This is a genomic window from Coriobacteriaceae bacterium (assembly GCA_025993015.1).
In the GTDB taxonomy this organism is placed as follows: Bacteria; Actinomycetota; Coriobacteriia; order Coriobacteriales; family Coriobacteriaceae; genus Collinsella.
On record DAJPFV010000001.1, the window covers coordinates 519043 to 576713 of the forward strand.

General features: G+C 60.0%; 50 protein-coding genes and 1 tRNA gene (1 of these 51 running past the window's edge). 17 read left to right on the forward strand and 34 right to left on the reverse strand.

Translation table 11 applies throughout. The annotated features are described in order from the left end of the window. From OIL77_02295 to OIL77_02310, 4 genes are all read right to left on the reverse strand, one after another. Positions 1 to 441 carry the beginning of an MFS transporter gene (locus OIL77_02295; protein HJI44253.1) on the reverse strand. The gene continues 840 nt to the left of window position 1, outside the view, so 441 of the gene's 1281 nt are visible here — the first part of the coding sequence; the start codon lies at positions 439 to 441; its stop codon lies beyond the left edge, outside the window. Positions 442 to 616: 175 nt separating this feature from the next. Beyond that, the gene (locus OIL77_02300) at positions 617 to 3871 is read right to left on the reverse strand and encodes an ABC transporter ATP-binding protein/permease (protein HJI44254.1); all 3255 of its coding nucleotides are present in this window, start codon (positions 3869 to 3871) and stop codon (positions 617 to 619) included. A 252-nt stretch (positions 3872 to 4123) separates the two neighbouring features. Continuing rightward, the gene (locus OIL77_02305; GenBank protein HJI44255.1) at positions 4124 to 5095 is read right to left on the reverse strand and encodes a TlpA family protein disulfide reductase; all 972 of its coding nucleotides are present in this window, start codon (positions 5093 to 5095) and stop codon (positions 4124 to 4126) included. Between the two features lie 30 nt (positions 5096 to 5125). Beyond that, positions 5126 to 5815, reverse strand: coding sequence for a 4Fe-4S binding protein (locus tag OIL77_02310; GenBank protein HJI44256.1), 690 nt, complete (start codon positions 5813 to 5815; stop codon positions 5126 to 5128). 424 nt (positions 5816 to 6239) lie between these two features. On the opposite strand from OIL77_02310, the gene OIL77_02315 reads away from it, so the two are divergent. The 3 genes from OIL77_02315 (at position 6240) to OIL77_02325 (ending at position 8566) form a co-directional block, all read left to right on the forward strand. Next, positions 6240 to 6932 carry a response regulator transcription factor gene (locus tag OIL77_02315; GenBank protein HJI44257.1) on the forward strand — a complete coding sequence of 231 codons (693 nt, stop codon included), beginning with the start codon at positions 6240 to 6242 and terminating at the stop codon, positions 6930 to 6932. Further along, positions 6929 to 8068, forward strand: a complete 1140-nt coding sequence (locus OIL77_02320) for an ATP-binding protein (protein ID HJI44258.1) — start codon at positions 6929 to 6931, stop codon at positions 8066 to 8068. Before OIL77_02315 ends, OIL77_02320 begins: the two co-directional genes overlap by 4 nt. A gap of 78 nt (positions 8069 to 8146) precedes the next feature. Next, positions 8147 to 8566, forward strand: coding sequence for an arginase family protein (locus OIL77_02325; protein ID HJI44259.1), 420 nt, complete (start codon positions 8147 to 8149; stop codon positions 8564 to 8566). Positions 8567 to 9094: 528 nt separating this feature from the next. On the opposite strand, the gene OIL77_02330 is transcribed toward OIL77_02325, so the two are convergent. From OIL77_02330 to OIL77_02345, 4 genes are all read right to left on the reverse strand, one after another. After that, positions 9095 to 9778, reverse strand: a complete 684-nt coding sequence (locus tag OIL77_02330) for a hypothetical protein (protein ID HJI44260.1) — start codon at positions 9776 to 9778, stop codon at positions 9095 to 9097. Positions 9779 to 10190: 412 nt separating this feature from the next. After that, positions 10191 to 10445: a hypothetical protein gene (locus OIL77_02335; protein HJI44261.1), complete on the reverse strand. Its 255-nt coding sequence runs from the start codon at positions 10443 to 10445 to the stop codon at positions 10191 to 10193. Positions 10446 to 10460: 15 nt separating this feature from the next. Further along, on the reverse strand, positions 10461 to 11084 hold the full coding sequence (locus OIL77_02340) for a DUF1700 domain-containing protein (protein HJI44262.1): 624 nt from the start codon (positions 11082 to 11084) through the stop codon (positions 10461 to 10463). Next, positions 11071 to 11391 carry a PadR family transcriptional regulator gene (locus OIL77_02345; GenBank protein ID HJI44263.1) on the reverse strand — a complete coding sequence of 107 codons (321 nt, stop codon included), beginning with the start codon at positions 11389 to 11391 and terminating at the stop codon, positions 11071 to 11073. Before OIL77_02345 ends, OIL77_02340 begins: the two co-directional genes overlap by 14 nt. Before the next feature lie 656 nt (positions 11392 to 12047). Between OIL77_02345 and OIL77_02350 the strand changes: the two genes are divergently transcribed. Both OIL77_02350 and OIL77_02355 read left to right on the forward strand, forming a co-directional pair. Next, a complete protein-coding gene (locus OIL77_02350; protein HJI44264.1) occupies positions 12048 to 13052 on the forward strand; it encodes a LuxR C-terminal-related transcriptional regulator in 1005 nt (334 codons plus the stop codon). Positions 13053 to 13208: 156 nt separating this feature from the next. Next, positions 13209 to 17576: a hypothetical protein gene (locus OIL77_02355; protein HJI44265.1), complete on the forward strand. Its 4368-nt coding sequence runs from the start codon at positions 13209 to 13211 to the stop codon at positions 17574 to 17576. Between the two features lie 109 nt (positions 17577 to 17685). On the opposite strand, the gene OIL77_02360 is transcribed toward OIL77_02355, so the two are convergent. Continuing rightward, positions 17686 to 18699: a DUF5067 domain-containing protein gene (locus OIL77_02360; GenBank protein ID HJI44266.1), complete on the reverse strand. Its 1014-nt coding sequence runs from the start codon at positions 18697 to 18699 to the stop codon at positions 17686 to 17688. 468 nt (positions 18700 to 19167) lie between these two features. On the opposite strand from OIL77_02360, the gene OIL77_02365 reads away from it, so the two are divergent. Together OIL77_02365 and OIL77_02370 are read left to right on the forward strand one after the other, a co-directional pair. Beyond that, positions 19168 to 21165 (forward strand): toprim domain-containing protein, encoded by a 1998-nt coding sequence (locus tag OIL77_02365; GenBank protein HJI44267.1) that lies wholly within the window; start codon positions 19168 to 19170, stop codon positions 21163 to 21165. Positions 21166 to 21210: 45 nt separating this feature from the next. Beyond that, positions 21211 to 23451: a topoisomerase IV gene (locus OIL77_02370; GenBank protein HJI44268.1), complete on the forward strand. Its 2241-nt coding sequence runs from the start codon at positions 21211 to 21213 to the stop codon at positions 23449 to 23451. A gap of 139 nt (positions 23452 to 23590) precedes the next feature. On the opposite strand, the gene OIL77_02375 is transcribed toward OIL77_02370, so the two are convergent. Together OIL77_02375 and OIL77_02380 are read right to left on the reverse strand one after the other, a co-directional pair. Continuing rightward, complete coding sequence (locus OIL77_02375) at positions 23591 to 24121, reverse strand: flavodoxin family protein (protein HJI44269.1); 531 nt, start codon at positions 24119 to 24121, stop codon at positions 23591 to 23593. Between the two features lie 212 nt (positions 24122 to 24333). Next, positions 24334 to 24582, reverse strand: a complete 249-nt coding sequence (locus OIL77_02380) for a hypothetical protein (GenBank protein HJI44270.1) — start codon at positions 24580 to 24582, stop codon at positions 24334 to 24336. A gap of 392 nt (positions 24583 to 24974) precedes the next feature. Here OIL77_02380 and OIL77_02385 point away from each other — a divergent pair, with 392 nt between their 5' ends. Continuing rightward, positions 24975 to 25412: a MerR family transcriptional regulator gene (locus tag OIL77_02385; protein ID HJI44271.1), complete on the forward strand. Its 438-nt coding sequence runs from the start codon at positions 24975 to 24977 to the stop codon at positions 25410 to 25412. Here OIL77_02385 and OIL77_02390 read toward each other — a convergent pair. After that, the gene (locus tag OIL77_02390; GenBank protein HJI44272.1) at positions 25391 to 25537 is read right to left on the reverse strand and encodes a hypothetical protein; all 147 of its coding nucleotides are present in this window, start codon (positions 25535 to 25537) and stop codon (positions 25391 to 25393) included. The two genes, OIL77_02385 and OIL77_02390, sit on opposite strands and share 22 nt — an antisense overlap. 298 nt (positions 25538 to 25835) lie before the next feature. Then, positions 25836 to 26627: a MerR family transcriptional regulator gene (locus OIL77_02395; GenBank protein HJI44273.1), complete on the reverse strand. Its 792-nt coding sequence runs from the start codon at positions 26625 to 26627 to the stop codon at positions 25836 to 25838. Between the two features lie 107 nt (positions 26628 to 26734). Here OIL77_02395 and OIL77_02400 point away from each other — a divergent pair, with 107 nt between their 5' ends. Next, entirely contained in the window at positions 26735 to 28738 is a 2004-nt protein-coding gene (locus OIL77_02400; GenBank protein ID HJI44274.1) for an FAD-dependent oxidoreductase, read from the forward strand. Positions 28739 to 28953: 215 nt separating this feature from the next. Here OIL77_02400 and OIL77_02405 read toward each other — a convergent pair whose 3' ends face one another. The 6 genes from OIL77_02405 to OIL77_02430 form a co-directional block, all read right to left on the reverse strand. Continuing rightward, positions 28954 to 29403 carry a DUF126 domain-containing protein gene (locus tag OIL77_02405; GenBank protein ID HJI44275.1) on the reverse strand — a complete coding sequence of 150 codons (450 nt, stop codon included), beginning with the start codon at positions 29401 to 29403 and terminating at the stop codon, positions 28954 to 28956. Next, on the reverse strand, positions 29403 to 30677 hold the full coding sequence (locus tag OIL77_02410; protein HJI44276.1) for an aconitase X catalytic domain-containing protein: 1275 nt from the start codon (positions 30675 to 30677) through the stop codon (positions 29403 to 29405). The genes OIL77_02405 and OIL77_02410 overlap by 1 nt, the downstream gene beginning before the upstream one ends. Positions 30678 to 30694: 17 nt before the next feature. After that, complete coding sequence (locus OIL77_02415; GenBank protein ID HJI44277.1) at positions 30695 to 32758, reverse strand: FAD-dependent oxidoreductase; 2064 nt, start codon at positions 32756 to 32758, stop codon at positions 30695 to 30697. A 9-nt stretch (positions 32759 to 32767) separates the two neighbouring features. After that, entirely contained in the window at positions 32768 to 33958 is a 1191-nt protein-coding gene (locus OIL77_02420; GenBank protein HJI44278.1) for a carcinine hydrolase/isopenicillin-N N-acyltransferase family protein, read from the reverse strand. Positions 33959 to 34075: 117 nt separating this feature from the next. Next, a complete protein-coding gene (locus OIL77_02425; protein ID HJI44279.1) occupies positions 34076 to 34657 on the reverse strand; it encodes a TetR/AcrR family transcriptional regulator in 582 nt (193 codons plus the stop codon). Between the two features lie 162 nt (positions 34658 to 34819). Continuing rightward, the gene (locus OIL77_02430) at positions 34820 to 35179 is read right to left on the reverse strand and encodes a helix-turn-helix transcriptional regulator (GenBank protein ID HJI44280.1); all 360 of its coding nucleotides are present in this window, start codon (positions 35177 to 35179) and stop codon (positions 34820 to 34822) included. A gap of 130 nt (positions 35180 to 35309) precedes the next feature. Here OIL77_02430 and OIL77_02435 point away from each other — a divergent pair, with 130 nt between their 5' ends. After that, positions 35310 to 36242, forward strand: coding sequence for a radical SAM protein (locus OIL77_02435; protein HJI44281.1), 933 nt, complete (start codon positions 35310 to 35312; stop codon positions 36240 to 36242). Between the two features lie 891 nt (positions 36243 to 37133). After that, positions 37134 to 37553 (forward strand): YjdF family protein, encoded by a 420-nt coding sequence (locus OIL77_02440; GenBank protein ID HJI44282.1) that lies wholly within the window; start codon positions 37134 to 37136, stop codon positions 37551 to 37553. Between the two features lie 110 nt (positions 37554 to 37663). On the opposite strand, the gene OIL77_02445 is transcribed toward OIL77_02440, so the two are convergent. The 4 genes from OIL77_02445 to guaA form a co-directional block, all read right to left on the reverse strand. Further along, on the reverse strand, positions 37664 to 37861 hold the full coding sequence (locus tag OIL77_02445) for a hypothetical protein (protein HJI44283.1): 198 nt from the start codon (positions 37859 to 37861) through the stop codon (positions 37664 to 37666). Positions 37862 to 37863: 2 nt separating this feature from the next. Further along, positions 37864 to 38070 carry a hypothetical protein gene (locus OIL77_02450; GenBank protein ID HJI44284.1) on the reverse strand — a complete coding sequence of 69 codons (207 nt, stop codon included), beginning with the start codon at positions 38068 to 38070 and terminating at the stop codon, positions 37864 to 37866. Between the two features lie 75 nt (positions 38071 to 38145). Continuing rightward, entirely contained in the window at positions 38146 to 39360 is a 1215-nt protein-coding gene (locus OIL77_02455; protein HJI44285.1) for an ATP-binding protein, read from the reverse strand. 83 nt (positions 39361 to 39443) lie between these two features. After that, positions 39444 to 41042, reverse strand: a complete 1599-nt coding sequence (gene guaA / locus OIL77_02460; protein HJI44286.1) for a glutamine-hydrolyzing GMP synthase — start codon at positions 41040 to 41042, stop codon at positions 39444 to 39446. 268 nt (positions 41043 to 41310) lie between these two features. Here guaA and OIL77_02465 point away from each other — a divergent pair, with 268 nt between their 5' ends. Continuing rightward, positions 41311 to 42324: an asparaginase gene (locus OIL77_02465; GenBank protein HJI44287.1), complete on the forward strand. Its 1014-nt coding sequence runs from the start codon at positions 41311 to 41313 to the stop codon at positions 42322 to 42324. A gap of 22 nt (positions 42325 to 42346) precedes the next feature. Here the strand turns inward: OIL77_02465 and OIL77_02470 are convergent, their stop codons facing one another. Further along, positions 42347 to 42565, reverse strand: coding sequence for a helix-turn-helix domain-containing protein (locus OIL77_02470; protein HJI44288.1), 219 nt, complete (start codon positions 42563 to 42565; stop codon positions 42347 to 42349). 76 nt (positions 42566 to 42641) lie between these two features. Here OIL77_02470 and OIL77_02475 point away from each other — a divergent pair, with 76 nt between their 5' ends. Beyond that, on the forward strand, positions 42642 to 43031 hold the full coding sequence (locus OIL77_02475; GenBank protein ID HJI44289.1) for a hypothetical protein: 390 nt from the start codon (positions 42642 to 42644) through the stop codon (positions 43029 to 43031). A 9-nt stretch (positions 43032 to 43040) separates the two neighbouring features. Here OIL77_02475 and OIL77_02480 read toward each other — a convergent pair whose 3' ends face one another. The 6 genes from OIL77_02480 to OIL77_02505 all read right to left on the reverse strand — a co-directional run bounded on the left by OIL77_02480 (position 43041) and on the right by OIL77_02505 (position 49616). Continuing rightward, a complete protein-coding gene (locus tag OIL77_02480) occupies positions 43041 to 43424 on the reverse strand; it encodes a DUF1648 domain-containing protein (protein ID HJI44290.1) in 384 nt (127 codons plus the stop codon). An 11-nt stretch (positions 43425 to 43435) separates the two neighbouring features. Continuing rightward, complete coding sequence (gene ychF, locus OIL77_02485; GenBank protein HJI44291.1) at positions 43436 to 44512, reverse strand: redox-regulated ATPase YchF; 1077 nt, start codon at positions 44510 to 44512, stop codon at positions 43436 to 43438. A gap of 114 nt (positions 44513 to 44626) precedes the next feature. Beyond that, on the reverse strand, positions 44627 to 45880 hold the full coding sequence (locus tag OIL77_02490) for a 4Fe-4S binding protein (protein ID HJI44292.1): 1254 nt from the start codon (positions 45878 to 45880) through the stop codon (positions 44627 to 44629). A 151-nt stretch (positions 45881 to 46031) separates the two neighbouring features. Then, complete coding sequence (locus OIL77_02495) at positions 46032 to 47099, reverse strand: glycerol dehydrogenase (GenBank protein HJI44293.1); 1068 nt, start codon at positions 47097 to 47099, stop codon at positions 46032 to 46034. Positions 47100 to 47213: 114 nt separating this feature from the next. Further along, positions 47214 to 48314 (reverse strand): glycerol dehydrogenase, encoded by a 1101-nt coding sequence (locus OIL77_02500; protein HJI44294.1) that lies wholly within the window; start codon positions 48312 to 48314, stop codon positions 47214 to 47216. A gap of 78 nt (positions 48315 to 48392) precedes the next feature. Next, complete coding sequence (locus tag OIL77_02505) at positions 48393 to 49616, reverse strand: iron-containing alcohol dehydrogenase (GenBank protein HJI44295.1); 1224 nt, start codon at positions 49614 to 49616, stop codon at positions 48393 to 48395. A gap of 500 nt (positions 49617 to 50116) precedes the next feature. Here OIL77_02505 and OIL77_02510 point away from each other — a divergent pair, with 500 nt between their 5' ends. From OIL77_02510 to OIL77_02525, 4 genes are all read left to right on the forward strand, one after another. Next, positions 50117 to 51193, forward strand: coding sequence for a hypothetical protein (locus OIL77_02510; GenBank protein ID HJI44296.1), 1077 nt, complete (start codon positions 50117 to 50119; stop codon positions 51191 to 51193). Further along, a complete protein-coding gene (locus OIL77_02515; GenBank protein HJI44297.1) occupies positions 51193 to 52236 on the forward strand; it encodes a hypothetical protein in 1044 nt (347 codons plus the stop codon). Before OIL77_02510 ends, OIL77_02515 begins: the two co-directional genes overlap by 1 nt. 45 nt (positions 52237 to 52281) lie before the next feature. Continuing rightward, a complete protein-coding gene (locus OIL77_02520; GenBank protein ID HJI44298.1) occupies positions 52282 to 54459 on the forward strand; it encodes a MurT ligase domain-containing protein in 2178 nt (725 codons plus the stop codon). A gap of 100 nt (positions 54460 to 54559) precedes the next feature. Next, positions 54560 to 54636, forward strand: a tRNA-Glu gene (locus OIL77_02525). 313 nt (positions 54637 to 54949) lie between these two features. On the opposite strand, the gene OIL77_02530 is transcribed toward OIL77_02525, so the two are convergent. The 4 genes from OIL77_02530 to OIL77_02545 form a co-directional block, all read right to left on the reverse strand. Further along, positions 54950 to 55216, reverse strand: a complete 267-nt coding sequence (locus OIL77_02530) for a hypothetical protein (protein HJI44299.1) — start codon at positions 55214 to 55216, stop codon at positions 54950 to 54952. A 126-nt stretch (positions 55217 to 55342) separates the two neighbouring features. After that, entirely contained in the window at positions 55343 to 55648 is a 306-nt protein-coding gene (locus OIL77_02535) for a hypothetical protein (GenBank protein HJI44300.1), read from the reverse strand. 1464 nt (positions 55649 to 57112) lie between these two features. Further along, entirely contained in the window at positions 57113 to 57349 is a 237-nt protein-coding gene (locus OIL77_02540; protein HJI44301.1) for a hypothetical protein, read from the reverse strand. Between the two features lie 9 nt (positions 57350 to 57358). After that, positions 57359 to 57583 carry a helix-turn-helix domain-containing protein gene (locus OIL77_02545; GenBank protein HJI44302.1) on the reverse strand — a complete coding sequence of 75 codons (225 nt, stop codon included), beginning with the start codon at positions 57581 to 57583 and terminating at the stop codon, positions 57359 to 57361. Between the last annotated feature and the right edge of the window lie 88 nt (positions 57584 to 57671).

The following is a 57671-nucleotide window of genomic DNA, read 5'->3' on the forward strand; positions in this document are numbered from 1 at the left end:
GGCGAGACCGGACGATTTGCTGAACCATTGGTCAATGACATCGGACATGCAGACGCCCGTTGTAAACGAAAAGCAGATGCCGATCGCTGCGGCGGAGACGGTGAACATCCAGACCTCGGTGTAGAACGCCATTGCGGCGCCGGCGGCAATAAGGACGAGTTCAATGCAAATATGCCATGGTTTGCCGATTACTTTTGGAATGAAGCGACTCAAAAGCGGAAGCCCAAGCGCAAGGCCAAGAAGAATCGCGGTGAAATAGAAAGAAAAAGAAGTGTAGTCAAAGCCCAGATCTTCACATACTGGAGCAACGAATGAGCCGGCAATAATGCTATATGTGCCAGTTGTTCCGGCGGACATTAAGCCGAGCGCAATAACGACGACCCAAGCAAATGCGCCGCTTTCACGGAGACAATCTTTTTTGGCTGGTGTGGTGAGAGTCATGGTTGCTCCATTTCTATCGGCAATACATCCTATATGCCTACCGATAGGTATATAAACCAGAGGACTCTTCGTCAAGCATTAAGCGGGGAGAGGGAGTTCTTAACCTGCCGAACGGTAATTAGACCCCGTTTTCGCAAGGGTCTCAATGTGACAAAGGGGCTGTCCCTTTGTCACATCATTCGGAGCGTAGGGCTTCCACAGGATCCTTTTTGGATGCGCTGCGAGCCGGCAGCAGACCGGCGACGACCGTCAGCAGCACCGAAATTGCAATGAGCACCAGCGCATCCTGCACGGGCAAGCTCATCAGATTGGGCACCTGTTTGGCAGCAAGCGCCCAGGCATTAACCGGAAAGCTCACGGCCACCACGACGACAATGGCAAAGACGCCGGAGATGAGGCCTTCGATAAAGGTCTCGGCGTTGAACACGTTTGCCACGTTGCGCTTCGACGCGCCAATCGCGCGCAGGATGCCAATCTCCTTTTTACGCTCCAGCACGCTGATATACGTGATGATGCCGATCATGATGGAGCTCACCACCAAGCTGATGCTCACGAATGCGATGAGCACCAAGCTGATGGTGTTCACGATGTCGGTCACCGAACCCATGATGATGCCCATGTAGTCGGTGTACGAAATTGCCCGATCATCATGGCCAGCGGCTTTGACCTGCTTGTTGTACGCATCGATGTGATCGAGTACGCGCTCCTTGGCCTCAAAGTCGCGCGGGAAAATCTTGACCGAGATGGGATCTGCCTCGTCCGCATAACCCAACGTGGTCAGATTGTTGTCGTAGGTGAGCTTCGACGCCTTCGCATAGCTCATCATGAGCGAGCTCAGGTCCTCGGCGTCCATGTTGGAATGGATGGCACGAGCAAAGGCGCTCGCATCCACACGCATAGCGCTCGCCAGGTTGGCAAAACTCGAAGACATCTGCGTCGCTATCTGGTCCATGAGCCCTGCCGCGCCCGCCTTAAGCTGGAACGATACCGTCGACGCTATCTGCTCGCTGATTGCCTTCATCACCTGATCCATAGCCTGCTGCAGATACGGAGCCAGCTGCTTTTGCACATAGTCGGTCATCGCCTGCTGCAGGCGCTCGGCCAGGGCATCGCCGCCGAGCGCTTTGAGCTGGGCCAGGATTTGCTGGGCTGCCGTATCACTCTCAAGATACGCCGAGAACGCGGCGGCAAGCTTTGACGCGTCCTTAAGATCATCGGGTGTCAGCGCCTTAAACTGATCAGACTGAAAAAAGCCCTCAAACAGCTGGTTGGCCAGCGTTCCCACCTGCTGCATTTGCTCGGGCGTGAGTTCCAGACCGTCAAAGATGCCCGAGAAATCTGGGGCTGGCGCTTTGGCCATGATGTCGCTGAAGTCGATGTCCTTACCAACGCCCGAAAGGTCAATGTCCAGCCCGGATAAGTCGATACCAGAAAGGTCCATACCGCCGGCCGCACCCGAGAGTGCAGACGTATCGAACGAGAACGCACTCTTGAGCGCCGCCTCGTCCACACTGAACATGCTGCCCAGGTCCACGCCTTGTTTGGCCTCGCCTTGCAGCTCATCGAAAGACTTGCCCGTAAAGACATCCGTCTCGGGGTGGGCGAGTTGCTCCTGCACAATCTGCGAATCGGCGGCGCGCTCCATAAGCTGGCGAGTCAGCGCATGCGTATAGGCAATGCCCGGGGACAACGCGCTCGCGTTGGCCGTCTCGTTGGGTCGCACCACGCCCACAATGTGCACGTCAATACCGTTGGCAACCTTGGCGGCCATAAAGTCGGCGTCGCCAGACATGTCAGTCCACATGCCGGTCTCTTCGTTTTTGCGATACGCATCGGCCGGCGACAGCACCTTAAACGTCGTGGACAGCGCATCGTCGTAGGTAAAGTCGGTGCCGGTCTCGGGCGTTTCGACCCCACCGTCGGCCGCCATGGCGCTGTTAACCAGGTCATTGAGCTCATCAATATCCAGCGCACCGATGCTGTAGAGCGTGTAATCGCCCACCGTGCCACGGCTCGAAAGCACCATTACGGCTTCGTTAGCAGACGTGGGCCAATGACCGGCGACGACATCGTACTGGCTGTCGAGCAGGCTCTGGTCGTCGATCATCTCGTTAAAGACCGAGGTTCCCATGGATTCCATGCTCACCGTTGCCGCCGAGCTCGCGCCTCCGCTCATGGCCTCGGTCATGGCGTTGGGCACCAGCCGGACGGGCTTCTCGTCGCCCTTACCCGCACGATAGACAACCGGCGTCACGCCATAGCCGTACTGGATGGCGTTGACTTCTTTATCGATGCCATCGCCACCGGCATCGAGCCATGCCTTAAAGCTCGTCATGTCATTGGACTTAACGCTCGCAAACATATTCTTTACGGCCGTGACCACGGGAATCTTATCGGTTCCCTTAGCCTTGCCGCCGGCACTGTCGTCGGACAAATCCACGTTTTCAGGCGAGTCATCATCCGTGGCCCCCTGTCCACCCATCATGGACGACAGGTCGTAATCCTGCTTGGAAATGGTGAGCGGGTAGCTCGAGAGCGTATCCTCCTCGACCTTTTTGATGTAGCCGTTTACGCCGTTGGACAGCGCCAGAATCGCCGCGATACCGATAATGCCAATCGAGCCCGCAAAGGCCGTCATGGCCGTGCGGCCCTTTTTGGTCATGAGGTTTCGGGCAGAAAGCCCCAGCGCCGTCACAAAGCTCATCGAGGTTTTGCGCGTAGGCTTGGCCTCGCGACGCGCGGCCTTTGCTACATCAAAGGGGTCGGAATCGTCGGTAATCTTGCCGTCCGCCAGGTTGACGATGCGCGTGGCGTACTGGTACGCCAACTCAGGATTATGCGTGACCATAATAACCAGACGGTCGCGCGCCACGTCCTTGAGCAAGTCCATGACCTGCACGGACGTTGCGGAATCCAAGGCGCCGGTCGGCTCGTCTGCCAGCACGATCTCGGGATCATTGATCAGGGCGCGGGCGATGGCCACGCGTTGCATCTGTCCGCCCGATAGCTGGCTCGGGCGCTTGTTAACGTGCTCGCCCAGGCCGACTTTCTCCAACGCCTCACGTGCACGCTGGCGGCGCTCGGCATGGCCCACACCCGTGAGCGTAAGCGCCAGCTCAACGTTTTCCAAGATGGTCTGATGCGGAATGAGGTTATAGCTCTGGAACACAAAGCCGATGCGGTTGTTGCGATAAGCATCCCAATCGCGATCGCGAAAGTCCTTGGTCGAAATGCCGTCGATTAACAGGTCGCCGGAATCGAAATGATCGAGCCCACCGATAACGTTGAGCATCGTAGTTTTGCCCGAGCCCGAGGGGCCCAGAATGGCCACGAACTCGTTATCGCGAAAAGACAGGCTTACGCTGTCGAGCGCCACCTGCGTAAACGACTGGGTAACGTACCTTTTGCAAATACCTTTGAGCTCCAACATGGACGGCGACCTCTCCTGCACAGGCACTCTGCCCGCTCTCACCCGCCGTTCGTATTCGACGCGTTTGTCCTACTCTATCCCCATTTTTTGCCGGCACCAGTGAAGAATGTAGGGAACCGCACCAAAAAACGAACGGGACGGCGCCTAAAAAAGAGGTCCCGAGCGGGACCTCTTTATGGTGGAGATTATCTTGAAAGGGAGCGGGCTACTTCGTACAGCGGCGCACGATCCTCGCTGTGCTTTACGCGTTTTCTACTGCTCGCTATTCGCAATCGCCTGGTCGATAAGCTTGTCGAGCGCTGCGCGCTGCTCGGCGGAGCTGATGGCTCCCACGATGGGCTCCCCTACGATGTTGCCATTCTGATCGATGACATACGTTGTCGGGAACGAGAACAAATTTGACGTAAACTTACCGGCCTCGCTATCCGACTTGAACCAGATGTTCTTATATGTCACGCCCTTCTTGCTCAGCACGTCCTTGGCATCTGCAATCTCGCCCTTGTTGCCATCGAGCGTAAAGGAATTGACGCCCACGACCTGGCCGCCCTTCTCAGCAAGCTCCTTATTCAGGCTCTCAAGATCGCCCAGCTCGCCCACGCACGGTTTGCAAGTGGTGAACCAGAAGTTCATGACGGTGACCTTGTTCTTAGAGAACAGCTCGTCGCTGTTCACGTCGTTGCCGTCCAAGTCCTTGCCCGTAAAGCTGGGGAACTTCGTCGCCTCGCTCGAAGCATCGGCGCCAGCCGTCATGCCAGCGGCCGAAGCGTCAACGCTCTCGCCTGCGTTCGGCGTGCTTCCACAGCCGGGAAACTTCTTTTCCAGGCTCTCGAGCTTGTCCTCGATCTCCTTGATCTGCTGCGCGCCGGCCTTGAGTGTCTTAAACTCATCTGCCGTAAACTCGTCCTTGGCGCCGTCGATAGTCTTGAGCAGGAAATCGCCGTAATTGCTGCCGTCCTCAATCATTGTCGACTCTTTATTTGCTGCATTGAATACCTTTTCCCACAGCGCATTATCGCTCGAAAGGATATCGTTCTCCTTCTGCATGAGCTTCGTATACAGCTCGGCGGCCTCGTCGGCATTGGCCGGCTCTTGCGCAATGAGCTCCGCGATCTTAGAATCGGAGCCCGTAGATTCGCTCGCGTTGCCACCGGGCGCCGAACACGCCACAAGACACAAGGCCAGCACCGGCACCATAAACAGGGCCGCAATCTTAGAAAGCTTCATGGTCATTCCTCCGTTTTGTCGAAGCTTGTTTTACTTTTCATCGGCGGTCGGGGAGAGCTTTTCTGCCGACACATCCAGGCCATAGCGATAGCTGATGGCATCGACGGGACAGGCCCCAATGCACTTTCCGCACCGGATACATTCGGCATGATTGGGTGCGCGGACCACATCAACGTCCATCTGACAAACCTTTGAACACTTGCCGCACGAGACGCATTTGCACGCATCGACCCGAATCCCCAGCAGGGACACCTTATTCATGAGCGCATAGAATGCGCCGAGCGGACAAATCCATTTGCAGAAGGGGCGGTAGAACAAAACGCTCAGCACTACCACGGCAATGAGAACGACGAGTTTCCAGGTAAAGAGCTGCCCCAGCGCAGATCGAATGCCGGCGTTGGCAATGGCCAGCGGAATGGCACCCTCGAGCACGCCCTGCGGACAGACGTATTTGCAAAAGAACGGATCGCCCATCCCCACATCGTTGACCACCAGCACAGGCAGCAATACCACAGCAAACAGTAGCACAACGTATTTGATATACGTAAGCGCCTTGAGCCTTTTTGTCGAAAGCTTTTTGCCGGGAATCTTGTGCAGCAGCTCCTGCAGCCAGCCAAACGGGCACAGAAAGCCGCATACAAAGCGCCCCAGCAGCACGCCGAGCAAAATGAGCGTACCGGTAACATAGTAAGAAAAGTTGAACTTGGATGAACCTACCACCGACTGGAACGACCCGATGGGGCACGCACCCGATGCCGCGGGGCACGAATAGCAATTAAGTCCAGGTACGCAGACTGTTTTTCCCGCGCCCTGATAGATGCCGCCTTTGGCAAAGTTTGGCAGGTGAATATTGGTGACCAGCGTCGCCGCCGCCTGAATGAATCCGCGAAATCGGGCCAAAACATGCGACGCAGTGTTTTCTCTTTTATCCAATTCCGATACACTCCAAGCACAGCCTAATCGCTTTGGCCAGCACGGCATCCGCCTCGCCACGCATAACACCAAAGCACACCATGGCAATTCCGACGATCAACAAAGCGACCTGTACCACGGGTTTTACCGCTTTGAACAACCCAACCACTCCTTTCGTTACGCGACCATTGGACCATATCGACTATAAAATCCGTGTTAAGCGCGATTTGGAATGTGCAAGGAAACTGTTATGCGTATTTTGATCGTCGAGGATGAGCGGGCGCTGTGCGATGCAATCGCACGCAGCTTGCGAAACTTGGCGTACAGCGTCGACTGCTGCCACGACGGGCAGGAGGCGCTCGACCTGCTGGGCGTCGAAGTCTTTGACCTCGTGGTACTCGACCTCAACCTTCCCCGTATCGACGGCATGACCGTGCTCAGGGAACTTAGGAAAACCGACTGCGAGACCAAGGTACTGATTCTGTCCGCGCGTGGCGAAGTATCCGATAAAGTCGCCGGACTCGATGCCGGCGCCAACGATTACCTCACCAAGCCGTTTCATCTGGACGAACTTGCGGCAAGGATCCGCAGCCTTACCCTCAGACGCTTTACACAAAGCGACATAGTTTTAACCTGCGGAAAGCTCCGCTTTGACGCCAAGGCGCGCATCGCCTCCGTGGACAGCGAGGCTTTATCTCTTACGCGCAAGGAAACGGGAATCTTGGAATACCTGATGCTTAATCAGGGGCGTCCGGTAAGCCAAGAGGAGCTTATCGAGCACGTTTGGGATAGCACCGTGAACAGCTTTAGCAACGCAATCCGCGTTCACATCTCGTCGCTCCGAAAAAAGATGCGCAGCGCTTTGGGATACGACCCGATTCGCAATCGGATTGGAGAGGGCTACGTTATGGAGGATAGCGAATGAAAAGGCTTTCGCTGCAATGGCGCATAACGATCATGACGGCGCTGCTGACGTGTGCGGCGTGCGTGCTGACGAACTGCCTGGTCGGCTATACGGGCATGCGCTATATGGATGCCATCGGCAGTGACATCTCGGCCTTTAACGCTGCCGGCGCGGATTCGCCCCAGGTGTTCGACCCAACGAAAACGGCCCTCGATGACAAGGTCACAATCGTCGTAAACGACGCACAGGAGTCTTTTGGCACGACAGCCTGGTACATCACGGCTGGAGTCACACTCCTTGGCGGCGCGCTGGCATACTTTGTGAGCGGTCGTGCGCTCAAACCGCTACGGGCTTTTGCAGCCCAGGTTGAGCGTGTGCAGCCTGACAACCTAAGCGAAATCAGACTCAGTGAAGATGTGCCCACCGAGCTACAACGATGCAGCGCCTCTTTCAACGACATGATCTCCCGTCTTGGCGAAGGGTTCTCTGCACAGCGTCAGTTTACCGGCAACGCCGCACACGAGCTGCGCACCCCGCTCGCCCTTATGCAAGCACAGATTGAACTATTCATCTCCGAGCACTCCGGTTTGCAACCCGAAACAGCCGAGCTGCTCGGCCTGCTACAAGAACAAACTGAGCGCATGACTCGAATGACCAAGGTATTGCTCGAGATGAGTGAGCTCCGCAGTGTCCCTTGCGGGGACGCTGTTGAACTCGGCCCCCTGTCCGAAGAGGTCCTCACCGATCTTGCGCCACTTGCCGAAAATAAGGGCATAGCCCTCAATTGTGCTGGAGACGCTTTAGTAATCGGGAGCGACACGCTCCTCTATCGGCTGGTGTTTAACCTGGTCGAAAATGCCATCCGTTACAGCCACCCCAGCTCGACTGTCAACGTCTCCATCTGCGACAACGACAGCCACGTGTTCCTGCGAGTCGAAGACCAGGGCCCGGGAATACCCAAGCAGTACCGTGAGAGCATCTTCCAACCGTTCTTTCGCCTGGATAAATCCCGCAGCAGGGCATATGGCGGCGCAGGACTCGGACTAGCGCTTGTTTGGGAGATTGCAGCCCTACACGGCGGCACGGTAGAGGTCGAAGCAAGTTCCGAGAACGGGACTACCATGCTCGTGACCCTCTCAAAGGGGGCCACCACGTGATCCGACTGTCCAGGGGTCCCACTCGGCATTGCGAAACGCGTCCCAAAACTTGGACATGAGAAATGGGAGGCAGTTCGCATCTGTGCCGAGGACGAAGTCCTGGCGGGAATTCAGGATGCGCAGAGGAAGCTTACGGCAGAAAACCCCGACAGAGTCGTGACCGTCGGCGGCAACTGTATGGCGTCGCTTGCCCTCTTCGATTACCTGCACGGGAAATACGAGAACGTTGGAATCGTCTGGATCTATGCGCATCCGGATGTATCCACGCTGAATGATGGCTACCCCAACGCTCACGCCATGGTACTTGGCAACCTTTTGGAACAGGGTGCACCGCAACTCGTTTCGCGGATGCGGCATCCGGTGTTTAAGCCGAGCGATGTCCTGCATGTCGGGCTACAGCAGCTCCACGACTATCAGGAAGTTTGCTTAAACAAGCATAGGTGTTGCGGTTTTAGCCGATGTCCTCATGGAGGAAAACGACATGCTGGGTCTGTCTGATTAAAGTCCAACAGTTTCCATGAGGCATCTAGCACGGTAAAAGCTAGAGACCCGGGAGATCCCAAACTGTCAACCATCTTTACGGGTGCAAGGGAAACGGGCAAGACAGCCCCCTCTCGCTCCTATCCGAAACGGCGCTTGAACACGGCTGGATTGCAGCGAATGTCTCCGCCATGCCCGGCATGCTCGAAGATATCATCGAGCACACAAAGGAGGCCGCAGGCCGTTACCTCTCGCAGCCCCATACACGCGTGAGCGGAGTTCAAGTTGGGCAGCGGGGCGGTTTAGCGCGCCAATATAATCAAATCGTGCACTTCCATAGCCTCTCGTCTACGTGGTGTACCGTCGTCTCCCCTTTTATCAGAGTTGGGCGATTTCAGGCACCCGAGCTGAACTCAAATTGAACTCAACGATGCCTTATCGGTCGAGGGCGTCCTAGCGAGAATATACAGAGGCGCACATTTCGCAGGGAACCTCCCATTCGTTATTATATCGGGATGCTGTCAAGGCAGCGTCAATGCGTTCGACCTACACCTTCTCGCTTTTCGAGGCCTCGTCTGCAGGACCATCGGAATCGATACGGAATCGATCGGCATACCATTCATCCGAAGCAATCACCTTATGGAGCATCTGGAGATGCAGGTCGACATAGTGGCAGAACGCCTTGCCGCATTCCACGAGAGGCGCATTGTTTCTCTCGTTGGGCTCGGCTCCAAAATTAAACTCGACCTCATAGCCCTCCCCAGGCACACCCATGCTCGGCAGAACATCAATGGAGAAGTGGACGAATCCAGACGTCACCTTGTATACATCTTTTACCTTTGGATCGAACTTCTCGAGTAAGTCTTGAAGTCTTCCATCGGACATCTTCTCACCCGAGAAATCTTTCAGCTTGTTCACAGGCACACCTTGAAACGCCTGCTTGAGAAAGTCATCCTGGTCTTCGGCGGCGAATAATGCGAATGTCCGCAGGCAGACTCCAACCTGTGCGCGGAGAAGCTGGGCGACGCAAACAAGATTCCTCGACTCGAGCATGGAGATGAATCCGTCTATCAGTCTCATCGCATACTCAGAGGAGGATGCCAGATATAGATCCCATTGGGTAAAGTCGCCGTTCATGAAGGGAATCACTGCATTGCGCTCGGCGACTCTCAAGGCACTCAGGCTTTGTTCTATTTTCTCAGCTTCTTGTTTGAACTGTTCGCTATCCAAAATGCCCCCAAATGCCGGCTTCTCAACAAATCAAAAAAGCAGGAGAGACAGAGATTAGGTTCCTGCTCCACTGAACCCGCGCTTCCAGTCGAGACACTCCTCCTCGAAGATCTCCCCAGAGTCCCGTCTCTCGCGCCCCTCACGGAACTGTCCATATCAGTGTAGCCAATCCAAGCACAGCCCCACCGCACGGCCCAGTCGTTTCCGGTCCTGCGTGGCCCCATGAAGGCGGAAGGGCGTGGTTGTCGTCATCGCGTTCCTTTCTCCTCATACCTTTTGGGCATGCGTCACGGGCCCCCGCGCGGCGCCGAGAGCGAATCGGCGCAGGCTTGGGGCCAGTTGCGTAGAGGTTGAGGTTCGGGTTTCGCCGGCTTACGCAGCTTGGCGGGCAGAGCGCCCGGGCTCGCTGCGCCTAGGGCGCGGCGGGATCCGCGACGCCGGAGGTGTCGATCTCGCCCAGATTGGCGAGCTGCTCGATGAGGGGGAGGCCCATCGGGTCGTCCACCTCGACGCCGCCGAGCACGATGGTGCTGTCGCGCGTGTCGATTTGGGTTGTGAACACGGCCGGGTCGAAGCCCGAAGCGATAAAGCCAATGCCCGCGAGGACAACACCCGCGGCAACGAGCCCGCCCGCCACGGCGAGGTAGATCTTCTTCGCGCTGGTCATGGTACTCACTCCTTTCTACGCCGCGAGATGCGCGGCAGCGCCGCCCTTCTCGCCCTTGCCCTTCCAGAAGGGCGAGGCGGCCTTCCTCGCCCAGAGCGCCGAAAGGCGCGCAATTTGTTTTGAGGCGGCCCAAGCGCCAGCACCAACGAAGAGCGCCACGCCGACGAGGCCGAGCCCCACGCCCGCCGAGGCGAGGGCGTACGGGAAGTGGCCGATGGTGACGCCGCTTACGGCAAGCAGGAGCTCAACTACGCCCACGCCCCCGAGTGCCGCCGCGACGATCCACACGCAGAGTGCCAGCAGCCAGATGCAGATATAGACCGTGACGGCCACGGCGGCGAAGGCGGCGAGCAGCGGCACCCACACCGGGGAGCCCACGATGGTCAGCACCCACAGCAGCGTGGTGCTGCGCCGGCGCGTCCTCGCGATCGCGCGCGGCACGGCGGGCAGGTCGTCGAGCGTGGCCTCCGCCACCTCGCCGGGTGTGCCCATGGCGGCCACGGCCTCCTCCTCGCTCATACCGTCCTCCATGCGGTCAGCGATGGCCTCCGCATAGAACGCCTTGGTCTCCTCCACCTGCTCGGCCGGCAGGCAGGCGAGCAGCTCGCCCAACCGGCCCAGAAACTCATCGCGCGTCATGGTGCGCCCCCTCAACGTATGCGTAAATCTCCCGTACGGACGGCCACTCGGCCAGGAACTCCTCGATGCGTGCTCGCCCGTCGTCCGTGATGCGGTAGTACCGGCGCAGCCGCCCGTTGTGCTCGGCGGAGCGCGCCGTGATGCACCCGGCTTTCTCCAGGCGCTTGAGCAGCGGGTAGAGCGTCGACTCCGTGAGCCCCATGCTCGCCGGTACGTCCTTCACGATCTGGTAGCCGTAGGACTCCTCGCCGGAGACGGCCGCGAGCACGCAGGCCTCCAGGAAGCCGCGCTTCATCTGTGCCTCCATCCGCACACCTCCTCTCGTCATATACTATGCTATACACACTATACGATGCAAGGTATTAGACGTCAACTCTCATCGCGAAGATTCTCCGGCCCCTGCGCGCTGCGAACGTGATGTCGCGGGCGGTTGGCATTATGCATGAAACGTCAAGTAACGCTCTTTTGATCCACTTCCACTCGGCCCCATTCGCCTTGTACAACGCCCCCTTTCAACCTTGGGTTCAAGAGAGCCGCTAGGCTGGACGTGCCGGACGGTAAAGTCCTGGACGCCATGGTGAACTTCTCCGATGCCATGGGGGTCATGGGTCTACGCCGATGGAGTCCCACGTACGCGGCAGGGCTCGCCCGTCACCGCTGGTCGCCGGACGGTCCCCACGCCCCGCTCGCCAACGCGCAGGCGACAGCAGCAGTCCAGCGCTGGCTGGAGACGCCGGAATGCCCAGAAGATGCGTTTCCCATCGCTGCGGCAGAGCTTTTTGCAGGGGTGGCAGTTTTTCTATATCCCAAGGTCAGATAGGCTTCGGTAGCCACCTTGGAAGCATCGCCAATAGACTCTTCCTTTATACGTTCGGCATAATCGTAGGCGATACCCACAAATTCCAGTCCCGAGCAACAGGAGTACAATTGCTGCAATTGTTGCCAGCTGTTGGGAGATGGAAGATGGACTGCGATGGCTACCCGCGCATTCCCATGCCGTTGATGTGCACCGCCTTTGTGCCGGGGCAGATTGACGCTGCGGTTGCAGGCATTTCCGACCCCGATTCACGCACCATCGCCACGGCAGAAGCGCTGTACTTTCGCGGACAGGCCACGCTCGCTGCCAAGACGGCGCGCCCCTATCTTGACGCCACCGATCCCGCACTGCGCTATTCCGCATGCCTTATCTGCGGATATGCCAGTCTGTCGCTCAACCGTATCGCCGACGCCCGCCGGTGCCTTGCTGGCATCCTCGATACGCCAACTGACGAGGAATCGCCCGCCGTCCACGCCACGCATATCCTGTTCGCCTCGGCCGCGAGTGTCCTGCTGCACTTGCCTTCCCCGTATTCTGCTGAAGAGTTTTATCCACTTGCGGCGCATCTGCCCGAAGGCCTGCGCCTATTCGCCAGCTACGTGATGGCGCACGCCTTGTACCTGCGCGGCGATTACGGCCGCAGCCTGGGCATGGCGGAAAACGCCCTGATTATGAAACAGGGAAGCTATCCCATCTCGGAGCTGTTCCTGCACCTGGCAGCTTCCATGGCATGCATGAGCCTCAAGGACATCGACGCCGCAAAAACGCACTTCGGAGCTGCTTGGAACGTTGCGCGCCCCGACGGCCTTGTCGAACTTATCGGCGAGCACCACGGCCTTTTGCAGGGGCTTATCGAGGCGTGTCTAAAAACGCAATACCCTGACGACTTCGCACGCATCATCGAGATTACGTATCGATTCAGCTACGGCTGGCGGCGCATCCACAACCCCGATTCGGGCGAGGACGTGGCCGACGATCTAACGACCACGGAGTTCACCATGGCCATGCTCGCCTGCCGCGGATGGACCAACGCCGAAATCGCACGCCACATGGAAGTTTCGCCGGGCACCGTTAAAAACCGCCTGTCCGGCGTGTATGCAAAGCTCGGTATCGGAACTCGCGCCGAGTTGGTCGCGCATATGTTGCGCTAGCGACCGGACTGCCTAGTGCGGCGTGCGCGCTCCGGAGCCCCGGCGCTTCGCTCGCTCAAATTGGACATTTTGGTCCTCGAACGGCACTACCGTCGCAGGGTTACTTCTCGCAAAATTAGAGTATTTCCACCGATATTTGCGGGATGGGAGCCAAAGATGCTTGATCGCCGTTCGTTACTTGTTGCCGGAGCGTCCTCGCTGGCGAGCATTATGTTGCCTCGCGTGCCGGGAAGCGAAAATGCCTTCCTGCTGCCGTTCACGCCTACCGCGGCCTATGCCGACGAAGAAGACCCCTTCAAGGTCCTGGTGCTCTCGCGCACCATGTTCGGCGTGGTGGTGGTCGACGTCGCCAACAAGAATATGCCCATCAAGGGAGCGCAGGTCACGCTCACATCGCGCTACGCCGCAGGCAAGCAGCTCGCCGCCACGACCGATGACGAAGGCACCGCCATCTTTGAGATTGCCTCGCTTTCGGAAGGCTACGTAGACGAGGCAACGCTCCTTGACGCGTACGACTTTAACGGCGGCATCTCCATTAGCATGGCGGGCTACCGCGATGTCGAGATTCCCCTTGCGCGTATCCAGGGCGGCACCGCCATAACCGCGCCCACGTGTCCGCTTTCCGACGGCGAGCCGTACTTTCGACAGCTCACATTCGACGAATGGGACATCCAGTACGCTGAAGCCACGTTCATGGCATTGCCGAAGGACGACACGGCAAACGAGCAGCCCGATACGCACGCCTTTACCGTTCAGGCACATCTGCCACAGGGCGGACAGGCAACGCTGCGCATCAACAAAGTGACGTCTGCCGCGGGCAGCTCACCCGAAACCGTCACGCAGATCGGCCAGATCAAGGCCAGCGCATCGGGCGCGGATAATCTGGCGACGTTCACACTCGAAGACAAGTTCCTCGATGCAGCGTCGGGCCTTCTGGAAGAAGGATGCAAGTTGCGCTTTGTCCTCGACTACCAGAGCAAGACCTACACACTCTCCTCCCCCATGGCCGTTGTCACTGCGCCGGCCGCAAAGGCAGAATCGGGCTCGACCACTATCGTCCCCACTACCATGGACCAAGAGATCACTCCGTTTGATTTCCCCGCATCGTTTCCCGGCATCGGCGGCAATAAGTTCACGTGCTGGATGCCCACATTTCCGATCCTCTTCGATTTCTCGTTTGCTGGATACGTGCTGTTTGGCGGAGGATACAAACCAGCCAGCTATATGAACGATTCGGGCAATCCGGATCCGGAGTACTGGAAGAAGTCGCCGCGCGAGTCGGGCGCCAAGCAGGCAAACCGCTACCTCGACGAGATGGAGGGGAAGTGGAATCAGTACAAGAGTATGAGTGCCGGTTCGGGCACCGATCCAAGAAACACCAAGCTCCTTCGCCACCATTGCACGCCGCTGTTCACGATGGATATCGCCACACAGCTGTACGGCTCGCTCGCCTACGATTGGGTGGGCAAAACCTGGGGTAACAACAACGACCCCGCATACGGCAATATTAAGGCCCTCTTCCAAGTAAGAACCGACCTCAATTGGACCGAGCAGTTTACCCTAGGACCGGTGCCGTTTTTCCTAAACGTCAATCCCTGGGTGCTGGCGAAGCTGGCGCTCGCCGTGGGTGCCCACACGCACGGCAGCGGCGCGGCGTTTTTCAAGAACATTTCGCTCGACTATTCCAACACGTCGGGCTCGTTCACCATCCAGATCGGGCTTGCCGTCACCTTTGGCGCCGGCGTTGCAGGCGTCGCCTCGTCTGCCGTGCGCGGCGCCGCATCCCTCACGCTGTTCATTGGGTATGAGAAGGCAGATGGACACCAGCTTCCGCGACTGCGCGTAGGTGCAGACGTCGATGTCGATGTGATACTCCAGTTCGTAATGTTCAAGTGGACCACCAAGGCTTGGTCGGGGTCGTGGCCCACACTCATCGATTCGTGGAATATGTCGGTGAACAATGGCGACCAGTATGTGCTCCAGCGCTCCGAGCTGGCATTGGGTGGAGATACGCCTTATACGCTGGATGCCTGCTTCGGCACGCCCGGCAACGCCGAGGCAGGTGGCGTGCCGCAATTTATCGCATCGGCCACCATCGTCACCAACGCCGAGCTGCTCGCACGCGCCGAGGTTAAGGCCACTGCCGTAAACGCCGTGCCAGTCGTGCGCGATTGGGATCAAGCGGTCACGCGCATTGAGCTCGAGGCGGATGCAGAAAGCGACGACACGGGACAGATCGAGCATTTCGTCCATGCACTGGTAGAGAACGACGAAAACGCCGCGCCGATGTATGAGTACACCTACATCGGTCAGTCAACGAACGCCGTTGCGGACCCGAACGCCAATTCTGCCGGCGTGTCGGAGGACGAGCGTGGCGGCATAAAACCCTCGAGCGACAACGTGCTATTTGCTGGCGTGCTCAGCGAAGCTCACATGAAGCTGGCAATGATTGCCGGCGTAGAATGCCTGTTCCGTATCTCCTCGGTGCGCTACGGCGACAATGGCCGCTCGCGCCTGGTGGTGCACACAAAGGCAAACGGCACGTGGTCCGTTCCCACGCCCGTGGACTTCCCCCTTGAGTTTGGCGAGGACGACGTGGAGCGCGACGGCATATTCGATTACGACTTCGACGTGGTGGAATATACGGACGGAAGAGGAAACCAGGACGCCTACGTGCTGCTGGTCTCGGGCGAGCGCCCCGCCGGCGACGACACCCTTTTCGATATGGCAAGCACAGCCGGCATACTGTCCGTTGTGCGCCTGCGCATAAGCAACGACGGAGTTCGCGTGGTATCGCACACGTCGTGGCGCAGCATCTCGCGCGGCCGCCTTCAGGAGGATGGCTACCATTGCCTGCAGTGCCCACGCATCACGGTGGGCAAGACACTTGTCAACGGGCGCCTGTCGGGCGCCTACCTCCACCGCCGCGGAACCACCGCAGAAAAGGCGCTCGGCAGCGAGGCCGAGGTTGCGCTGGAGTGCTTTACCCTGTGGTCGGACGTTTCGGGCGACAGCCTGACGTTCCGCCAAGTTCTCCGCTTTCCGCAGGCACCGTCGAGCATCGAGCTCGGCGCGCCCGAGAATATCAACGGCAAAATGGTGGTGCCCGTTGCATACGAGACCGCAGGCGGTTGTGGCTGTGCATCGTACGCCGTGATCGGCCAGTCCATTGCGGGCTGGGGCGTTATGTCGCCAGATGCCACAGTACCCCACGCGGTGCCGTGGCCGCAGCACACGGGCTTTTTGGCTACCGTCAACGAGCAACTGCAGCATATTACTTGGACGCGAGGCGCATCGGTATTTGCAACGCAGCCCGTGGGTGCCGCAGGCTGCGGCCCGGCATCGTTCAGCGTAAGCAACAACGGCAGGTGCGTGCTCTATGTAGAGAACACCGATGGCAAGGTGGGACAAACCTACGACGAAGAAGGCAACCCGGTAGCAGTGATGGGCAAGCACTTCCGCATCTTCGCCAGCACCTTGGCAGGCGATCTGTTCACGGAGCCGTTCGTGATGTGCGAGCTGGACCATCCCGTCGATCAGATAACGACATTTTTGACGTCGGGGAGCATGCTCTCCGCGCTCGCCACGCACATTGTGAGCGCGGAGAAGAGCGAGGCAGAACTACACGGCATCGAAGTGCCCTTGGTGGCGTGTGCCACTCCGACGGGCGCAGTCGCTACCTCGGGCGCGGTGGTGCCCGGAGCAGCAGGCGAATCCTTCATGGTCACGGTGCGAAACGACGGCAACACCTTGCTGACCGCCGGCACGATCGATCTGTACCGAGAGGGCTCCAGTCAGCCGTTCTCCAGCGCATCCATCGGGTTCGGAGTGAACGCACGCATGGCATCGATCTACGATCCAGAGCTTGCCGAGGACGCTTCGGCCAACGACATGACACACGTGAAGTACACGCTCGAGACGCTGGGCGCACATTTTGCAACGCACCCGCTGGTAGCCGACAGTGGCAACGCCGTGCTGGCACCGGGTTGCACGGCACAGTTCCGCATGAGCTTCGCCATCCCCGAGAGTTGGAGCGACGAGGTGGGCAAACGCGTAACGCTATATGCGAAGGCGCGTAAGCTGGTGGCGCTCGATCCCGTAACGCTCGAGGAAATTCGACCGGGCGCAAACTCGGCGCTGGGTGCCGTACTGCACGAGCTTCATGTGCCCGACGCGGCATGCGAACGCTCAGAAGTTCAGGTCGGCGTATGCGACAGCGCGGATACGACAGAACTTCACGACGCCCCGATGACGGTCGACGGCGATGGCGGCACGAGTGGCGGCGGTACTGACAAGGGCGGCGGCTCCGGCGGAAGCAGCTCCAGCAGTGGCAAGGACCACGGCACTAACAAGCGCTCCGGAAAAGCGGGCGCGCTTGCGGGCACGGGCGATGTCAACGCTCCCCTTACGGCAGCCGCAGCAGCACTCGCCGCAGCTGGTGCCGGCCTTGTCGCCTACAGCGCCCGCCGCACGGCGCTCGAAAAAGATACCGCCAATGAGGGCAATTCGGATGAGCCTCGCTAGCTCCCAGTTACCTTTGCGAGAGACGCCGACTCGGCTCATCGAACACCAAAAGGGCTGGCCCTGATAACTCGGAGCCAGCCCTGAGTCGCCTGACGTGAGACTCGCGGCGTTACTTGAGCTTCAGCGCCTCCATCATGGGCACGGCAACATCCCAGTCGATCTTCCAGCCGATCGACACGCGGACGGTTTCACCCGTTGCGGGAGCCGTCGCAAACAGTGTATGGCCGTTGTCGGGACCGGTAAAGCGCAGCCACGTTATGCCGTTGTACTCGACCTGGTCGGTTGTTGTCTCCTTGCCTTCGTAGATCTGCTCTAGGCTTGCAACCTCTTCCTCCGGCGAGCGCGGGAAGATGCTGATGTTCAGGCGTCCTCCAGTCTCGTCGTGGAAGAAGTCTGCCTTTTCGCGCTCTTCGTTGGACGAATCCAGCGTGTACCCATCGGCGGCCTCGATACTGTACGATGCGCAATCGATGCCGGTCATATTGGCCGCGTCACCAGAATCGGCCACACCGCCGGCCGCCTTGAACTCCTTGGTCTCACATCCCGTGGTGTCAAAGTGCATGGCCTCATGATTCTTGGCGGGGGCATAAGCGTCTACGAACTCGACAGTGATGGGCCCGTAGTACGCCGTCTTGGGCGCCCAGAAATACACGTACTCAACGGTCTCGCCCGGGCCGATATCTGGCCTCTCGGAAAGGTCGATGCCCTCGTGCAGCTCATCGGGAGCCTCGCTTGCAACGTAGTCGAGCACGGCCGCCTTGCCGGAAGTAAACAACGGGTCGCCTGCCTCAAGATCGCCCTGGGCAGCATGCACGTTAAAGGAACTGAACGTCCTGTTCTTTGTGTTGTTGTTGGTGATCTTGATGTGCAGGTAAAAGCCGTCCTGCAGCTTGGCATCGCCGCGATAGAACGTACCGTGAGCCACAGACTCATAGGTAATGCCTGCTACCTCGACCGTCTGCGAATCATAGGCCTTGGCCTTCTTGGACTTCTCCTGCACAGGTGCGCTCCCGCCCGAGCCACTCGGCGCATTACCGCCGCAGCCAGCAAGCGTACACGCCAACACAGCCGAAAGCGCCACGGTGGGAATTCCTAACAGCAGCTTCTTCGTCATGGGCTTCATCATCCTCACCGCTCCTTTCGCTTGCAGCTCATCCGTTGCCCGAGGCTTTCGTCGCCCCGTGGCATCGGCTTCCACAATGAGCGTATGACGAAACACGGCGCCGGCGAAGTGACCCGTGGCCCAAATAACGCCCCGTTAGACCCCCTTTCAGACCAAAAGGGCCCCAGTTCGCATACCCTCGGCCCACAAAACGAGACGCATGTCCCAATGTTCGATTCAATCCAACAATCCGCATGGCGCGTTTTTGACAAACGCGTCCAACCGCAAACGCAGCAGGACGCATTCGACCGCTTTCAAACTTACTCGGACAGAACCGACTCGGATTTGTCCGAGTAAACGCTGTTCCACCAAATTCCGAACGATTGTTCGATGGATTTCGTGTTGGTTGGAATCGTCTGTGGGCTGGGCTATGCTACCTTGACTATCTATATGACTTAAACGCAGCAAAGGAGCACCGAGAGAGCGAGTATGGCAAAAAACACCGCAAACTATGGTAACGACAGTATCCGCCAGCTCAAGGACGAGGAGCGCGTACGCCTGCGCCCCGCCGTCATCTTTGGCTCGGACGGACTCGACGGCTGCGCGCATGCCGCCTTCGAGATCCTGTCCAACGCCGTTGACGAGGCGCGCCAGGGCTACGGCAAGCTCATCACCCTTACCGCCTTTCGCGATGGTTCCATTCAGGTAGAGGACAACGGCCGCGGCTGCCCGCTCGACTGGAACCCCTCCGAGAAGCGCTTTAACTGGGAGCTCGTCTTTTGCGAGCTCTACGCAGGTGGCAAATACAACAACAACCAGGGCGGCGACTACGACTTCTCGCTCGGTACCAACGGCCTGGGCTCGTGCGCGACCCAGTACGCCTCCGAATACATGGACGTCACGGTTTGGCGCGACGGCAACAAGTACTCCCTGCACTTTAAAAAGGGCAAGGTCGTTGGCGCCAAAAAGAAGGCACTCGAGATTGAGCCCAGCGACGAGGACCGTACCGGCACCACCATCAAATGGCGCCCCGATCTTGAGGTCTTTACCTCCATCAGCATCCCCCACGATTGGTATCGCGAGACCATGCGCCGCCAGGCCGTGGTCAACGCCAACGTGACCTTCCGCCTGCGCATTGAGGGCGACGATGGCGAGTTTTCCGAAGAGGACTTTTGCTATCCCAAGGGCATCGAAGACTACGTGCTCGAGAAGGTCGGTACCGACTACCTCACCGAGCCCTTCTTTATCGAGGCCGACCGTCGCGGTCGCGATCGCGAGGACCTGCCCGACTACAATGTAAAGATCACCGCGTGCATGTGCTTCTCGCGCACCTTCATGATGCAGGAGTACTACCACAACTCATCGTGGCTCGAGAATGGCGGCTCGCCCGAGAAGGCCGCCCGCAGTGCTCTGACCAGTGCCATCGATGCTTACATTAAGCAACAGGGCAAGTACAACAAAAACGAGAGCGGCATTAAGTGGCAGGACGTCCAGGACTGTCTGGTGCTGGTGACCAACTGCTTCTCCACCCAGACGTCCTATGAAAACCAGACTAAGAAGGCCATCAACAACCGCTTTATCCAGCAGGCTATGACGGCCTTCTTTAAGGAGCGGCTCTCGACCTACCTAATCGAGAACAAAGACGCCGCCAACAAGATTCTGGAGCAGGTGCTCATCAACAAGCGCTCGCGCGAGAACGCCGAGAAAACGCGTCAGAGCATCAAGACCAACCTGCAGCAGAAGACCGACATGGCCAACCGCGTGCAGAAGTTCATCGACTGCCGCTCCAAGGACAAGGACCGTCGCGAGATCTACATCGTAGAGGGCGACTCGGCAGCAGGCGCCATCCGCACCTCGCGCGATGCCGAGTTCCAAGGTGTTATGCCCGTCCGAGGCAAGATCCTCAACTGCCTGAAAGAGGACTACCCGCGCATCTTTAAGTCCGACATCATCATGGACCTCATGCGCGTGCTGGGCTGCGGCGTGGAGATCAAAGACAAGCGCATCAAGAACCTTGGTGCCTTCGACCTAGACAACCTCAACTGGAACAAGGTCATCATCTGTACGGACGCCGACGTCGACGGTTACCACATCCGCACGCTCGTACTCACCATGCTCTATCGACTGGTGCCCACGCTTATCGACGAGGGCTACGTCTATATCGCCGAGTCGCCACTCTACGAGATCAACTGCAAAGAGAAGACCTACTTTGCCTACACCGAGCTCGAGAAGAACGGCATTCTTAAGGAGATCGGCGACCAGAAGTGCTCCATCAACCGCTCCAAGGGTCTTGGTGAGAACGACCCGGACATGATGTGGCTCACCACCATGAACCCCGAGACGCGTCGCCTGATCAAGGTGGAGCCCGAGGACGTCACCAAGATGGAAACCATGTTCAACCTTTTGCTGGGCAACGACGAGGCGGGCCGCAAGCGCCATATCTCCGAGCACGGCAAGGAATACCTGGACCAGCTGGACCTGCAATAGCAGCAAATCGATAACGACGGCCCATAAGAAGTTCAAGAGGAAATCGTGGCAAAGAAGAAGACGAAGAACCAGCCAAAGAAAAAGCAGGTCAACGCCGAGAACGTCATCGGCCTGCACTCCGAGGTCACCGACCAGCCGATTACGCAGACGCTCGAGGTCAACTACATGCCTTACGCCATGAGCGTCAACGTCTCGCGTGCATTCCCCGAGATTGACGGCTTTAAGCCCTCGCATCGCAAACTGCTCTACACCATGTACAAGATGGGTCTGCTCAAGGGCGAGCGCCAGAAGAGCGCCAACATCGTGGGCCAGACCATGAAGCTCAACCCGCACGGCGACGCCGCGATCTACGAGACGATGGTGCGTCTGGCAACCGGCAATGAGGCGCTGCTCGCGCCGTTCGTTGAGTCGAAGGGCAACTTTGGCAAATACTATTCGGGCGACCTGAGCTACGCCGCCTCGCGTTATACCGAGGCCAAGCTCTCCCCCATCAGCGCCGAGATCTTCAAGGACATCGACAAGGACCCGGTCGACTTCGTCGACAGCTACGACGGCGCCATGAAGGAGCCGCGCCTGCTGCCCACCACGTTCCCCAATATCCTCGTCTCGGCCAACAAGGGCATCGGCGTCGCCATGGCATCCGATATCTGCGGTTTCAACCTCAACGAGGTCTGTACCGCCACAATGCATTACCTGCAGGATCCCGACTGCGATCTGCTCGAGTACATGCCCATGCCCGACTTCTCAACCGGCGGCGAAATTATCTACCGCCGCGAGGAGATGGAAAAGATTATCGAGACCGGTCTTGGCAGCTTCCAGATCCGCTCCCGCTGGCGCTGGATTCCCGAAGAGCGCATCATCGAGGTTTATGAGATCCCCTACACCACCAAGACCGATGTCATCATCGAACGCATCGTCAAGCTCTCCAAAGAGGGCAAGGTCAAGGAGATCGCTGATATCCGCGACGAGACCGACCTCTCGGGCTTGCGCATCGCCATCGACCTTAAGCGCGGTGTCGACCCCGACAAGCTCATGGCCAAGCTCTATCGCTCGACCACGCTGCAGGATTCGTTCTCTTGCAACTTCAACGTGCTGGTCGACGGCTATCCCCGCGTCATGGGCGTGCGCCAGATCCTGCACGAGTGGGTTGCGTGGCGCATTCAGTCCACGCGTCGCCGCATTAACTTTGACCTGGGTAAAAAGTCCGAGCGCCTGCACCTGCTGCACGGCCTCGAGGCGATCCTGCTCGACATCGACAAGGCCATCGCCATCATCCGCGGCACCAAGCTCGAGGCCGAGGTCGTACCCAACCTTATGAAGGGTTTCGACATCGATGAGACCCAGGCCGAGTTTGTTGCCGAGCTCAAGCTCCGCAACATCAACGAGGAGTACATTCTCAACCGCACCAAGGACATCGCCAAGCTCGAAGGCGAGATTGCCGAGCTCGAGGAAATCCTCTCGAGCGAGGAGAATATCAAGAAGGTCATCAGCGACGAGCTGGCCGCCGTCAACAAGAAGTACGTGATGCCGCGCCGCACGGGCAGGATCGAGCCCCACGAGGTTGTCGAGGTGAGCCTGGAGCCCGAGGTCGAGGAGTACCCAGTGACCATCATGCTCTCGCGCGACGGCTACCTCAAGAAGATGACGGACCGTGTGCTCAAGAAGGCTGCCACGCTCAAGTACAAGGACGGCGACAAGCCCTTTATCGAGTTCCCATCCTCCAACACGCACGAGCTGCTCGTGTTTACCAACAAGAGCCAGGTGTACAAGTGCAAGGTCGCGCAGTTTGAGGACACCAAGTCGGCCCAGCTGGGCTCGTACCTGCCGACCGATCTTGAGATGGAACCCGACGAGAGCGTCATCTGGGTTATCGACCCCGAGGACTACAAGGCTGACGCGCTGTTTGTCTTTGAAAACGGCCGCGTGGTGCGCGTCACGCTTTCCGGATACGTCACCAAGACCAACCGCAAGCGCCTCAAAAACGCCATCTACGGCGGCAGCAAGTTGCTGTATGCCCAGGTGCTCAAAGAGGACCGCGACATTGCGCTGGTCTCGAGCGACTACCGCCTGATGAACTTCAACACGTCGTTGCTCAAGACCAAGACGACCACCAACACGCAGGGCGTCCAGGCATTCACGGCCAAGAAGGGCCGCTCGGTCACCACGGTCGGCACGACCGAGGACATCCTCGGCACCGGCGTCTCGGCCGAAAAGTTCACCGCGCAGAGCCTCCCCTCTGCCGGCGCCCTCATGAAAGAAAACGACATGCCGAGCCTGTTTGACTAAAACAACGGCGACCGAACCGTCATGAGCTCGCAAAACGACGAGGCCCGGAACGCAGTAGCACTGCGTCCGGGCCTCGTCGTTTCTCATCGCGGGCATTTTTCCGCGTTTAAAGTTAGCAGCAACCGGCCCTCGCCTGCCCTTAGGCAAGCCTACGAGCAAGCTCGCGCACCTCTTCCAGCTTGGGTGACGAGGCCATGCTGTCGCGCTCGGTCATGCCGCTGATAGTGACGATGCCCTGGTCGTCCCACTTGCAGTAAGCGCAAGTGGCCTTGTACATAGCAATCGCCGCGTCATAGACCCCATCGCTATGGCTGTCGAGGAGCAGAGCCGTCTTGGCAAACGGAAATCCCGTAGCACCGAAGGCATACAGGCGATCGATGGCGATCTTCTCCTGCGCGGTGATGTCAAACCAGTAGATGGGCGAGGCGAAAACGACCATGTCGGCCTCTTTGAGCGACTCGATCACACCGGCCATCCCGTCCTTCTGCACGCATTCACCCTTATGGGCAAAGCAGTACTGGCACCCCAGGCAGCCGCCGATCTTCTTGCTGGCAACACGAATGACTTCCACCGTATGACCGCTCTCACGCGCAGTCTCTGCAAATGCGTCGACCATGGTGTCGGTATTGGCACCTTTGCGAGGGCTGCCGCTCAGTACAACGATATTCATAGCCTTCTCCCTCCTTCGTACCGCAGGCGCGCGGCACGCAGCTTGTTTTAACCAAAACAGATGGAGCTATTCAATCGCTTGCGAATCAAATATTTTGTTCAAGCGTTCCAGGCACAATCTCATTGGCCGATTGCTCCTCCGCCGGCTTGATTCAAATTTACGTGATCACATCCGAAAAAACCAATCCGCATTTGCGCGGCCAAGCAGCCCGCCTAGATTTCCATGCCCATTCGTCGCGCCTGCTCCAGTGCAGGGTGCCCGGCGATTTCGCCCACGCCGCTCACGCCGCCGGCGAAAACCGTTCCGGCGAGCGCGCGACGGGGGAAACAGTCAACCCAGCCTCGTACGGCTTTCTCCGTTCCCTCGAAGGTCGAGCGCCCGCCCTCCGCCGCCGCTGCCAATAGATACACCTCGGTAAATGCATAATCGGAGCCGAAGAGCGGGTTGGCGCGGTCCAGCATGGTCTTGAGCTGCCCGCAGACGCTGTAGTAGACGGGCGTTGCGACACCAGAACATCGGCGTCGTGCATCTTGGCGGCAATTTCCACAGCATCGTCTTGGATGACGCAGCGCCCCAGCTTTAGGCAGGCAAGGCAGCCCCTGCCGAAGCCCAGCTGCTTTTCGCGCAGGAGCACGGTCTCCACGCTGTGGCCCGCCTCCCGCGCGCCGTTGGCGAAGGCGTCCGCCAGCGTCTCGGAATTGCCATTCTTTCGCGGACTCGAAGAAACCACCAAAACCTTTTTGCCCATGACGGAGCACCCCTTGCACTCCCTATTTGCATTGACGAAAATGACGGTATTACCTAAACCTGACTTTAGGTCAAGCTTCAACTTGAAAATGAATGGAGGATGCGCGTGTACACAATCGGACAGGTGGCGGAGATGTTCGGTTTGCCCACCTCAACACTGCGGTATTACGACAAACAGGGGCTGTTCCCGGAATTGAAGCGGGCGTCCGGTATTCGCCAATTCGGCGATACGGAACTCGAGGCGCTTCGGGTCATCGAATGCCTGAAGAAGGCGGGGATGGAGATCAAGGACATCCGGCTGTTCATGGAATGGTGCGCGGAGGGCCCATCGACTTATCCCAAACGCAAGGCCATGTTCGAGGAGCGGAAGGCCCACATGGAGTCGGAGATCGCGAACATGAACCGCGCGCTGGATATGCTGAAGTTCAAATGCTGGTACTACGAGCAGCTGAATCAGGGCAACGACGAGGCTGAGCTGAAGGCGCTCATTCCCGACGGCTTGCCAGAAGAAATCAAAGAGGCCTACGAAAACGCACACGCTTGATAATGCCGCTCGAGGTCCAGCAGGTCGATGTAGACGTTGTTGGAGGACGAGTCCTTCCGCGCAACGGAGGCGGAGAACGCCTTCATGAGCTCGGACTTGCCGGAGCGGCGCATCCCCGTGATCACCTTGATGTCCCGGGTGCCCTCAAGCGCCCAAAGCCGCTACAGGTACGTGTTGCGGTCTACCCAGGCCATCATCCGCTCCTTCCGGTTTCGAAACTCGAATTCTTTTAAAGTTTCGAAACCGGGAAGGCAATATCTCGGTGACCAGCACGACTTTGCCCTGCTTGAGCAGTTTGTCGATGGTCTGCTCGATTTCCCTGGCTATATACACAACGCCTCCCGTCTTTCCGATGGGAGGCGTTATTTCACTTGCTTTTATTGTGGTCAAATTTAGGAATGCAATTCCTAAATTTCTCTATTCCTACTCAATAGGCAAATACGCACGCACGTACCTATGGTAACCGGCCGAATCGAACGTTCGCGCCAGCAGCAAGCCATGAAGGGGCCCTGCTATCGTGTAGCCATCATCTACAGCGCATTTCACGAAGCCGGAAAAGAGGTCGGCCCCAAACCCGCCGCGGTCACCGGCGTCGAGCACCGTCGAGAGCGTCCGCGACGGTGCAAGCTCCACAACGCCCTCGCGCCCGCATTCCTCACCCAGTTCCCTATACGCCTCGAGCCGCATGGCCGACCCCCAAAAATACCGCCGTTCGCCGGCCACGGGAAACCAGAAGTAGGGCTTCATAAGCGCGGCGTTTCGGTTTGCGAAGGCGACGGCGTCGGTGCATATATCCGCAGGCAAACGATGCTCCTCGCGCTCTACGACGTAGATGCAGCCCGCAAAGTCGCGCTCCTCCACAACGCCCAGGTCGCTCTCGCTGGAACGCAGTTCCTCCATAAAGCGGCTGTGCTCGCTCAGGGCGAGCTCACGCCGACGCAGGTCGTGGCGCATCTCTTCCTCGCGTCGGGCAAGCTGGCTCTCGATATCCCCCGGCGTGCGCGCCGTGAGCAGCTCCTGCACCTCCGCTAGCGAGAAACCCATGGCCTGATAGTACTTGCAGTCCCACAGCAGGTTCATCTGCCAGTCGTCGTAGTAGCGGTACCCATTGCCTGGATCGATCTCGGGCTGGATGATCCCGCGTTTCTCATACAGGCGCAGCGCGTCGCGGGTGAAGCCCAGCTTTTGGCGAATGTCTTTTTGCGTGTACCGCATGGATTATCTCCCCAAACCGCTTGACCTGGGTGTTGCCCCCACCTTGAACATTAATCACATAGTACATGGGCGCAGTATGCGCGCGCCACGATTTCTTGGAGGTAGTAATGAAGCTCGACACTCTGTTCTCTCCCATGAAAATCGGATCTTGCGAGATCCCGAACAGGCTTGTCGTCCCCGCCATGGTCACCAACTACTGCAACCTCGAGGGCACCATCACCGAGCGTTACCTTCGCTACATGGAGGAGAAGGCCCGCGGAGGCTGGGGCCTGCTCATCACCGAGGACTACTGCGTCCAGGAGAACCGTAAGGGCTACACGCGCATCCCCGGCCTATGGAACGACGGCCAGATCGAGGGCAACAAGGACCTGACCGCCGCCGTTCACGCCCACGGCTCCAAGATCTTCTGCCAGATGTACCACCCCGGTCGCCAGGTCATGCCCCAGTCGACCTTTGGCCTCGACCTCGTCGCGCCCAGCGCCACCACCTGCCCCGCATGCCAGGGCCCCGCTCGCGACATGACCATCGACGAGATCACCACCCTCGTGGACGACTTCGGCTCGGCCGCCGGCCGCGCCAAGGAAGCCGGCTTCGACGGCATCGAGCTGCACTGCGCCCACGGCTACTTGCTGGCCGAGTTCCTCTCCCCCGCCATCAACCGTCGCGTCGACCAATACGGCGGCTGTTTTGCGAACCGCGTGCGCATCGTGGACGAGATCATCGTTTCTATGCGCGAGCGCGTGGGGGAGGACTTCCCCATCATCGTCCGCGTCTCCAGCGATGACCTCGTTCCCGGCGGCCGCACCATCGCCGAGACCCTGCAGCTGTGCCGTCATCTGGAGGAGGTCGGCTTCGACGGCATCAACTGCTCTAACGGCATGTACGCCAGCAAGCCCACCGACCAGGTCATCGCCCCCATGTTCACCCCGCACGCCGTCAACATGGACCGCTGCGCCCTCATCAAGCAGGTCGTGAACATCCCCGTCATCCTCTCCAACCGCGTTAACGACCCCGAGATGGCCGACACCCTGCTCGCCATGGGCACCGCCGACTTCGTCGCCATGGGCCGCGGATCGCTCGCCGACCCCCACATGCCCAACAAGGCAAAGGCTGGCAAGACCTGCACCATCAGGCAGTGCATCGGCTGTCTGCAGGGCTGCGAGTTCCCGCTCTACATCGACTCCGAGGTAACCTGCTTGGTCAACCCCCGCGTCGGTCGTGAGTACGAGGACGCCATGGACAAGGTCGAGACCGCCAAGAAGGTCATGGTCATCGGCGCCGGCCCCGCGGGCCTTCAGGCTGCCGAGGCTGCGGCAAAGCGAGGCCACGACGTTACCGTGTACGAGGCCCAGGATCAGCTGGGCGGTCAGTTCCGCTCCGCAGCCTTCCCCGTCGGCAAGGGCGAGCTGTCCATGTACATCAGCAGCCTGCGCGCCAGCCTTGAGGAGCTCGATGCCAACGTCAACCTTGGCCAGGAGGTAGATGAGGACCTCATCGCCGCCAATAAACCCGACGCCATCGTGATCGCCACCGGCGCCAAGCCCCTCACCCCTCCCATCCCCGGCATCGAGAACGCCGTTTTCGCCGAGGACGTCCTGCTTGGCAAGGCAATCGTCAACCCCGGCCCCGTCGTCGTATGCGGCGGCGGCGAGGTAGGCGCCGAGACGGCCGACTTCATCGCCCAGTACCGCGACGACGTCACCGTGATCGAGATGCGCGGCGAGCTGTGCCTGGACATGATGCCCATCACCAAGGGCGCGTTCATGGAAATGATGGCCCGTTCTGGCGTCAAGTCTCACGTCAACGCAACCGTCAAGTGCATCGAGAGCGGTGTAGAGGTCAACACCGACATCGCAAGTTGGAGCGGCGAGGCGGGCGCCGGTAGCCAGAACGCAACGGGCTTCGCCGTCGTCTATACCGATGCCCAGGGCGTCGAGCACAAGCTCCCCGCGGCGACGGTCGTCTCGGCATTCGGCTACAAGGCTTACAACCCGCTCGAGGAAATCGCCCGCAAGCACTGCGACAACGTGCAGGTAGTCGGCTGCGCCGTCAAGGCCGGTAACGCCGTCGTCGCCTCGCGCGAGGGTTACGAGGCGGGCCTGGCCATTTAGGGCCCAGATCCATTAACTTAGGTCCCCACTTCCTTACGGGAAGCAAGAACAACAAGGGAGGCAATCGTGCACACGATTGTCTCCCTTTCGTTTTTGGTGTCCGTAACTAACGTATGCACACCACCCGCAAACCTTTACAGCCCGCACTCAACCACCTGCGGCTGACCGGGAATACGGGAATAATTGAGCCGTTATCCCGGGTGGGAATGGGCTCGCTAATCAACCACAACGCTGCCGTTCTGCGTCACCGTCACGGTCATGCCGTCAGCTACGTAGCTCAAAAACTCCTCGCCCAGGCAGTCGATCACCGGCATGGGCGTGGCGTTGCCCAGCCACACGTCTTGCAGGATGGCGCCAGCAGCGGCCAGCGAGTCTATCTCCTCGCTAAACAGCAGGCACGCGGGCTGCCTGTCCATGGCCACGGCGCAGTACAGTACCAGGCCACCGGTGGTCGAACCTATGGTCGCGGGCAGGCACAGTGCCTTGCCGCGCATCTTCTTGCCGTACAGGTCGGGGTTGTTCTGGTCGCCACAGGTCGACTCCTTGTCGCCAAACTGCAACGCTTTCTGAAACGACGCGAGCGTGTTGAGCCCGCCGTAGCTCACGAGTGCCGTCGCGCTTACGGTCCCGGGCACCACCACACGCCCCGTAAACGTCTTTGTCATCATCGCGCTCCCTTCGTGAGGATGTCCAGAATCTCGTCGTCGGTGTAATAGCGCGCGCTCGAATACGTGCGCAGCTTGTTTGAGTTCGTGATCACGGGCATCTTCGCGCTCAGCGGGTTGTTCATATACATGAGCGGGCAGATGCTCGACACCACCACGCCCGCCGCATCCAGCACGCGCGCAGCCGGCGTGGTCGCAAAGCGCTTCGCCACCGCGGGTGCCGCCGTAAACACACACGGCACGCTCACGCGCGTGCGGCCGGCCTCGGCCAGTCCCTGCGCTATGCGCTCGCTCCACTGCTCGAGCTGCTCCATACTCATATGCGGGCACCCCATAAAGCACAGTTTGGGTTTGGCGTCCGCGTTCTTCCACACCACCGGGTAGCTCGCGCGCACGCGCTCAAGCTCGGCGTCGTCGATCACATACACCTGCGCACCCTCGCGCACGAGCGTGCGGCCCTGCTCTCGCGCCTCAGGCGTCAGCCCCTCCACGTGGCACAGGCCCACCGAGCCGTTCGACGCGCACGCCGCACCCATGTCCTTCAGGTACGCCTTCGCGCTGCCATCGAGCTCATCGCCCAGCCACGCGTCCAGCCCTGTGATGTAAGGCACGTCGGCCATCACGCGCATGCCGATGGCCGAACCCAAAAGCTGCGCCTCGGGCCTTCGCTCGCAGCGTACCTCGACCACCCAGTCGGCGCGTCTGCCGTCGTCGGTCAGCAGACCAAACCGTGGCACGAACCCGCACACCGACCCCATCAAATCGATGATGCCCGAGTTGCGGTTGCATCGCGCGCCCAGCACCGAGTTCGCATACACCACGGCAGACGACTCCGACCAGCTCAGCACATCGCCCATCGCGGGCACGTTGCCCACCTCGTCCATGTAGCACGTGCATGTGAACGCGTCGTCGCCCATCAGCCCCAACTCGCGCAACTGCCCCTCGTAAAAATCCTGCTTGCTGTACATGAAGTGCTTAAAGATGATCTTCTGCAAAAAGCTCGCCGGCACGTTGTCATCCAACGGCCTGGGGTCTACCGAGAAACCCATCTGGCTCACGGCCCCTTCGTCTATGAGCTTGCCCATCAGCTCGTACACCGGCCCCAGCGCCTTGAGCCCAAAGCTCGTCACAAGGTGGTTGTACTTGCTCGTCACGCTCACCATCTCGTCGGCACCGTACAGGTCGCCGTAGCGCACGAGCGTCTCGAGCACCTTCGCCATCGTCTCGCCGCGCTCGCCGGCGAGCATCGCCTCTTGTTCGGCGGTCAGTTTCATAGCTTTCCCCCTTCTTCTTACAGCGTCATCGCCACGTCGTACGCGCGCCAGATCACGCTGCGCAGATTGCCCACGCCGTTGCAGTCGCCCACCAGGCGAACGCCACGGCCCGATCTCGCAAGCGGCGCAGGCGTGTACCCCGTGGCCGTCACCACGGCGTCGGCTTCGATGTCAAACGTCGTACCGTCCGCGTGCCTGCAGCTCACGCGCAGGCCAGCGTCCCCGGTGCGCGCGATGCCGACAAGCGTGGTCTCAAGATGCACAGGCACCTGCTTCCAGGCGAACCACTCGCGCAGGTACGAGCTGTTGGCCAGGCATACGCCCTTCTGCGCCACCAGGTCGTCGGCCATCTCGACAATCTCGACGTCGCGCCCCTCGAGCGCGGCGTCGTAGGCCACCTCACAGCCGGTCAGGCCGCCGCCCACCACCACAACGCGCTGCGCCGCGGGCGGATTCTCCAGGTAGTCGCACGCCTCACGCGCCAGCTCTATGCCGGGGACGGGCAGCGTGCGCGGGGTCGAGCCCGTCGCAACCACCACAGGGCCGTCGAGCTCGGTAATGTCGCGCACCTCGTCACCCAGGCGCACGTCCACGTTAAGCTGTACCATCTGCCGCTCATACCAGGCAAGCAAGTCACGCATCTTATCCTTGTAGCTTGCCCGCGCGGCAGCGACGAACACGCCGCCCAGGCGCTCGCCGCACTCGTGAATCACCGGACGATGGCCTCGCAACGCCAGCACACGGGCGCACTCCATGCCGCCGATGCCGCCGCCCACGATGTGGATCGTCTTGGGCGACGAGGTCGGCTTGATGTAGTGGCGCGACGCCTGCATGGTCTCGGCGTTCACGGCACAACGCGCCAGATGCAAAGAATCCATAAGGTCCTGGTCGTTGGCCACACCCTTGTAGTGGCACATGTTAAAGCAGCCGTTATGGCACAGGATGCACGGGCGGATATCGGCCTCTCGACCCGCTTTAAGCTTCGACACCCAAGCAGGATCGGCCAAGAACGGCCGAGCGAAGCCTGCGGCGTCGATACGTTTCTCGGCGATGGCCGCGGCGGCGTCGGCGGGCTCCATGCGTCCGGCGCATACGACGGGCACGTCGATGTGCCGGCGCAGCTCGGCCACGTCGTCTAGGTTGCAGTTCTTGGGCATGTAGATAGGCGGGTGGGCCCAGTACCAGGCGTCATAGGTACCGTTATCGCAGTTGAACATGTCGCAGCCTGCGTCGGCCAGGTAGCGCGCAGCCTCGATGGACTCGGCCATGTCGCGGCCGGCCTCTACGAACTGCTCGCCAGGAAGTGCGCCTTGACGCAGCCCCTTCGTCTTGGATTCGACGCTGTAGCGGATGGACACGGGAAAGTCGTCGCCGCAGGCACGCTTGATGGCACGTACGATCTCGGCCGCGAAACGATACCGGTTCTCCAGGCTGCCGCCGTACTCATCGGTGCGCTTGTTCACGTATTTCAGGGCGAACTGGTCGAGCAGATAGCCCTCATGGACGGCGTGCACCTCGACACCGTCGACACCTGCCTCCTTGAGCAGACGCGACGACTCGGCGAACGACTCGATGATCTGGTCGATCTCGGGCTTGGTGATCTCACGCGACGGCACCTTGTCCGACCAGCGGTTGGGCGAGGCGCTCGGCGCGGCGCAGATGCGCTCGAGGTCCATGACGGGCTTGGCAGCGGCGCGCAGGACCGGGTTCGTGTAGAGCGCCTCCATGAGCGGACTGATGGTGAACGATCGGCCGAAGCCTGCCGTGAGCTGCACGAACAGCTTGGCGCCGGTTGCATGGAACACAGGCATCCACACCGCTAGGTCGCGGTACATCTTCTTGTTCTTGTGTAACCATTGGCCGAACATCGGGTTGTACACCGGCTGGCATCCGGGCAGCACCAGGCCGGCATCGTGCTTGGCCACCTCGAGGAGGAACTCGGCTCCTGCACGGTCGAAATGGTTCTTTTCCATCCAACCGAACAGGTCGGTGCCACCCATCGACGTCATGACGATGCGGTTCTTGATAGCGAGAGAACCTATGGTCCAAGGCTCAAAGAGAGGCGCGAGGGTATCGTTCACGGGTGCTCCTTACAGCTTGTAGGTGATCCAGGCGCTTGCGTCGTCAAAGTTCTCGTTGGGGACCCAGTACATCACGCGGTCGGTGAGGTTGTACACGACGCTGTGAACGGTGATGGTGTTGGCGTCGTCGTTGTTCCAGCTACGACGACCCACGGCGGCGAGCACATCCATAGCCGCAGACTCGTCGGCCACGATGCCGTCGGTCGCGGACAGGCGCGTGTAGAGTTCGTTGTAGCGGTCGAGGCCTTTCTTGGCATCGTCGGAGGCGTAGTAGTTGGGCTCGAGCACGAAGTTCGTGACCCACTGGTAGTCCGCCGCAGCCTCGACCTCGCCGAACGCGGCATCGTCGTCGTTGTAGGTCACACGCAGCTCACGGGCGGAACCGTCGGTGTCGGTGTCGTCGTCTGCGGCAACCCACTCGAAGATGGCGCTGCGGCCGGATGCGTCGGCCACCATGTAGTGGTAGCTCGTGCCTGCCGAGTCATGCATGTCGTAAGACTGGGCGATCTCGACGGCCTCGTCCAGATCGTCGGCGTAATCGAGCACGAGACGAAGGAAGGTGGTGGTGGTCATGTCGGGTTTATCGGTATCTTGGTTCGTGGCCGTGACCTCGCCCTCGGGACCCTGGTAGGTCATGTAGACGCCACAGCTCACGCCGGCGTCGTTCATGCCGTCGAGCGGCGCGTAGACGGCAGCCAGGCAGGTGAGGCGGTCCTTGAGGCCGTCGACCTCGGACTCGGCGTCCATGTCCAGCAGGCCCAGGTCGACCGTGGAGACCGTGGCGTGGCGGTCGCCCGAGGCGGAAGTGTGCACGATGGCGGCGTGCGTGGTGTGCATATCGTAGTTGCGGGCGAACAGCGCGTCGCCGGCGGCCGTGGAGGCGGTGAACGACGAGCAGCCGATCTGGGGCGTGGGCATGGAGATGTCGACGACACCCTTCGTGATGTTGCCGATGACGAAGTCGATGAGCTCGGCGTCGCTCGAAACGCCGCCCTGCTCGACGAACTTGTCGATGTAGTAGTCGCCGGCCATGGTCATCTCGTAGACGTTAGCATCACCGTGGCTTGCGTTGCGCTCGCGGATCTTGTGGAAGCTGGCCACGGAGGCGATCTCGTCTTTCCAGGTGAAGCCGATGGTGCCCACGAGGGCCACAATGACAAGCACCAGGACGATGACGATTTTCTTTACGGTCTTCTTCATGTACACGTTCTCCTTTCATTCAGCACACTGTGTGCTGAGATGGGCAAAAGAAGCGGCGATAGGTATGGGACCTACCGCCGAAAAGATGGTGGCAAACGGGTGCGCCGGGTGCAGCCCTTAAGACCTCATGCCCGAAAGCATGAGGTCGAAGCCGTAGCGGAAGCGCGCCAGCGCCTCGTTCTCGGGAATGCCGCGGCCGAGCGCATCGGCGTTGAACCCGCGGATAAAGCACCAGATGGCATACGAGGACTGCGCCTCGTCTAGGTCGGCACGCACCACGCCGAGCTGTTTGCCCTGCGTGATAAGCGCACGAATCTCGCGATCCCACCAGGCGAAGTTTTCTTCCCCCGCCGAGTCGGCCTCGAACACGAACTGGTTGAAGTTCTGCTTGGCGACGTAGGACAGGTGCAGCGTGCGCGCAGCGATGTGATGCACGTGTTCGAAGAAGTCACCCTCGCCGTCATACGGTGCGCACAGGCTTTCGCGCACCTTGCCGGCGATGTCGCGATACACGATATCGAGCACCTCGTCGATATTGGCGAAGCGGTTGTAGAACACGCGGTTCGTGATGTGCAGGTCCTTGAGGACATCGCGCACGGTAAGACTCGCGTAGCCGCGCTCGCACGCGAGGCGTCGCACGCTCGCGACGATCTCATCCGACGTGCCGTCCACGATGCGTGTGGGTTTATTGGCGTCCATGACCCTCCTCACGAAGTCACCTATCAATCGTTCAGCACACAGTGTGCTGGGTCATAATGACTGGATAGCGCAACCGTGTCAACGCGCTTCGCATGATGCACAAAACCTGTTGCAATAACCGCCCGCGCAAAAGGGTCGATCTATCACTCAGCTGAAAAATGTTCAATGTGGCGCATCCGCGCTGGCAGACAGCGTCGATTGGCTCCAAAGGAGCATGTCGTTCAAGATCGGGGCGAAGCCTTGGCCGGCCTCGGTGAGCGTGTACTCCACCTTCGGCGGGATCTCCCTGTATATTTCGCGATGTACAAGGCCGTCGGCCTCCAGCTCGCGCAGCTGCTTGGTGAGCGTTGACTGGGATATCCCGTCGAGCCTGCGCATGAGCTCGCCGAAGCGCTGCACCTCGCAGGCGTGGATGTACCAGAGGATGAGTATCTTCCACTTCCCGCCGATGACCGACTGAAGGCGCGCCATCGACTCGCAGCGCGCGACCTGGCGTTCGTCCATGAACTTGTTGCGTGCCATATGCTCTCCAAAGTGCTGCTTACGCCCAATAGTGCAGTATATGTTACTACTCCCAAATTAATATCGTACTTACATTTCGCGCACGGGCGCGCCATCCTTATCTCCGATACCCAGGAGACAAGGAGACGCCATGCACTACACGGGAACGATATGGAGACCGCCCTACGAGGCCGACTCGCTCCTCTTGGAGGCGACAGCCGGGTGCACGCACGGTAAATGCAAGTTCTGCACGCTCTACGACGATCTGCCGTTCAAGTTCAGGCCGGCGGCGCAGGAGACGATCGAGGCCGACCTATTGGAAGCCCAGACGTGGCTTCACGACCCCCTGCGGAAGGCCGAGCAGAGACTGTTCCGCCTTCCGAGCCCCAAGCGGTGCCGCGTGTTCCTGACGGGCGCTAACCCCTTTGGGCTGCGAGCCAAGCACCTTCTCGGCATTTCCGAGCTCGTTAAAAAGTACTTCCCGTCATGCGAGAGCATAGGCTGCTTCGCCCGCGTGACGGATGTTGCGCGCAAGGCAGATGACGAGCTTGCCGCGCTCGCCGATGCTGGGTACGACGGGCTCACGATCGGCGTCGAGACCGGCGACGACGATGCGCTTTCGTTCATGTGCAAGGGGTACGCGGCAGCCGACGTAGTGGAGCAGTGTGCCCGGCTTGACGCAGCGGGCATAGGCTACGCCTTCTTCTATCTCGTCGGGGTGAGCGGAAAGGGCCGAGGCGTCATTGGCGCGAAGAAATCCGCCGCGATCTTCAACAAGACGAACCCGTGGCTTGTCGCGGCGAACATGCTCACGGTGTTCCCCAACTCGGAGCTCTACGGCGAGATCGAGCGCGGAAACTGGGCCGAGGAATCCGAGACCGAGAAGTACGAGGAGGTCATGGCGCTCGTCGAGGGCTTGGCGATTCCCACCGAGTTCGCTATGCTCGGCGCATCGAACCCCGTCATGCTGCAAGGCAATCTACCGGTTCAGCGTCAAGCCATACTCGGTGCGCTCGGCAGAATCATCTCGGAGATTGGGGAAGAGGAATTGCGCCGTTACCGCAAGACGCTTCGCCATCTGTAGCTTAGCGCGAAACCCGCAACACAACTTTGCGAAATAAATGAAAACCCCAGGTAAACTGTGGTTTTCTTCACTCGATTCTGTCTTTTGGGATTATTCCCACTCGATGGCTCCGGTTCTGTCGTCCCGTCACTCCAGTTGCACCCAGTTTTCGATGCCGTCTCGAGCCGAGTGCCGCCAAGCATCACCATGTCGTGTTTCATCAGCTTTGGGGACAAAGGCTGGGACAACTTCAAAACTCTTTTTAAACTCAGGGGGTTGAGTTTTAGTTTTTGTCTCAAAGGGCGCGGCGAGCCGTCTTTGGAAGCTCGAGAGCGCCGAAAACGCCTGTTTTGAAATTCAACCGACCTTTAGCGCGCAAGCTGCCAGCTGCAATCACAAGCGAATCAGCGCAGGTGGCTTTCGAGCAGTTTGCAAAACCGCAGGTCAAACTACTTACCCTTGTCGAAATAAGGGAATAGTTGCAGGCGGTTGCGCCATGAACCGACGAACGGTCTTCGCGGTAACGCGAGAACACGCTGGTAGAACGACCCATGCAGGTTGGCGACAGGAAGCCGATGATGGCAGACGCCCAAAGCAGAAAGCCCATCCCCACGGGAGAGCAGCAAATCGAGCACCTCAAACAGAAGGGTGCCTTCTTCGTGCTGTACACCGAAATGGAAGCCGCGCGCATCCGAGATCCCGAGTTTTTAATCCAACTCAACCCTCAACCCGCAGCCCCTCTCGAGGTCACGCGGTGCGCCTGCGGTAACCGCTCGTGCTACAATGCGGACATCAGAGATGAAAACACAGTCCCCGTCGGGTAGTCGTGGGCGTGCGGGAGTCCGCATCAGCAACCTGCCTCCTTGGTTGTCCCTTCTCTGCATGGTCATCTACATAAAGGAGGAACCAGCCATGCAGATCAGCGTGTCGTCCACTCTGACCGTATTTCATGACGGTCATTTTTGGGTCGGGCTGGCGGAACATGTCGAGGACGGAAGGTACGGCGTCGCTCGCATAGTCTTCGGCGCGGAGCCGTCCGATGAGGAAATCCTGCAATTCGTTAGAAGCAAATGGGCGAAGCTCGCGTTCTTCGGTGACGGTCCCGCCGAGGGAAGCAAGCCTGCGAAAAACCCCAAGCGCCGCGCCCGCGAGGTGTCGAAGGCCCTTAAGCAGCCGGCGATGGGGACCAAGGCGCAGCAGGCGCTCGCGAGTCAGCGGGAGACAATGAAACGGGAGTCGGTCCGAGCAAGAAGTCAACGCCGCGCGGACGAGGCGGAGGCGCGCTTCGAGCAGCGGAAGTTGAGGCGCAAGCAGAAGCATCGCGGGCATTGATCGCCATCTGTGGCAACCCTTAAGCCCTTATACAGAAGCGGTGTCAGCTTCACTTGAAACCGCCACCGCTGTCTATTGCGCCGCCCGTCGACAGCCAATCTCTATCCCGCTCAGAAGGTCCTCCCTTCCTGCATGAACTCGGGGATGTTGGCATGGATGATGCCGTCCCTTTGCTGAATGGGATCGCTTCGCGTCAACAGGTACTTGGGGTAGTTGTCTCTGATCTGCTCGAACGGGCGGTATTCGCGCTCCTCGGTGGACCGGTCGGCCATGATGGTCATTGCGACCTGAACGTATGCATAGCCCATCTCTAGGTTTCTGAGGATGAAGTCACATTCTTCGGGTTCACGGGCAGCCCCGAGAAGCGCTTCATCTGGCAATATTTGGTCACGGGGTATTGGGCGTGACGGACGGCAGCAAAAGTCACAGATGAGCTGGATATTTTCCCCGGCGCTTCTATGAGCTTTCGCGCAGAAATAGCTTTTGGGTCTTTGGCGTGCTGAAGGGCCTCGCTCATGAGGCAAGCCATCTCCCCCTCGTCGTCCCGTTTTGCGTTGGCTGCAATCAGGGCGAAGGCGCGGTTGCCTGATTCCTATATCGCCCAAACGGGCACGGCCTCCACGTTTTCGGCCAGCAGATACGGCTCCTTGGTCTGGCAGACGACGTGCCCGAAGCCCATCTCGTAGTCGGTCATGCCCTCCAGGCAACCGAAGTTCTTGATCGCATCCTTCTTGACCAGCGCATTCGTCTTGATTTCAACGGGATGTAAGATTCGCCCGTCTTGGATGACCAGGTCGATTTCGCGTTTCTTGGAGTCGCGGTAGAACCACACGTCGCGCAGGTTCGCCCCGGCGTTCATATGGCTCTTGAGTACCTCGGAGACGACGAAAGTCTCGAACACGTGGCCCGCCATCGCGCCCACGCGTAGCTGCTCGGGGGTCGTCCATCGGGTGAGGTGGCACACCAGGCCCGTGTCCATGAAGAAGATCTTCGGCGTTTTGGTGAGGCGCTTCTCGATGTTCGGGAAGAACGGCTCGACGATGCGGACGATGCCCGAGGCCTGAAGAATCGAGAGCCAGGCCTTGACCGTCTTGTGGTCGGCGTCGATGGCGTTGCCGATGTCCGAGGCGTTGAACAGCTGGCCGGTGCGGGCGGCGCAGGCCACCATGAAGCCGTAGAACTTCGCCTCGTCCTTCACGTTAACGAGATCGCGCACGTCGCGCTCGAGGTAGGCGCGCTCGTAGTCGGTGTAGAACAGGTCCCAGTCGACGTCGGGGTCCTGCAGCTCCGGCATGCTGCCGCGGTGGATATGCCGCCAGAGGTCGAAGCCGTCAGGCGCTGACACGTCATGCGGCTTGAGCATAGAAGGTACGTATCTGCAGGGGTTGTCACTCTTTCCTGCGAGCTCGCGCAGCGACAGGGCGGGCATCTCTATGATCCTGATGCGACCTGCGAGCGACTCGCTCACGCCCTTCATGAGGTGGTAGGTCTGGGATCCCGTGAGCACGATGCGCCCCTTCTCCGCCGACTGGTCGACCAGCCACTTCACCGGCGAGAACAGCTCGGGCACTCGTTGGATTTCATCGACGATGAGCGGCAGGGAATGCATCTCGAAAAAAAGAACTGCGTCGGATTTGGCCTGCACATACGCCGCGGGATCCTCCATGGTGACGTAATCGAACGTGCTCCCTAAGTGCTCTCTGAGGACGGTGGTCTTGCCTACCTGGCGTGCACCGGTGACCAGCACGACTTTGCCCTGTTTGAGCATCCTGTCGATGGTCCCTTCGATTTCCCTGGCTATATACATAATGCCTCCCATCTTCCGATAGGAGGCATTATTTCATTTGCTTGTACTGTGGTCAAATTTGGGAATTCAGTTCCCAAATTTCTCTACTCCCACTCGATGGTCGCGGGCGGCTTGGACGTAATGTCGTAGCACACACGGTTCGCGCCGGGGACCTCGGCCACGATGCGGCCGGAAATGCGAGCCAGCACGTCGTAGGGCAGCTTGGCCCAGTCGGCGGTCATGGCGTCGGAGCTCTCCACGGCGCGCAGGATGATGGGGCGCTGGTAGGTGCGCTCGTCGCCCATAACACCGACGGACTTAATATCGGGCAGCACCGCAAAATACTGCCAGCAGCTGTGCTCGGAGTTGCGCTCGCCGGTCTGCTCAAACAGACGCTGATTGTAGGCATCCAGCTCCTCGCGCACGATGGCGTCAGCGTTCTTGAGGATCTCGAGCTTCTCCTTGTCGACCGCACCGATGATGCGAATGGCAAGACCCGGGCCCGGGAAGGGCTGGCGGAACACGATGTGACCCGGCAGGCCCAGTGCCAGACCAAGTGCACGGACCTCGTCCTTAAAGAAATGATCGAGCGGCTCGATGAGGTCGAAGTGCACGCCCTCGGGGAACGGGATCAGGTTGTGGTGGCTCTTGATGGTGGCCGTCTTGCCGCCCGTCTTGCGAGCGCCGGACTCGATGATGTCGGGGTAGATGGTGCCCTGAGCCAGGTACTTGACCGGCTTGCCATCGGTCTCGAGCTGCTGCGCCACGGCGAAGAACTCTTTCCAGAACTGCGTACCGATGATGCGGCGCTTCTCCTCGGGCTCGGTCACGCCGGCCAGAAGCTCGGCATAACGGTCCTCGGCGTGGACGTGGATAAAGTCGACGTCAAACTGCTTGGTGAAGACCTCCTCCACCTGCTCGGGCTCGCCCTTGCGCAGCAGGCCGTGGTTGATGAACACGCAGGTCATCTGCTTGCCCACGGCGCGAGCGCCCAGCGCAGCCACGACGGAGGAGTCGACGCCACCGGACAGGGCCAGAATCACGCGGTCGTCGCCGACCTTCTCGCGGAACTCGGCCGTCATGGTCTCGACCAGGTTGTCCATGCTCCAGTTGGGCTCCAGGCCGCAGATCTCAAACAGGAAGTTGCTCAGCAGCTGCTGACCGTACTCGGAGTGCTTGACTTCGGGGTGGAACTGCGTGGTGAAGATTTTGCGCTCGACGCACTCCATCGCAGCGACCGGGCACACGTCAGTGCTGGCGGTAACGGTAAAGCCCTCGGGCACCTCGGAAACGGCGTCGCGGTGGCTCATCCACACGGTCTGCTCCATGGGCGTGGAGTTAAAGAGCTTGGCGCCGGCCGTGCGCGTGATGGTGGCGCGGCCGTACTCGCCCACCTCGGAGTGGCCGACCTTGCCGCCGAGCGTCACGGCCGTGATCTGATGGCCGTAGCAAAAGCCCAGGACGGGAAGGCCCAGGTCAAAGATGGCGGGATCGATAGACGGAGCGTCCTCGGCATACACGGAAGCCGGGCCGCCGGAAAGGATGAGCGCAGAGGCGTTCATCTCGCGAATCTCGTCGGCCGAGATGTCGCAGGGGACGATCTCGGAATACACGTTGAGGTCGCGGACGCGACGGGCAATGAGCTGACCGTACTGCGCACCAAAGTCGAGTACGAGGACCTTTGCGGAAGCCTTTTGATCCATGGTTTCCCCCTCTTGTTGGCGGGGAGCCGGTGCCCACCCGCGTGAATGAACGAAAATAACCTCCATAGTGTACACGTTATATGGGGTTTCTCGCCCCTCGCAGCCATCAGCGCACGGCAAACGCACGACCTGGGCCCCTATTTGACGGCAATTGAAGTGTTTTCAAACGTTACAGATGATGTAATACGTTTGAACATTGGACGCCCTGTGCCACAATACTGCCGAACGACTCCGCCTCTGCGGCGGCAAATACGATAGGAATACCAGCATGAAGCGCATCCTTCTCATCGCCACGGGCGGCACCATCGCATCGACCGAGGACGGCAACGGCCTCTCCCCCGCCCTGACCGGTGAGGAGCTCGCCCAGAGCGTCCCCGAGATCTCGGACCTCTGCGAGCTCGACGTGGTGCAGCCCATGAACATCGACAGCACCAATATGCGCCCGAGCGACTGGATGCGTATCCGCGACGTCATCGTCGAGGGCTATGCCGACCACGACGGCTTTGTGGTCCTGCACGGCACGGACACCATGAGCTACACCGCGGCAGCGCTTTCCTACCTGATTCAGGACAGCCCCAAGCCCATCGTGCTCACCGGCTCGCAAAAGCCCATGGGCAATCCCTTTACCGACGCCAAGCTCAATCTGTATCAGAGCCTGCTCTATGCGCTCGACGAGCATTCGCACGACGTCTCGATCGTGTTTGGCGGCGTCGCCATTGCCGGCACGCGCGCCCGCAAGCAGCGCACCATGAGCTTTAACGCGTTCATTAGCGTCAACTATCCGCCCATCGCCTATATCCGCAACGACCGCATCGTGCGCAACGGGCTTCACGGCACGCATCAGGGCGAAAACCCGGTGCGTTTCTACGACAGTATCGACCCGCGCGTATTTGTCCTTAAGCTGACGCCCGGAGTGAACCCGGGTATCCTGGACGCCCTAGCCGATAGCTACGATGCTGTAATTCTTGAGACCTTTGGCATTGGCGGTATTCCCGAGTTTGGCGAGTCGGGCGAGTCGTTCCAGGAGGCGATTTTCCGCTGGGTCGATTCGGGCCGCACCGTCGTTATGACCACGCAGGTCCCCGAAGAGGGCCTTGACCTGGGTGTTTATGAGGTCGGTCGTGCCTACGCCGATCATCCGGGTATTTTGCGCGGCGACGACATGACCACCGAGACGCTCGTAGCCAAGACCATGTGGGCACTCGGCCAGTCACGCGATGCCGCCGAAATCCAGAGCCTGTTCTACAGCCAAGTCAACCACGACCGAATCCCGATGGCCTAATTCAGTTGTCGACGGGTATCCCCTATTCGATCCCCTCGAGAAGCTCTGACACCGTCATGCCGAGTGCGGGCGCGATCTTAAATAGAACCTTGAGCGTGAAATTTGCCGTCCCATCTTCGATTCGGTCGAGGTAGGGTCGGCTGATTCCTGTCGCCACACAAAAATCAACCTTGGAGATACCAAGGTCCCTGCGTGTCTCTTCGACCCGCCTGCCAAGAATCTGTTTCGCACGTTCGTCCATGCAGCCGAGTTTGAAATGGAGCCGAACATAAACGTAAACTATAGTTTACGTTTTGCCGAATACACAGGAGTTTTCTATGTCGGGTTCTTCGGTCCTCACGTACCGAGCCACGCTTCGCACAAACAGCGCACCGCCCAAGCTCGTCGTCGTTGAAGCAGAATGCCTTTCGCCCGATGAGCGCACAGCATTTGCATTGCTATCAAGTCGCGTCGCCGCCGTTCTGGTCCCTTGCCCGGCGCAAGGTGAACTTGCCATCCAATGCCAAACGCATAGCTGCTCGCTCAATCAGGCCGTTGTAATAGCGACCAGCCGGCGCGGCCTGCCGCTCCTTTTAGAAGCCGGCATTGCACTCGCCCTTCGCGGCGCCGGATACGAAAACGAGGCCGCCGCCGACATGGTCTTTAAACCACGATCGAGCGGCGGCCTCGCAGCAGCCATTGAATATATGTGCAGGCTCGTTGCCTAAAAGAACAAGCTAGAAACCAAGGCCAAAGCCCGTTCCGGTAATCGCCGAGTACATAAAGTAAACGTTGATCACGTTGAGGAACACACCCGTGATGCAACCGTTGCGCAGGTAGCGCTCGCACACGACGCGCGCCATGGCGGCGGAGTCATCATTGTTTTTAGCCTGGCGTCCTGCCGTAAAGTACGTCGCCACGCTCAGCAGCAGGTTGAGCACCGGCAGTGCCAGCAACTCGTAGCTCTTGCCCCAGCGCGTCGCCTCGCCGGCGGCATTAAACTTTGTTGCCACCTCGGGACCAATGTTGGGGATAACACACGCTGCGACCACCAGCGGAATCACCGCAAGCACGAGCAGCGCAATACCCATATAGCCGGCTTTTTTGCCATATTTAAACATGTGCGTCGTCCTTACACGTTAAAGCGGAAGTGCACAACGTCGCCATCGGCCATGACATAGTCCTTGCCCTCAATACGCAGCTTGCCGGCGGCCTTGGCGCCCTGCTCGCCGCCGAGCTCGATGTAGTCGTCATAGCCAATGACCTCGGCCTTAATAAAGCCGCGCTCAAAGTCGGTGTGGATGACGCCGGCAGCCTGCGGGGCGGTCGCACCCTGACGCACCGTCCAGGCCTTGACCTCCATCTCGCCGGCCGTAAAGAACGACTGCAGACCGAGCAGCTTATAGGCCGCCTGCGCGAGCACGTCCAGGCCGGGCTGCTCCAAGCCCAGGCTCTCCAGGTAGTCGGCGGCGTCCTCGGGATCGAGCTCGGAAAGCTCAGCCTCGATTTTGGCGCAGATGGGCAGCGGCTTAACACCATCGATGGGCGCCAGATCGTCGTTGAGCATATCCTCGTCCACGTTGGCCACATACAGGATGGGCTTCATAGTGAGCAGGAACAGGCCCTTGGCAGCGGCGCGCTCCTCGTCGGTCATCTCCATAGACGCAGCGCGCTTGCCCTCGTTGAGCCAGGCAAGCAGGCGCTTGGCGACCTCGAACTTGGGCATGAGCTCCTTGTCGCGCTTGGCCTCCTTCTCGAGCTTGGGCAGCTGCTTCTCAAGCGTGCCCATGTCGGCCAGGATGAGCTCGGTCATGATAGTGTCGGCATCGCCGGCGGGATCGACGAACTCGCCCGTGCGGCCCACCTCGCGCATAACGTTGGGGTCCTTAAAGTAGCGCACGACCTCGCAGATGGCGTCGGTCTCGCGAATGTTGGCCAGGAACTGGTTACCCAGACCCTCGCCCTCGTTGGCGCCCTTCACCAGACCTGCGATGTCGACGAACTCGACCGTCGCCGGCACGATGCGACCCGGGTTAACGATGTCGGCGAGCTTTTGCAAGCGGCTATCGGGCACGTCGACGATACCCACGTTGGGGTCAATCGTGGCGAACGGGTAATTGGCGGCAAGGCCGGTCTTTTTGGTAAGCGCGGTGAACAGCGTCGACTTGCCTACGTTGGGCAGGCCCACGATACCGATGGAAAGGGACACGACAGCTCCTTTTGGTACAAGCATTTCAAACTGCATAAGTATAGCGCCGCCGCAGCATCTGGGCGAACCCGGACGCCACGGCGGCACGAATGAAGCAGAGATAGAGGTCGCTGACTAGTCCGCGAGCTTTTCCACCTGGTCGAGCATCTTGTCAAGCTTGGCCTTTGCCTCGGCCTTGACCTTCTGGGCTTCTTCGTGGGCCTTAGCCTTCTGGGCGGCCTTTTCCTCGGCTTCGGGATCGACGACGACCAGATTGGACGCGTCGTGCTCAACTAACTTGAGCGCATGCTCGGGGCACACCTTGACGCAGGCACCGCAGCCCAAACAATACGTGGACTCCAACGCAAAGCGGCCGCTTCCCACCAAATCGCAGGCGAACGTGGGACATACATTGACGCACTCGCCGCACGACGTGCACTTGTCAAAATCGCACTCCGGCGTGCTCACCTGCATGTTCTGGGCAAGCTCGGGATGGTTCTGCAGTGTTGAGAGCACCAGCTGGCGACCGTGCGTGAGCGTACGGCGACGCTTGGTCGTCGTGGTGCCGCACATGGTGTTGAGCGTACGCTCGAGCTGGGTAATCTGGTGGCGGTGGGCTTTGAGCTTCTGCGTCACCGAGGCCAGCGCCGCCGTTGCCGGGTTGAGCTTGGTCACGGTCAGACCCGTGGTGCGGGCGATCTTTTCCATGTACTCCTTGCGCTCGTACTCGCGACGCTTATGGCATTTGAGGCTCTTGGGGTCGACTTCCAGGCCCATACCCGTGCCAGACCACTCCTCGGCCTTCGCAATCGCCTCGCCCAGAATATCCTCGCCACCGGTGTTGCGGCATTTATCGCACACGCCCAGCGGCAGGTAGACGCTCACGTTGGGATAGTCGGCCAGCACCGAGAACCAGGTCTCGGCCGTAATATCGCCCACACAGGCGACAACAACCTCGTTCTCGCGCGGCATGCGCTTAAGGGCACGCGTGCAGGTAACGTAGGCGGTCTCGTGGCTCGTAGCCGCCGAGACAATGTCGTCGTAGACGTTTTTGGGTGCAAGGCGCGGAGAGATGATCGCCTCCGTCGGGCAAGCAGCGGCGCACAGGCCGCACTTACGGCAGCTGTCGAGAATCTCGATAGCATCTTCCTCGATCTCAATGGCATTCACCGGGCACACGTCCATGCACGCGGTGCAGCCGCTCTTTTCGTTTTTGCAGGCCAGGCACGGAATGGTGTTGCCGCGCGGACGCTCCTTATAGTCGGCAGGATTCCACTGCGGCGCCGACGGATCGAGTGCATCGGTCACACCGCCAAGCGGGTTTTTAAGAAAGTCGAAACCCTTGCTGATCTCGATAATGTCATCAAACAGATCGTGTTCCTGCGCCATGCGCGGCCCCTCCCTGAGCAGTGCAAACAAGCAAGAGATAATGATACGCTATCGGCCCACGCCTCGGGCAAATTACACGCGGAGCATCTTTGCGGCAAATAGCCCATGGCCTATCGCCGCCTCGATCGCACAAGGTCAATCAAGCGCCAGACTATGCCTCGCACATGAGCTGCACGAGCTTTTGTTTGGTCACCTTGGCCTGCTCGTTGGCCATGTTACGCTCGTTTCTAAAGACCGCATTTGCAACATCCCGCAAATCGGTATCGGAAATCTCGCCAAGGCCCAGCTCCGCGAGCGTCGTCGGCAGACCAACGCGCTGGCAAAACTCGAGCACCTGATCAAGCTCGGGCGCGCGCTCCAGGCGCAGCTGCACCACCAGCCCAAATGCCACGGCCTCGCCATGCATGGCCTTGCACTCGGGCAGAATCGTCAGACCGTTGGCGATGGCGTGCGCCAACGCCAAGCCACCGCTCTCAAAACCGACGCCCGAGAGCAGAATATTGCACTCGATCAGGCGCTCAACCGCCGGTGATGTACGACCCTTCTTGAGGTCGCGCTTGGCAGCCACACCGCACTCGATGAGCGTGTCGTAGCAGGCGCGAGCCGCAACCAGAGCCAAGTGCCCCGGCGCGCCGCCGTGTTCGTTGGTGCCGTGCGCCGCGGCACACGAACGCGCCTCGAAATACGTTGCCAGCGCATCGCCCATACCAGCAACCGTCATACGCAGTGGGGCAGCCGCGACCACGTTGGTATCGACCACGACCAGGTCTGGATTCTTCTCGAGCATCAGGTAGCGGTCGAACGACCCATCCTCGTGATACAGCACCGAAATCGCGCTGCACGGACCATCCATCGAGGCCGCCGTGGGGCATACGCACAACGGCAGCTCGGCATAAAACGCAACGGCCTTTGCGATATCGAGCATCTTGCCACCGCCAATGCCCACCACCATGTCGCAATACTCAGCCTGGGCTTCCTTAGCCATTTTTACAACGGCCTCTTCCGTACACGGACCGTCATAAATCTTAAAGAACGGCTCGCTTAGATTTTCATCCAGAAATCCATCGACGATCTGCCTGCACAGCCGATCCTCGGTGCCCTGGTCAAACAAGACATAGGCAGCGCAGCCCAACCATGACAAATACCTGCCCTGACGCGAGAGCTCGCCCGGCCCCTGAACATACCGGCCGGGGCCGCCATAAACCAAGGGAAGCGCCATACGAGAATCCGCCCTTTCATCAACAACAATTGGTGCAAAGTAACCTGACCCCTTTGCACCATAGCAAATAAGGGGCAAAGCCATCTGTCGGCTTTGCCCCTTCCTTACCTTAGTTTACTCATCCATAAGGTAGTAGTGACCCAGCGCGTCGGCACCCAGGATGGCGTTGGCGACCATCTCAGGCGTCACCTCAAACGGCATGTTGCACATGGTGTCCTCGGGCGCGCACGCGGCCTCGGCAACAATCATAGCCTTCTCACGCGTAACCTCGGCAACGCCAAGTTCCTTCATCGTGACCGGCAGGCCCAGCTCAATGCAGAAGCCCAAGACTTCCTCGAGCTTCTCGGTCGGGGCATCCTCGAGTACCAGCTGGACGATGGTGCCGAAGGCGACCTTCTCGCCGTGATACATGCCATGGCACTCGGGCAGCATCGTCAAACCGTTGTGGATGGCATGAGCAGCAGCAAGGCCTGAGCTCTCAAAGCCAATGCCCGAAAGCAGCGTGTTGGCCTCAATGATGTGCTCGACGGCAGGCGTGAGCGCACCCTTCCCCAACGCAACCTTGGCCTTAACGCCATCGGCCATGAGCGTCTCATAGCAGAGCTTGGCGAGCGCCAGACCAGCCATACCGCCCTTGCCGCCGGCGCAGGTGCCGCCGTCGGCATCATGCGTCGCCTGGGCCTCGAAATAGGTTGCGAGCGCATCGCCCATACCGGAAACCGTCAGGCGCACCGGGCTCGCCGCGATAACCGTCGTATCCATAAGGACGATATTGGGATTTGCCTTAAGGAAGAGGTACTTGTCGAACTGGCCGTCGTCGGTGTAGAGCACCGAAAGTGCCGAGCACGGGGCATCGGTCGAAGCAATGGTGGGACAAATGATAACCGGGGACTCCAGGTAATAGGCGACGGCCTTCGCGGTGTCGAGGATCTTGCCGCCACCGACGCCGACGATGATGTCGCAACCGTTGTCGCGAGCGAGCGCAACCAGGCGATCGACCTCGCCCTTGGAGCACTCGCCGTTAAAGTCCTCAAACAGCAGCTCGGCCTTAGCCTCAGCAAAACCGCCCTCGATCTTGGCACCGACGCGCTTCTTGCCCGAAGGCGTCACGATGACGAGGGCCTTAGCGCCGAGCGGCTCAACGTAAGAGCCGAGCTTGGCGAGCTCGTCCGGACCCTGGATGTACTTGCTGGGGCTATTGAAAATTGCAGCCAAAACTATCCCATTCTCTAAAAAAGAAAGGGGCTCCGTACGGATACGTGCGGAGCCCCTCGTTACGATAACAAGAGTCGATTAGAAATCGATGTCGGTGTCGTAGTAGCAGGCCTTGAGGATCTTCTCGAAGTCGGCAGCCTTGGTCTCACGCGGGTTCTCGGGCGTGCAGGCGTCCTGCTCGGCGTTCGCGGCGATCTCGGGCAGCTTGGCGAGGAACTCCTCCTCGGAAACCATCTGCGGGTTCTCGGCGTCGACCTTCACGCCACCATTCGCGTAATCCTTGATGGACTGCGGAATGTTGAGCTGGTCGTTGAGGTCGCGAATCTTCTGGACGAGTGCGGCGATGAGCTCCTCGTTGGTCTCGCCGGGAAGGTGCAGGATCTCCTTGGCCACGTAAGCGTAACGCTCGGCAGCACGCGGGTCCTTGGAGTTCCACTGGATGACCTTGCCCAGGTACATGGCGTTAGCAGCACCGTGGATGATGTGGCCGTTCTCAAAGGCAGCACCGGTCTTGTGAGCCATGGAGTGAACGATGCCAAGCAGGCCCGAGGAGAAGGCGATACCGGCGATGCACTGAGCCTCGTGCATGTGCTGACGGGCCTCATGGTCGCCAGCATAGGACTTGGGCAGCCACTCGACGATCTCGCGGATGCCGTGCAGAGCGTTGGCGTCGGTGAACATAGAGGCGCAGGTGGAAACGTAGGCCTCCATGCAGTGGGTCAGAGCATCCATGCCGGTGTGAGCGCACAGCTTGGCGGGCATGGTGTAGGTGAGCTCGGGGTCGACGATGGCGACATCAGGGGTGATGTTGAAGTCGGCCAGCGGGTACTTGATGCCCTTGGCGTAGTCGGTAATGACGGAGAACGCGGTGACCTCGGTAGCGGTGCCGGAGGTAGAGGAGATGGCGCAGAAATGAGCCTTCTGACGCAGCTCGGGGAAGCTGAACGGCTGGATGATGTTATCGAAGGACTCCTCGGGATACTCGTAGAAGACCCACATGGCCTTAGCGGCATCGATGGGCGAGCCGCCACCGATGGCGATAATCCAGTCGGGCTCGAACTCGCGCATGGCCTCGGCGCCCTTCATGACCGTCTCGATGGACGGGTCGGACTCGACGCCCTCGAACAGCTTGACCTCGAAGCCGCCTTCCTTAAGGTCGTTCTCGACGTCCTGCAGGAACCCGCCGCGGCGCATAGAGCTGCCGCCAGAAACGATGATGGCCTTCTTGCCCTTGAGGTTCTTCACCTCGTGGCGAGCGCCCTCACCAAAGTACAGATCGCGAGGATTGGTAAAACGTCCCATACTGTGCCTCCTAAACAAGCCCCTCTTAGACTTGCGTATATAACGGAGCACCCAATTGGCTCCGTTAGGACCGGTTTGCGCGTTGCCGGCGATGACAATGCGCGATGTCTAAACGTCTCAACGCTCAGACAAACACTATTTTACCGTTCTGGTTGGTCAGTTATTCACCTAAAGCCGCCAATGATGAAACGTTTTTTCTATCCCTGAAGACCCTTGTGCGGCATTCATACTCCCAAGCTGGGCAAACGTTTTATCAAGGTTGACCACATATCCCGGGCAGGACGGTGCCCCTCCAAAATATGCACCGTTCGCCGCCAAAAATCGACCGTTTGCGGCACCGTGATACCACTCGGTCGTCCAAGGTGCCGACATTTGTGCGACATCCGTCTTCGTGGTGCAAAGGTGCAAGTCCAAGTGCGGCACCCCCGGTGTGCCACATGCGGGTAAACTAGAACCTTATATAGAAACATTTGAACCCTAACCGCAGCAAAGGAGGCCCCATGGCATTCGATCCCATTCAAGAGGATTGCCATCGCCTCGTTCTTGAGGCCTTGCGCCGCGACAATATCCCGCTCACCGACGGTGCTGCCGTAGAGCGTCTGATGGAACAATTCACCCGCAACCCCGCACCGCTCATCGTGCACGACCGCGACCGCGCCGGGCACCTCATTGCCAAGGTGGTCGAGGCTGTCGACTACCGCATTCCCTTTATCCCTGACGATACCCAGGCAGAGCAAGAAGAGGCAGCTGCCGAGAACATGCTCCGCGAGGCAGCCGCACTCGACCCGGCCAACTGGGATGCCCAGCGCATGCTGACGGCGCTCACCGCCGAATCCAACGAGGAATACGTGCAGTATCTGGTGTCCAAGTGCGACGAGGTGGAGCACGATCTGGCGCTCAAGACCGCCTCGGCGCAGGACCCCTACGAGCGCGAGGCCGCTGGCGACCTTATGCGCCGCCCCTACCTGCGCTGGCTTGCCGCCCTTGCATCGCGCGCCCTCATTAGCGGCCGCTATCGCATGTCGCTCGAAGCCGCAAACCGCAGTCTCGACTTTGCCCCCAACGATCCCGCCGGCGTCCGCCACACCGCAATGCTCGCCATGGCAAAGCTCGAATACCCCGCCGAGGAGCTCAAACGGTTTCGCTCTGCACACTCCGTCCCCTATCTCGCCAACACGCCGCTGCGCCGTCGTCCCAAGGACGCGGAGCGCGACTTGGACCCATGGACGCTCATCGCGCTGATGAGCGCTGCCTGGCGCGAGCTGGACTACGAGGGCGCCGAGCACTATTTGCGCATCCTCGCACGCTCGTGCCCGCACGCGGCCGAGGCACTCTACTTCCAAACCGAGTTTCCCGATGGCGTCTATGCCCGCGTCAACGTGGGTGCGGGCTCCACCGACGAGCTTGTCCTTGCGCTGTCCGAGGCGACGCCGGTGCTGCAGGAGGGTCTGGGCGCCCCCGACAACGCCAGCTTTGCCGCCTGGGTCGCCACCAACGACATCGTGCGTTCCCAGATCGACGAGCGCATCCTGCGCGCGGCCGAGCAGGGGCTTCCATTTAAGGGAGGAGACCTCTAATGGATCCGAGCGTCTACATCCCCGCCTATCTGGAGCGAACCTATCTGGCGTCGCACCCCGAACTCACCGATGCAGCACGCGAGCTTGTCCATAACGACATTAGCGCGAATCCTCAAAAGTATGCGCAGTCCGAGCATGCCCAAGCGCTGCTGTCCTATGCCGGTGTTCATCGCCACCTGCTCGACGAGCTCCATCGCATCGAGGACATGGGCAGCGACGAGGAGTTCGAGCAGACGCGCAATCGTCTGTTCGACGACATGCGCGATGAGCTGCTAAAGATCGTCCGCATCGATGCGCATGTCCTCGACGCACAGCTGCTCGCCATCATCCTGGCCGACACGCCCGTTGACGCCTGCCTGGGTGACCTGATGAAGCTTGAGGCGACCACGGCCGATTACCTGCAGCAAAGCGTGCCCGGGTTCGACATGGAAGCCCCGCACTACTGGGCCAATAATGTTTTGGCCGACGGTGTCACTGCAGCAGACCTTACCGTGAGCGAGCCGGCTCTTATCGGGTGGCTTCACACACTCGATGCCATCTCGCAGCTGTGCATGGCGAGCGCCCGCTACCGCGCTGCCGCCAACTACGCCCGCCGTGTTCTTAAGGCGGAAGGCTACCCCACCCGAGCCGCAGGCACCGTGCTGCTCGCCCTTGCTCGCTTGGAAGACGAAGACGGCTTTTTTGCCCTAGCCCACCAGCTCGAGGAGCAGATGGGAGCCGATGCCCTCGAGAACTCCCCCTGGTACCTACTCGCCCGCACGATTCTGCTGTTCAAAACAAACAAGATGCGCCCGGCGACACGCGCGCTGCGCGAGTTTGCCAACCGTTGCGAGGGCGGTGCGTTCTTCTTACTGAACCCCATGTACCAGACGCCGTACCTTCCCTGCCGACCCGAGCCGCGCGATCCCTGGGATCTTTCGCACCAGGCCGTTTGGGAAGCGGACGGTATTATCTCGGACACTCCCGACTTTGCTCCCTGGGCCAATGCCTGTGAAGACGTGTCACAGCTTGCCCAGGAATTTGCGCGCCGCTACGGTTTTTAGTGACGCACTCGACCCGACCATGTCGTTTACGTTAGGAACGATTTCATGAACCTCCGCTCATCTCTCGCCTGTACCTCGAGCGATATCGCTCGCTGGGGACTGCGCTCTGTCCTAAAACGCCAGGGCGGCGTACTCCCCGGCCGCATCGCCATGAAGATCGACCCCGAGCTGCTAAGCGACCTCGCCGGCCTTGTCGACCGCAGCGTGGTGATTACGGGTACTAATGGCAAGACCACCACCTCCAACCTCATCGCCGACGCCGTTGCCGCCAGCGGCGCCACCGTGGTATGCAACCGCGCCGGCAACAACATGGAGCCGGGCGTGGTGGGTGCACTGCTCGAGGCGCGCAGCGGCCTCAAGCGAGCCGGCGGCGGCAAGCGCGTGGGCGTTTTTGAATGCGATGAGCTCTACACCGTGCGCGTCCTGCCCAAGCTCAAGCCGACGTACTTCGTGCTGCTCAACCTGTTCCGCGACCAGCTGGATCGCTATGGCGAGATCGATCACACCCAGGAGGTCATCGCCCATGCGTTGGAGCTCTCTCCGGCAACAACGCTCATCTACAACGCAGACGACCCGCTGTGTGCCGCGATCGCCGCACGCGTTCCCAATGCAAACATCGCCTTTGGCATCGACGGCGCCACCGACACCGAGTCTGACCGCATTAGCGACTCTCGCTTTTGCTCGCAGTGCAACGCCCCGTTGGAGTACGACTATGTGCAGTATGGTCAACTCGGCGCCTACCATTGCCCCTCGTGCGGTTGGGCACGCCCCGCACTGGTCCGCCGCGTGACGGGCGTGGAGCTCGGCTGCGACGGCTACGACTTTGACCTGGTCTTTGGATCTGCGCCCGACGCGGCTGCCGCACACATCGCCACACGCTACAACGGCCTGTACATGGTCTACAACGTTGCCGCCGCCTTCTTTGCCGCGCACGAGTTGGGCGTGGATACGGCGCACCTGCAGCCCACGCTCGATGCCTACGTCCCCGCCGGCGGACGCATGGGCCGCTGGGATATCGCCGGCCGCACCGTCGAGGCCAACCTGGCTAAGAATCCCGTGGGCTTCGATCGCCAGATCCAGTCCATTAAGACGGCGGGCGGCAGGCTCTGTGCTTTCTTCCTCAACGACAACGACGCCGACGGCCACGATGTCTCGTGGATCTACGACGTCGACTTCGAGCGCATCGCCGACACACCGGGTCTTGTCGCCTTTGCCGGAGGCACGCGTGCGCACGACATGCAGGTACGCCTCAAGTACGCCGGCATCGATGCCGCGATTATCTCGGACGTCGCGCAGGCAATTGGCGCCGTTGCGGATGAAGCCGCAGGCGACACTTTCTATGCCGTCGCCAACTACACGGCCTTCCCGCCGCTGGTCAAAGAACTCGATGGGCTGAAGGGTGCCGATGCAGCCACGGTTGCTGCCCGCGCTGCAACGTGTGCCGATGGCAGTGCCGTCCCCGTCGGCATCGCGCCAGTCGAGCTTTCGCGCCCGCTGCGCATCGTCTACCTGTACCCCGATGCCCTCAACCTCTACGGCGACGGCGGCAACGTTATCGCCCTCGAGCGTCGCTGCGCCTGGCGCGGCATCCCCGTTCGCGTGGACGAGGTCCGTATGGGCGAGTCACTCGATCTCACCGATGCCGATATCGTCATGATGGGTGGCGGCTCCGACCGCGACCAGCTAGCCGTGGCACACGAGCTGCTCGCCCAAAAAGACAAGGTCGCATCCTATGTTGAGGATGGCGGCTCGCTGCTCGCCATCTGTGGCAGCTATCAGCTGCTCGGCCGTTCGTACTATATGGGCGAGGATCGCATTGAGGGTCTGGGGGTCATTGCCGCCGAAACCGTACGCGGCTCCGACCGCCTGATCGGCAACGTAGCCGTCAAAACCGACCTGGCACCTGAGCCCTTTGTGGGATTCGAGAACCATGGCGGCCGCACGCTTTTGGACGCCGATGCCACGCCGCTCGGAACGTCCGTCGTCACGGGCACCGGCAACAACGGCGACGATGGCTTTGAGGGCCTGATCTACAAGGGCGTCATCGGCACGTACCTGCATGGCCCGGCGCTGCCCAAGAACCCCGAGCTCGCCGACTGGTTGATCGCCCATGCCCTCGAGCGCCGTGGCGATGCACAGGCCGCCGCCCTGCTGCCGCTCAAGCCCCTCGACGACACCTACGAGCACGCCGCCCACGACGCCGCCATGAAGCTCCTCCCCTAGCACCTCACCACCACAAAGGGGACAGGCACCTTTGTGGTGGTTTTTCAGTTTGCCAACGATATGTGAACGGCTAAAAAAGTCTGCTATACTCTTTCCCGCTGTCCCCATCGTCTAGCGGCCAAGGACGCCACCCTTTCAAGGTGGATATCGCGGGTTCGAATCCCGCTGGGGGCACCACAGCATTTGAGCAGGTCAAGGTGTGTTTTTCGTCTTGGCCTGTTTTCGTTTTTAGGGGCTTGCCGCAAAATGCGCCGCAAAATCGCCGCAAAACTCCGCCGCAAACGCGCCGCAAATCTCGGGCGGTATCGCCTCGGCACTACGCCGAATCTCCTTTTTTAGGGCTTCGCATTGTTCGCATTGAACGCACCGTCCCGCCTTTTTTGGGGCGTGACATTCTTGACATTGAACGCACCGCCCCGCCTTTTTTAGGCTTATGAAAGTTATGGTTAACGGCATGAAAAGGCCCCGCCGTGGCGGGGCCTGATGTTGTCTAGGGGACGGGAACCTCTTTAGCCTCCCCCATCTCAAGCTCGATAGCAGATGGACTCTCGCCTCTGAGGAAAAATGGAATCGGGAAGAAATCAATCCTCCCCGTTTCTTTGTCGATCGCATACGGAGTGTCGCCCGGGGTCATCTTTCCATCGAAACCGAAACCTACGAACCAATGGTATTTGCCCTCGTATGCGCACACTGGGCCGTATCCGTCTACGGCCCCCTCTTCCAGAATCGGCTTTATAGCCTCTTCCAATGTGAGCATAACCGCCAACCTCCCCAATCGCCCGCACTCGGCACGGCACGCCCGAAACGTCCCGCAGGTAGTGAACGGAGAACCTGCGGAGAGACGTGCCGCCTCGGGAACGGGCGCGCTTGAGCGCCCAAACCCCTATTCCTCTGGTAGGGCTTTGAGGTTCACGCCCCTCACGGGTTCGTACACCTCCACCAGCGTACCCACGAACATTATACCGCCCTCGCCTGCCCGCTTCTTTCCTAGGGGCCTCAAATCGTCTTTATAGGCCCTATTGTCGTGCGTTAGCAGTACTCGCCCGCCCTCGGCCTCAAACGCCTTAATTCGAGCCAATCGTTGCGTCCTCGGGCTATATGGCGGCAACCTGTAAAGCCCTATCTCCCCAACCTCGGGTATGCGAGGAACCCAAACGCCCATCATCCCCGCCGTTAGCGTCGGCTCCATGCAATCGCCCGTGAGCCACGTAGAGAACGCCCCGTTTCCTCGTCGTGCGGGGATAGACTGCCCTGAGCACCCCCCCCCCGCATCGTTCGGCGTTTCCCGTTCTCGTCCATGTCGGCCTCTTTCCTCTCGTGGGCTTGTCTCCGTTTCGCCCGTATCGAGGTTAGAGCAGGGAACGCGCCCGTTCCCCCCTCCCCGCAGGGAACGCCCGAACCTACCGAACCCCCACATATGCCGCGCCGCGCGGGTTGATACACCGCCCCCCGTTGTTGATCGAGACGAAAAGCGGAGCGCACCCGTTCCCACAGTGCGCCCCGCCTCACATCTCGGGCATTTTCCAATCGTCGAGCTTTTCCAGCTCACCCGTAAAATCGAACTCGCCCATAGCGGCCTCACCTCCTAGCTTTCCTCTGCCTCGTGGCCTGAGCCTCGCCCAATAGGTCGTTGACCCGCTCCATGCCCTCACGCGCCTCGGCTATGAGGCGTTGGCGCTTTCCCGTGGCCTCGGCCTCCGCCGCCTCGATCTCTTTGAGGGCGTGCGTAGCGCTCCACCGTGAACGGCTGAGGGCATCGGGCACCCATTCTGCATGGATAGCGGCTCTAGCCCTCTCCATGCCTAAACCCGTCAGACGACAGTTCTACCGCCCCTGAGCCTCGCCGCCAATTCGGTATCAATCGCGTACCTATCGCCCTCCGCTCCTTTCTTTTTAATCTCTTTATCCTTTAGGCTGGTGCCACCGCACCACCTAACTTGCCCATTCGTACTAGCTAACTCATCCGTTCGTACTACCTTTCTTTGGCTGATAGGTAGTGCGCCCGCACCAGCTAACCGCGCTATCGTCGCGGCGTCTGGGGGCGTTGGCGTCCCGTCCCTTGCGTTGAGCGTGACCGTCTGCACCGCCCCCGGTTCGTTCTTCGCCCCTATCACGTAGACCGCCGCGCTACCTCGCCTGCCCTCATGCCCCGGCATAGTTTCGAGCAGCGGGGCGCTCGTCCCGTCCGGGAACCAAACCGTATAGCGTTTGAGCCTCTTCACCGCGTTGTTAACCTGTCCCTCGGTTATGCATAGCTCCGAGGCAATGGCGGATACCGGGGCAGACACGGCCCGCCACTCGAATGGCGTACCAACTGCCACGCTTGGCGAATATCGCGGTTTGCCCAGATAGCGTACAAGAACGGATAGAACCGCCGCCGCAACACCCGAGCTTAGCCTCGCCGAAACCTGCAACATGCTGGGGTAAAGCGTTGTGAACGTTCCATCTCTCCGTTTCGTAGCCACGCGGCTACCCAACGCCCACACCCGCCAATGCTAGAACCGAGCTGCGGGTTACGAATACGCGCCGCCCAACCCTCGCCGTCGCTAGGGCACCCGTGGCGATGAGCCGCCTAACGGTGCGTTCGCTCATGTCGAGCACGGCCCCTGCCTGCGATACCGTGAGCAGCCGCCCCATCTTGACGGGTACGGCTCTAACGTCCTCGTTCCACATCGCCGCCACCTCCTAGGCGCTTGCGGCGCACCAGCTCGCGCCCTATGGCGTGGAACCTGCCCATAGCCCAGCGGCGATATAGGGCACCCTCGCCAATGCCGCACGTTCTAAACGCCAACCTGTCGCACTCCGCCGAAATCTCGGCTTGGCTCATGCCCTGAACGTCTAGGTTGGCTACATGCCTGATAGCGGCAAGCGCCGCCTTTAGTGGCCTCATGTCCGCCCCCTAGATGAGCGCCGCGTATGCAAGCAGCGAATCACGGTTGATCTTCCAGCGCATACCCGTATTAACGGCTTTGAGCCTGCCCGACTTGCACGCCCTCGTGATAGTTGGCTTTGAGCAACGGGCAATCGCCGCCGCCTCGGGCGCTGATAGCGGGTTGGGCAGTTCCTCAAAACGCCCCTCCTGCGCGATAGCCGCCAACCTGTCTAGCTGTTCCTGAGTACACATTGCAGCCCCTCCGTAGGTAGTTACTGAATCATTCACGCGCGTTTGATTCAGTTTGTACCGCGCATAACGCGAACAGTCCACAACGCCG

Excerpts from the sequence above, each read along its gene's own strand:
- OIL77_02535 (HJI44300.1), bottom strand. The coding sequence starts at position 55,648 with ATGGAGCCGACGCTAACGGCGGGGATGATGGGCGTTTGGGTTCCTCGC.
- OIL77_02340 (HJI44262.1), bottom strand. The coding sequence starts at position 11,084 with ATGACGCGCGATGAGTTTCTGGGCCGGTTGGGCGAGCTGCTCGCCTGC.
- OIL77_02435 (HJI44281.1), top strand. The coding sequence starts at position 35,310 with ATGCACTACACGGGAACGATATGGAGACCGCCCTACGAGGCCGACTCG.
- OIL77_02465 (HJI44287.1), top strand. The coding sequence starts at position 41,311 with ATGAAGCGCATCCTTCTCATCGCCACGGGCGGCACCATCGCATCGACC.
- OIL77_02395 (HJI44273.1), bottom strand. The coding sequence starts at position 26,627 with ATGCGGTACACGCAAAAAGACATTCGCCAAAAGCTGGGCTTCACCCGC.
- OIL77_02365 (HJI44267.1), top strand. The coding sequence starts at position 19,168 with ATGGCAAAAAACACCGCAAACTATGGTAACGACAGTATCCGCCAGCTC.
- OIL77_02425 (HJI44279.1), bottom strand. The coding sequence starts at position 34,657 with ATGGACGCCAATAAACCCACACGCATCGTGGACGGCACGTCGGATGAG.
- OIL77_02510 (HJI44296.1), top strand. The coding sequence starts at position 50,117 with ATGGCATTCGATCCCATTCAAGAGGATTGCCATCGCCTCGTTCTTGAG.
- OIL77_02470 (HJI44288.1), bottom strand. The coding sequence starts at position 42,565 with ATGGACGAACGTGCGAAACAGATTCTTGGCAGGCGGGTCGAAGAGACA.
- OIL77_02380 (HJI44270.1), bottom strand. The coding sequence starts at position 24,582 with ATGCTGGACCGCGCCAACCCGCTCTTCGGCTCCGATTATGCATTTACC.
- OIL77_02475 (HJI44289.1), top strand. The coding sequence starts at position 42,642 with ATGTCGGGTTCTTCGGTCCTCACGTACCGAGCCACGCTTCGCACAAAC.
- OIL77_02540 (HJI44301.1), bottom strand. The coding sequence starts at position 57,349 with ATGAGGCCACTAAAGGCGGCGCTTGCCGCTATCAGGCATGTAGCCAAC.
- OIL77_02490 (HJI44292.1), bottom strand. The coding sequence starts at position 45,880 with ATGGCGCAGGAACACGATCTGTTTGATGACATTATCGAGATCAGCAAG.
- OIL77_02515 (HJI44297.1), top strand. The coding sequence starts at position 51,193 with ATGGATCCGAGCGTCTACATCCCCGCCTATCTGGAGCGAACCTATCTG.
- OIL77_02495 (HJI44293.1), bottom strand. The coding sequence starts at position 47,099 with ATGGCGCTTCCCTTGGTTTATGGCGGCCCCGGCCGGTATGTTCAGGGG.
- OIL77_02450 (HJI44284.1), bottom strand. The coding sequence starts at position 38,070 with ATGAGCGAGGCCCTTCAGCACGCCAAAGACCCAAAAGCTATTTCTGCG.
- OIL77_02305 (HJI44255.1), bottom strand. The coding sequence starts at position 5,095 with ATGAAGCTTTCTAAGATTGCGGCCCTGTTTATGGTGCCGGTGCTGGCC.
- OIL77_02315 (HJI44257.1), top strand. The coding sequence starts at position 6,240 with ATGTGCAAGGAAACTGTTATGCGTATTTTGATCGTCGAGGATGAGCGG.
- OIL77_02545 (HJI44302.1), bottom strand. The coding sequence starts at position 57,583 with ATGTGTACTCAGGAACAGCTAGACAGGTTGGCGGCTATCGCGCAGGAG.
- OIL77_02300 (HJI44254.1), bottom strand. The coding sequence starts at position 3,871 with ATGTTGGAGCTCAAAGGTATTTGCAAAAGGTACGTTACCCAGTCGTTT.
- OIL77_02320 (HJI44258.1), top strand. The coding sequence starts at position 6,929 with ATGAAAAGGCTTTCGCTGCAATGGCGCATAACGATCATGACGGCGCTG.
- OIL77_02335 (HJI44261.1), bottom strand. The coding sequence starts at position 10,445 with ATGACCAGCGCGAAGAAGATCTACCTCGCCGTGGCGGGCGGGCTCGTT.
- OIL77_02400 (HJI44274.1), top strand. The coding sequence starts at position 26,735 with ATGAAGCTCGACACTCTGTTCTCTCCCATGAAAATCGGATCTTGCGAG.
- OIL77_02375 (HJI44269.1), bottom strand. The coding sequence starts at position 24,121 with ATGAATATCGTTGTACTGAGCGGCAGCCCTCGCAAAGGTGCCAATACC.
- OIL77_02410 (HJI44276.1), bottom strand. The coding sequence starts at position 30,677 with ATGAAACTGACCGCCGAACAAGAGGCGATGCTCGCCGGCGAGCGCGGC.
- OIL77_02445 (HJI44283.1), bottom strand. The coding sequence starts at position 37,861 with ATGGGCTATGCATACGTTCAGGTCGCAATGACCATCATGGCCGACCGG.
- OIL77_02520 (HJI44298.1), top strand. The coding sequence starts at position 52,282 with ATGAACCTCCGCTCATCTCTCGCCTGTACCTCGAGCGATATCGCTCGC.
- OIL77_02530 (HJI44299.1), bottom strand. The coding sequence starts at position 55,216 with ATGCTCACATTGGAAGAGGCTATAAAGCCGATTCTGGAAGAGGGGGCC.
- OIL77_02360 (HJI44266.1), bottom strand. The coding sequence starts at position 18,699 with ATGAAGCCCATGACGAAGAAGCTGCTGTTAGGAATTCCCACCGTGGCG.
- OIL77_02480 (HJI44290.1), bottom strand. The coding sequence starts at position 43,424 with ATGTTTAAATATGGCAAAAAAGCCGGCTATATGGGTATTGCGCTGCTC.
- OIL77_02345 (HJI44263.1), bottom strand. The coding sequence starts at position 11,391 with ATGGAGGCACAGATGAAGCGCGGCTTCCTGGAGGCCTGCGTGCTCGCG.
- OIL77_02355 (HJI44265.1), top strand. The coding sequence starts at position 13,209 with ATGCTTGATCGCCGTTCGTTACTTGTTGCCGGAGCGTCCTCGCTGGCG.
- guaA (HJI44286.1), bottom strand. The coding sequence starts at position 41,042 with ATGGATCAAAAGGCTTCCGCAAAGGTCCTCGTACTCGACTTTGGTGCG.
- OIL77_02440 (HJI44282.1), top strand. The coding sequence starts at position 37,134 with ATGCAGATCAGCGTGTCGTCCACTCTGACCGTATTTCATGACGGTCAT.
- OIL77_02420 (HJI44278.1), bottom strand. The coding sequence starts at position 33,958 with ATGAAGAAGACCGTAAAGAAAATCGTCATCGTCCTGGTGCTTGTCATT.
- OIL77_02505 (HJI44295.1), bottom strand. The coding sequence starts at position 49,616 with ATGGGACGTTTTACCAATCCTCGCGATCTGTACTTTGGTGAGGGCGCT.
- OIL77_02350 (HJI44264.1), top strand. The coding sequence starts at position 12,048 with ATGGACTGCGATGGCTACCCGCGCATTCCCATGCCGTTGATGTGCACC.
- OIL77_02405 (HJI44275.1), bottom strand. The coding sequence starts at position 29,403 with ATGACAAAGACGTTTACGGGGCGTGTGGTGGTGCCCGGGACCGTAAGC.
- OIL77_02455 (HJI44285.1), bottom strand. The coding sequence starts at position 39,360 with ATGTATATAGCCAGGGAAATCGAAGGGACCATCGACAGGATGCTCAAA.
- OIL77_02430 (HJI44280.1), bottom strand. The coding sequence starts at position 35,179 with ATGGCACGCAACAAGTTCATGGACGAACGCCAGGTCGCGCGCTGCGAG.